General features: G+C 32.8%; 57 protein-coding genes and 6 tRNA genes (2 of these 63 cut by a window edge). 27 read left to right on the forward strand and 36 right to left on the reverse strand.

Translation table 11 applies throughout. The features are described 5' to 3' along the window. A protein-coding gene (locus FUA22_RS14245) for a sodium:solute symporter (protein ID WP_147769268.1) crosses the window boundary here: on the forward strand, nt 1-257 show its final stretch. The gene continues 1,201 nt to the left of window position 1, outside the view; only the last 257 of its 1,458 coding nucleotides appear in the window; its start codon lies beyond the left edge, outside the window; it ends in the stop codon at nt 255-257. Here the strand turns inward: FUA22_RS14245 and FUA22_RS14250 are convergent. Further along, entirely contained in the window at nt 234-596 is a 363-nt protein-coding gene (locus FUA22_RS14250; protein WP_147769269.1) for a CoA-binding protein, read from the reverse strand. The genes FUA22_RS14245 and FUA22_RS14250 overlap by 24 nt on opposite strands. A 115-nt stretch (nt 597-711) precedes the next feature. Between FUA22_RS14250 and FUA22_RS14255 the strand changes: the two genes are divergently transcribed. After that, nucleotides 712-3,183, forward strand: coding sequence for a TonB-dependent receptor domain-containing protein (locus FUA22_RS14255; protein ID WP_147769270.1), 2,472 nt, complete (start codon nt 712-714; stop codon nt 3,181-3,183). 440 nt (nt 3,184-3,623) lie between these two features. On the opposite strand, the gene FUA22_RS14260 is transcribed toward FUA22_RS14255, so the two are convergent. Continuing rightward, nucleotides 3,624-4,631 carry a 3-oxoacyl-ACP synthase III family protein gene (locus FUA22_RS14260; RefSeq protein ID WP_147769271.1) on the reverse strand — a complete coding sequence of 336 codons (1,008 nt, stop codon included), beginning with the start codon at nt 4,629-4,631 and terminating at the stop codon, nt 3,624-3,626. Between the two features lie 149 nt (nt 4,632-4,780). Here FUA22_RS14260 and htpG point away from each other — a divergent pair, with 149 nt between their 5' ends. The 10 genes from htpG to FUA22_RS14310 all read left to right on the forward strand — a co-directional run bounded on the left by htpG (nt 4,781) and on the right by FUA22_RS14310 (nt 14,587). Further along, nucleotides 4,781-6,694, forward strand: a complete 1,914-nt coding sequence (htpG, locus tag FUA22_RS14265; protein WP_147769272.1) for a molecular chaperone HtpG — start codon at nt 4,781-4,783, stop codon at nt 6,692-6,694. 116 nt (nt 6,695-6,810) lie between these two features. Continuing rightward, nucleotides 6,811-7,272, forward strand: a complete 462-nt coding sequence (locus FUA22_RS14270; protein WP_147769273.1) for an FKBP-type peptidyl-prolyl cis-trans isomerase — start codon at nt 6,811-6,813, stop codon at nt 7,270-7,272. A gap of 155 nt (nt 7,273-7,427) precedes the next feature. Beyond that, nucleotides 7,428-8,012, forward strand: a complete 585-nt coding sequence (locus FUA22_RS14275; RefSeq protein ID WP_147769274.1) for a Crp/Fnr family transcriptional regulator — start codon at nt 7,428-7,430, stop codon at nt 8,010-8,012. 252 nt (nt 8,013-8,264) lie between these two features. Next, the gene (locus tag FUA22_RS14280) at nt 8,265-8,660 is read left to right on the forward strand and encodes a hypothetical protein (protein ID WP_147769275.1); all 396 of its coding nucleotides are present in this window, start codon (nt 8,265-8,267) and stop codon (nt 8,658-8,660) included. A 104-nt stretch (nt 8,661-8,764) separates the two neighbouring features. Further along, nucleotides 8,765-9,142 carry a VOC family protein gene (locus FUA22_RS14285; protein ID WP_147769276.1) on the forward strand — a complete coding sequence of 126 codons (378 nt, stop codon included), beginning with the start codon at nt 8,765-8,767 and terminating at the stop codon, nt 9,140-9,142. A gap of 57 nt (nt 9,143-9,199) precedes the next feature. Then, nucleotides 9,200-9,892 carry a helix-turn-helix transcriptional regulator gene (locus tag FUA22_RS14290; RefSeq protein WP_147769277.1) on the forward strand — a complete coding sequence of 231 codons (693 nt, stop codon included), beginning with the start codon at nt 9,200-9,202 and terminating at the stop codon, nt 9,890-9,892. 146 nt (nt 9,893-10,038) lie between these two features. After that, a complete protein-coding gene (locus FUA22_RS14295; protein ID WP_147769278.1) occupies nt 10,039-12,057 on the forward strand; it encodes a S9 family peptidase in 2,019 nt (672 codons plus the stop codon). A 100-nt stretch (nt 12,058-12,157) separates the two neighbouring features. Next, on the forward strand, nt 12,158-12,793 hold the full coding sequence (locus FUA22_RS14300) for an MOSC domain-containing protein (protein WP_147769279.1): 636 nt from the start codon (nt 12,158-12,160) through the stop codon (nt 12,791-12,793). A gap of 46 nt (nt 12,794-12,839) precedes the next feature. Next, the gene (locus tag FUA22_RS14305) at nt 12,840-14,081 is read left to right on the forward strand and encodes a DEAD/DEAH box helicase (RefSeq protein WP_147769280.1); all 1,242 of its coding nucleotides are present in this window, start codon (nt 12,840-12,842) and stop codon (nt 14,079-14,081) included. 2 nt (nt 14,082-14,083) lie between these two features. Beyond that, a complete protein-coding gene (locus FUA22_RS14310) occupies nt 14,084-14,587 on the forward strand; it encodes a cupin domain-containing protein (protein WP_147769281.1) in 504 nt (167 codons plus the stop codon). Nucleotides 14,588-14,589: 2 nt separating this feature from the next. On the opposite strand, the gene FUA22_RS14315 is transcribed toward FUA22_RS14310, so the two are convergent. Both FUA22_RS14315 and FUA22_RS14320 read right to left on the reverse strand, forming a co-directional pair. Next, the gene (locus FUA22_RS14315) at nt 14,590-14,994 is read right to left on the reverse strand and encodes a hypothetical protein (protein WP_147769282.1); all 405 of its coding nucleotides are present in this window, start codon (nt 14,992-14,994) and stop codon (nt 14,590-14,592) included. After that, nucleotides 14,987-15,562: an RNA polymerase sigma factor gene (locus FUA22_RS14320; protein WP_147769283.1), complete on the reverse strand. Its 576-nt coding sequence runs from the start codon at nt 15,560-15,562 to the stop codon at nt 14,987-14,989. The genes FUA22_RS14315 and FUA22_RS14320 overlap by 8 nt, the downstream gene beginning before the upstream one ends. A 135-nt stretch (nt 15,563-15,697) precedes the next feature. Between FUA22_RS14320 and FUA22_RS14325 the strand changes: the two genes are divergently transcribed. Further along, nucleotides 15,698-16,036, forward strand: coding sequence for a DUF6249 domain-containing protein (locus tag FUA22_RS14325; protein WP_147769284.1), 339 nt, complete (start codon nt 15,698-15,700; stop codon nt 16,034-16,036). 57 nt (nt 16,037-16,093) lie between these two features. Here FUA22_RS14325 and FUA22_RS14330 read toward each other — a convergent pair whose 3' ends face one another. Then, nucleotides 16,094-16,762: a M15 family metallopeptidase gene (locus FUA22_RS14330; protein ID WP_147769285.1), complete on the reverse strand. Its 669-nt coding sequence runs from the start codon at nt 16,760-16,762 to the stop codon at nt 16,094-16,096. A gap of 558 nt (nt 16,763-17,320) precedes the next feature. Between FUA22_RS14330 and FUA22_RS14335 the strand changes: the two genes are divergently transcribed. The 3 genes from FUA22_RS14335 to FUA22_RS14345 all read left to right on the forward strand — a co-directional run bounded on the left by FUA22_RS14335 (nt 17,321) and on the right by FUA22_RS14345 (nt 20,303). Next, entirely contained in the window at nt 17,321-18,037 is a 717-nt protein-coding gene (locus FUA22_RS14335) for an outer membrane beta-barrel protein (protein ID WP_147769286.1), read from the forward strand. A 218-nt stretch (nt 18,038-18,255) separates the two neighbouring features. Next, the gene (locus tag FUA22_RS14340) at nt 18,256-19,560 is read left to right on the forward strand and encodes a DUF819 family protein (protein ID WP_147769287.1); all 1,305 of its coding nucleotides are present in this window, start codon (nt 18,256-18,258) and stop codon (nt 19,558-19,560) included. A 47-nt stretch (nt 19,561-19,607) separates the two neighbouring features. Further along, the gene (locus FUA22_RS14345) at nt 19,608-20,303 is read left to right on the forward strand and encodes a DUF4369 domain-containing protein (protein ID WP_147769288.1); all 696 of its coding nucleotides are present in this window, start codon (nt 19,608-19,610) and stop codon (nt 20,301-20,303) included. Between the two features lie 65 nt (nt 20,304-20,368). Here FUA22_RS14345 and FUA22_RS14350 read toward each other — a convergent pair. The 4 genes from FUA22_RS14350 to idi form a co-directional block, all read right to left on the reverse strand. Continuing rightward, nucleotides 20,369-20,442, reverse strand: a tRNA-Thr gene (locus FUA22_RS14350). Between the two features lie 61 nt (nt 20,443-20,503). After that, nucleotides 20,504-20,773, reverse strand: coding sequence for a hypothetical protein (locus FUA22_RS14355; RefSeq protein ID WP_147769289.1), 270 nt, complete (start codon nt 20,771-20,773; stop codon nt 20,504-20,506). Between the two features lie 52 nt (nt 20,774-20,825). After that, nucleotides 20,826-21,236 carry a 6-pyruvoyl trahydropterin synthase family protein gene (locus FUA22_RS14360; RefSeq protein ID WP_147769290.1) on the reverse strand — a complete coding sequence of 137 codons (411 nt, stop codon included), beginning with the start codon at nt 21,234-21,236 and terminating at the stop codon, nt 20,826-20,828. Then, on the reverse strand, nt 21,220-21,759 hold the full coding sequence (gene idi / locus FUA22_RS14365; protein WP_147769291.1) for an isopentenyl-diphosphate Delta-isomerase: 540 nt from the start codon (nt 21,757-21,759) through the stop codon (nt 21,220-21,222). Before idi ends, FUA22_RS14360 begins: the two co-directional genes overlap by 17 nt. A 117-nt stretch (nt 21,760-21,876) precedes the next feature. Here idi and FUA22_RS14370 point away from each other — a divergent pair, with 117 nt between their 5' ends. Both FUA22_RS14370 and FUA22_RS14375 read left to right on the forward strand, forming a co-directional pair. Next, a complete protein-coding gene (locus FUA22_RS14370) occupies nt 21,877-23,466 on the forward strand; it encodes a peptide chain release factor 3 (protein WP_147769292.1) in 1,590 nt (529 codons plus the stop codon). 146 nt (nt 23,467-23,612) lie between these two features. Next, complete coding sequence (locus tag FUA22_RS14375; RefSeq protein WP_147769293.1) at nt 23,613-23,846, forward strand: (4Fe-4S)-binding protein; 234 nt, start codon at nt 23,613-23,615, stop codon at nt 23,844-23,846. 58 nt (nt 23,847-23,904) lie between these two features. Here FUA22_RS14375 and FUA22_RS14380 read toward each other — a convergent pair whose 3' ends face one another. The 24 genes from FUA22_RS14380 to FUA22_RS14495 all read right to left on the reverse strand — a co-directional run bounded on the left by FUA22_RS14380 (nt 23,905) and on the right by FUA22_RS14495 (nt 45,599). Beyond that, nucleotides 23,905-24,222 (reverse strand): DUF3467 domain-containing protein, encoded by a 318-nt coding sequence (locus FUA22_RS14380; RefSeq protein ID WP_147769294.1) that lies wholly within the window; start codon nt 24,220-24,222, stop codon nt 23,905-23,907. Between the two features lie 144 nt (nt 24,223-24,366). Next, nucleotides 24,367-28,668 (reverse strand): DNA-directed RNA polymerase subunit beta', encoded by a 4,302-nt coding sequence (gene rpoC / locus FUA22_RS14385; RefSeq protein WP_147769295.1) that lies wholly within the window; start codon nt 28,666-28,668, stop codon nt 24,367-24,369. Nucleotides 28,669-28,698: 30 nt separating this feature from the next. After that, nucleotides 28,699-32,511, reverse strand: a complete 3,813-nt coding sequence (gene rpoB / locus FUA22_RS14390; protein WP_147769296.1) for a DNA-directed RNA polymerase subunit beta — start codon at nt 32,509-32,511, stop codon at nt 28,699-28,701. 126 nt (nt 32,512-32,637) lie between these two features. Beyond that, a complete protein-coding gene (gene rplL / locus FUA22_RS14395; RefSeq protein ID WP_147769297.1) occupies nt 32,638-33,015 on the reverse strand; it encodes a 50S ribosomal protein L7/L12 in 378 nt (125 codons plus the stop codon). Between the two features lie 64 nt (nt 33,016-33,079). Further along, a complete protein-coding gene (rplJ, locus tag FUA22_RS14400; protein ID WP_147769298.1) occupies nt 33,080-33,601 on the reverse strand; it encodes a 50S ribosomal protein L10 in 522 nt (173 codons plus the stop codon). A 23-nt stretch (nt 33,602-33,624) separates the two neighbouring features. Beyond that, complete coding sequence (rplA, locus tag FUA22_RS14405; RefSeq protein WP_147769299.1) at nt 33,625-34,314, reverse strand: 50S ribosomal protein L1; 690 nt, start codon at nt 34,312-34,314, stop codon at nt 33,625-33,627. 17 nt (nt 34,315-34,331) lie between these two features. After that, nucleotides 34,332-34,769, reverse strand: a complete 438-nt coding sequence (gene rplK, locus FUA22_RS14410; protein ID WP_147769300.1) for a 50S ribosomal protein L11 — start codon at nt 34,767-34,769, stop codon at nt 34,332-34,334. A gap of 72 nt (nt 34,770-34,841) precedes the next feature. Continuing rightward, entirely contained in the window at nt 34,842-35,396 is a 555-nt protein-coding gene (nusG, locus tag FUA22_RS14415; protein ID WP_147769301.1) for a transcription termination/antitermination protein NusG, read from the reverse strand. A 9-nt stretch (nt 35,397-35,405) separates the two neighbouring features. Continuing rightward, complete coding sequence (gene secE / locus FUA22_RS14420; protein ID WP_147769302.1) at nt 35,406-35,603, reverse strand: preprotein translocase subunit SecE; 198 nt, start codon at nt 35,601-35,603, stop codon at nt 35,406-35,408. 16 nt (nt 35,604-35,619) lie between these two features. Next, nucleotides 35,620-35,692, reverse strand: a tRNA-Trp gene (locus tag FUA22_RS14425). Between the two features lie 74 nt (nt 35,693-35,766). Beyond that, entirely contained in the window at nt 35,767-36,954 is a 1,188-nt protein-coding gene (gene tuf, locus FUA22_RS14430; protein ID WP_147769303.1) for an elongation factor Tu, read from the reverse strand. 63 nt (nt 36,955-37,017) lie between these two features. Then, nucleotides 37,018-37,089 (reverse strand) — tRNA-Thr (locus FUA22_RS14435). 58 nt (nt 37,090-37,147) lie between these two features. Continuing rightward, nucleotides 37,148-37,220, reverse strand: a tRNA-Gly gene (locus FUA22_RS14440). Between the two features lie 38 nt (nt 37,221-37,258). Beyond that, nucleotides 37,259-37,341, reverse strand: a tRNA-Tyr gene (locus tag FUA22_RS14445). Nucleotides 37,342-37,386: 45 nt separating this feature from the next. Further along, nucleotides 37,387-37,460: transfer RNA gene (locus FUA22_RS14450), tRNA-Thr, on the reverse strand. Nucleotides 37,461-37,563: 103 nt separating this feature from the next. Beyond that, nucleotides 37,564-37,866, reverse strand: coding sequence for a ribosome hibernation-promoting factor, HPF/YfiA family (hpf, locus tag FUA22_RS14455; protein WP_147769304.1), 303 nt, complete (start codon nt 37,864-37,866; stop codon nt 37,564-37,566). 37 nt (nt 37,867-37,903) lie between these two features. Further along, nucleotides 37,904-38,794, reverse strand: coding sequence for a tyrosine-type recombinase/integrase (locus tag FUA22_RS14460; protein WP_147769305.1), 891 nt, complete (start codon nt 38,792-38,794; stop codon nt 37,904-37,906). Between the two features lie 124 nt (nt 38,795-38,918). Then, a complete protein-coding gene (rpsU, locus tag FUA22_RS14465; RefSeq protein ID WP_147769306.1) occupies nt 38,919-39,113 on the reverse strand; it encodes a 30S ribosomal protein S21 in 195 nt (64 codons plus the stop codon). A gap of 82 nt (nt 39,114-39,195) precedes the next feature. Beyond that, nucleotides 39,196-40,362, reverse strand: coding sequence for an acyl-CoA dehydrogenase family protein (locus tag FUA22_RS14470; RefSeq protein ID WP_147769307.1), 1,167 nt, complete (start codon nt 40,360-40,362; stop codon nt 39,196-39,198). An 11-nt stretch (nt 40,363-40,373) separates the two neighbouring features. Continuing rightward, the gene (locus FUA22_RS14475; protein WP_147769308.1) at nt 40,374-41,243 is read right to left on the reverse strand and encodes a ComEA family DNA-binding protein; all 870 of its coding nucleotides are present in this window, start codon (nt 41,241-41,243) and stop codon (nt 40,374-40,376) included. Between the two features lie 19 nt (nt 41,244-41,262). Continuing rightward, nucleotides 41,263-42,933, reverse strand: coding sequence for an alanine/glycine:cation symporter family protein (locus FUA22_RS14480; RefSeq protein WP_147769309.1), 1,671 nt, complete (start codon nt 42,931-42,933; stop codon nt 41,263-41,265). A gap of 94 nt (nt 42,934-43,027) precedes the next feature. Further along, complete coding sequence (locus tag FUA22_RS14485) at nt 43,028-44,062, reverse strand: potassium channel family protein (RefSeq protein WP_147769310.1); 1,035 nt, start codon at nt 44,060-44,062, stop codon at nt 43,028-43,030. Nucleotides 44,063-44,066: 4 nt separating this feature from the next. Beyond that, a complete protein-coding gene (locus tag FUA22_RS14490; RefSeq protein WP_147769311.1) occupies nt 44,067-44,291 on the reverse strand; it encodes a PspC domain-containing protein in 225 nt (74 codons plus the stop codon). 36 nt (nt 44,292-44,327) lie between these two features. Continuing rightward, on the reverse strand, nt 44,328-45,599 hold the full coding sequence (locus FUA22_RS14495) for a DUF2851 family protein (protein WP_147769312.1): 1,272 nt from the start codon (nt 45,597-45,599) through the stop codon (nt 44,328-44,330). Nucleotides 45,600-45,849: 250 nt separating this feature from the next. On the opposite strand from FUA22_RS14495, the gene FUA22_RS14500 reads away from it, so the two are divergent. Continuing rightward, entirely contained in the window at nt 45,850-46,785 is a 936-nt protein-coding gene (locus tag FUA22_RS14500; RefSeq protein ID WP_241664836.1) for an SMP-30/gluconolactonase/LRE family protein, read from the forward strand. A 9-nt stretch (nt 46,786-46,794) separates the two neighbouring features. On the opposite strand, the gene FUA22_RS14505 is transcribed toward FUA22_RS14500, so the two are convergent. Next, nucleotides 46,795-49,428, reverse strand: coding sequence for a valine--tRNA ligase (locus FUA22_RS14505; RefSeq protein ID WP_147769313.1), 2,634 nt, complete (start codon nt 49,426-49,428; stop codon nt 46,795-46,797). 272 nt (nt 49,429-49,700) lie between these two features. Between FUA22_RS14505 and FUA22_RS14510 the strand changes: the two genes are divergently transcribed. After that, a complete protein-coding gene (locus FUA22_RS14510; protein ID WP_147769314.1) occupies nt 49,701-50,126 on the forward strand; it encodes a DUF1573 domain-containing protein in 426 nt (141 codons plus the stop codon). Nucleotides 50,127-50,180: 54 nt separating this feature from the next. Here FUA22_RS14510 and FUA22_RS14515 read toward each other — a convergent pair whose 3' ends face one another. Next, nucleotides 50,181-51,386, reverse strand: a complete 1,206-nt coding sequence (locus FUA22_RS14515) for an aspartyl protease family protein (RefSeq protein ID WP_241664837.1) — start codon at nt 51,384-51,386, stop codon at nt 50,181-50,183. 252 nt (nt 51,387-51,638) lie between these two features. On the opposite strand from FUA22_RS14515, the gene FUA22_RS14520 reads away from it, so the two are divergent. The 4 genes from FUA22_RS14520 to FUA22_RS14535 are packed head-to-tail and all read left to right on the forward strand — an operon-like array spanning nt 51,639 to nt 55,236. Further along, on the forward strand, nt 51,639-52,829 hold the full coding sequence (locus tag FUA22_RS14520; protein WP_147769316.1) for a pyridoxal phosphate-dependent aminotransferase: 1,191 nt from the start codon (nt 51,639-51,641) through the stop codon (nt 52,827-52,829). Then, nucleotides 52,829-53,848, forward strand: coding sequence for a UDP-N-acetylmuramate dehydrogenase (murB, locus tag FUA22_RS14525; protein ID WP_147769317.1), 1,020 nt, complete (start codon nt 52,829-52,831; stop codon nt 53,846-53,848). Before FUA22_RS14520 ends, murB begins: the two co-directional genes overlap by 1 nt. Before the next feature lie 57 nt (nt 53,849-53,905). Continuing rightward, nucleotides 53,906-54,436: an RNA polymerase sigma factor gene (locus FUA22_RS14530; RefSeq protein WP_147769318.1), complete on the forward strand. Its 531-nt coding sequence runs from the start codon at nt 53,906-53,908 to the stop codon at nt 54,434-54,436. 11 nt (nt 54,437-54,447) lie between these two features. Further along, nucleotides 54,448-55,236 carry an anti-sigma factor gene (locus FUA22_RS14535; RefSeq protein ID WP_147769319.1) on the forward strand — a complete coding sequence of 263 codons (789 nt, stop codon included), beginning with the start codon at nt 54,448-54,450 and terminating at the stop codon, nt 55,234-55,236. Between the two features lie 74 nt (nt 55,237-55,310). Here FUA22_RS14535 and aqpZ read toward each other — a convergent pair whose 3' ends face one another. Continuing rightward, complete coding sequence (gene aqpZ / locus FUA22_RS14540; protein WP_147769320.1) at nt 55,311-55,997, reverse strand: aquaporin Z; 687 nt, start codon at nt 55,995-55,997, stop codon at nt 55,311-55,313. Nucleotides 55,998-56,140: 143 nt separating this feature from the next. On the opposite strand from aqpZ, the gene FUA22_RS14545 reads away from it, so the two are divergent. The 3 genes in view from FUA22_RS14545 to FUA22_RS14555 are tightly spaced (at most 6 nt apart) and all read left to right on the forward strand, a layout consistent with a single transcriptional unit that may run on beyond the window. Beyond that, on the forward strand, nt 56,141-56,344 hold the full coding sequence (locus FUA22_RS14545; protein WP_147769321.1) for a membrane or secreted protein: 204 nt from the start codon (nt 56,141-56,143) through the stop codon (nt 56,342-56,344). A 6-nt stretch (nt 56,345-56,350) separates the two neighbouring features. After that, on the forward strand, nt 56,351-57,463 hold the full coding sequence (locus FUA22_RS14550) for a glycosyltransferase (RefSeq protein WP_147769322.1): 1,113 nt from the start codon (nt 56,351-56,353) through the stop codon (nt 57,461-57,463). After that, on the forward strand, nt 57,454-57,671 hold the beginning of the coding sequence (locus FUA22_RS14555) for an RNA polymerase sigma factor (protein WP_147769323.1). Its footprint extends 331 nt past the window's final position; only the first 218 of its 549 coding nucleotides appear in the window; it begins with the start codon at nt 57,454-57,456; its stop codon lies off the right edge, out of view. The genes FUA22_RS14550 and FUA22_RS14555 overlap by 10 nt, the downstream gene beginning before the upstream one ends.

The raw sequence follows: 57,671 nt of genomic DNA on the forward strand, positions 1-57,671 counted from the left end.
ATGTAATTGACAGCCTCTTGACGGTTGCTGGATACACTTATGGACCTTTACTTGGTTTATTCGCTTTTGGAATCTTTACAAATTATCAAGTAAAAGATAAATACGTATGGCTTGTTGCTTTATGTTCTGTAGTTCTAATTACAATTATAGGAAGTATTCCTGCCGATAAATTAGGAGGTTATGTATTAGGTTACGAGCTACTACCAATAAATGGTTTATTAACTTTTATTGGGCTAATACTGATTCGTAGAAAGTAGTACCAAAGTACAAGCCTCTTCATAGAAAATATTATTTTCTTTTAAAATTGAAAAGAATTCTGGATTCTCAGTTCCCGGATTAAAAATAACCCGTTCTGGTTTCAAAGAAACTATATAATCATAATATTCTTTTTGGCTATTTGGGTTAAGATATAAAGTGACAGTATGTATTCTTTCAAAAGCTTGTAATTCAATATCAATTTCAATCCCAGAAACAACACCTTTATGTCTTCCAAAAGCAACAGTTTTAATATTGTTTGCAACCAACCGTTGAATAGCATAATTACTATACCTATTAGGTTTAATTGAAGCTCCAAAAACTAAGGTTATTTTATTCATTTGTTAAAGTATTGTTAAGGCTCAATAATTTGGTAACACAACATATTCTAAGACGTCTTATTTATAATTAAAAACTAAGTAAACATCAATCAAATCAAAAAACAATCAAATAAAAATGAAAAACTTATTTTTCATGTGCTTTTTAGCGCTTTCAGTATTAGTAAATGCACATGCTAACCCCGAAAAAAATATTGACAAAAACGGCACAATCTTCGGTGTTGTTTTAGACGCAAATTTAAAACAACCCTTACCCTATGTCAATATTGTTATTAAGAATAATCAAAATGAAATTTTAACTGGTGGTATAACACTAGATGATGGTAGCTTTAAAATAAACAAAGTTGCCGAAGGAGATATAGTAGTTAACATTCAATATATTGGGTATAAAACCTATAGTAAAAATATTACTGTAGGTAAAGGGAACTATAGAGTAAATCTTGGTAATATTCTTTTAGAAGAAGAAAATGAAAGTTTAGAGGCTGTAACTGTTGTTGCAGAAGTATCAACCATACAACAGAAAATTGACAGAAAAATAGTTAACGTTGGCAAAGACCTAGCAAATATGGGAACAGCCACAGATATTATGACAGCAGTTCCATCTGTTAATGTTGACGCTCAAACAGGTGATATTAGCCTGAGAGGGAATCAAAATGTTCGTGTTATGATAGATGGTAAACTATCTAATATTCCAACGGCCCAATTACTAAGGCAATTACCTTCAACATCAATTAAACAAATAGAACTAATAACAAATCCTTCAGCCAAATACAATCCAGAAGGCATGAGTGGGCTTATAAATATTATTCTTCATAAAAATACCAATATTGGTTTTAACGGAGGCTTGAGTACTGGTGTCCAACATCAAAGAGAAGCTAAATTTAATAGCTCGTTGAATATGAATTACCGTAATGGAAAAGTAAATGTATACGGAAGCTACGGCAACAATATTAGAAAAGGCGTTAATTTTGGTGAAATACGCCAAATTGAAAACAACTCTTATCAAGCCATAGACTTACAAGATAATAATAAATCTCATTTATATAAAGTTGGTGTTGATTTTTATTTTAATGATAAAAACACTATTTCGTTTTTCACCAATCAAAACACTTTTGATGGTAAAAATGATGCAACCTCTGAATTTGTTTTTAATGATTTAATAGGAAATGACCAAAAGCAGATTACAAAGTCATATAGTGAAAATAGTTCAGGTCAATATAATTTTAATTATAAACTAGATTTTAACAAAAGTGGTCAGAATATTGAATTGGAGATTGATCATAATGCTTTTGATAATACAGGAGATACCAATAATGGTCAAATTTCAAATAATGTTAGACCAGATTTTATTGAGCTAACTGAAACCGAAAGAAATAGAACTACCATAAACCTTGATTATGCTGACCCTCTAACAGAAAATTCAAAACTAGAATTAGGCTTTCAAGCAAGACTATTTGACACTGAAATTTTTTATGAATCTGATGCCAGAGTAAGAAATGAAAATGGCGAGTACATTCCAACAACTACAGACTACACCTATGAAAGAGACATTTATTCGGCTTATTTGAATTATAGTAAAAAGTTAGACAAATGGACTTATCAAATTGGTCTTAGAGCAGAAAACGTAACCGTTGATGCGAATGCATCTGAAACAGATTTATCATTAAATGAAGAATTAATTATTCCGTTTGAGAATAATTATTTTCAATTGTATCCATCGGTGTTCTTCACCTATAATCATTCTGACAAAAATTCTTATCAAATAAGTTATAGCAGAAGAATTGACAGACCAGGTGTAGGTCAAGTAAATCCTATCCCACAATGGAATACACCGCTGGTAACAAACATAGGTAATCAATCCTTAGAGCCACAATTTACTAATTCACTTGAGTTTAACTACACTAAAAATTTAAAAAAGGGAAGTATAACTGGAGGTGTTTTCTATAGAATTATAGAAGATGAAATAAACAGAGCTGTTAAAGTTGATAGATCTGATTTGCAATCTAACAGATTCCTTTTAACTTATGACAATTTCAGCAACACAACTGCCTATGGCTTAGAACTATCAAGTAATTACCGCCCTACTAAATGGTGGAGTTTAAATGCTAGTTTTGATTTATATTCTCAAACTCAAAAAGGAATTGCAGAAAGAATTGATCCTACATTAACAAATCCAACAGAAAACGACATTGTTGAGGAAGCAGTAAAAGTTGAAAATAATATTTGGAACTTTAGAGTTTTTAATAATTTAAGAGTAAGCAAAAAGTTATCATTTACAGCTTTTGGTATGTATAGAGGAAAGAATACTGGATTAAATTTTGAAATGGACCCAATGTATTTTGTTAACCTAGGTATGAGATATTCTTTCTTAGATAGCAAAGCAACACTTGGTTTAAGTTTTAATGATGTTTTTAACACTCAAAAAATTGCTATTGTAAGTGAAAGACCATATTTACAAACTGCCAACTTTTCTCCAGAATTCAGAACATTCTCTATGAATTTTAATTATAGATTTGGCAATAGTAAATACAGAGCAAAATCCAGAAAACGTCGTAATAATGATGAAAAACAAGTTCAAGGCGGTTTATAATAAATTTAGTAACCTACATAATAGTTGATGGTTAGTGTTAAGTAAGGTTATTAAATAAGAAACCCCAAAGTTTTTGAGCTTTGGGGTTTTGTTATTATAAAAAAATTTAATATCCACACAATAAACACAATATCCTTACGTTAAACGTATGTATACAATCTAGCCAAAACGGAGAATAATTATTTAGAGTTAGTCATCTTACACATTAAATTTCGTAATAAAGATTAGTATATTTTCACCATAAAACTCGGAGCTGTAAGCTTCGAGTTTTTCTTATAATTTGTTAAAAAAAGTTAATTAACAATATGGCGTGCAATAAAATCATGTTTTACACGTCTAATAATTAAGATTCTTCACATTAGTGTTAGTTGGAGTTGATTAATAGCTGAAAAACCCGAAACTCAATGTTTCGGGTTTTTATTTTAAACTAATTTTTATTCCTACCAATTAATTATAACACTTCCCCAAGTAAATCCACTACCAAATGCTGCCAAAACAACATTGTCTCCTTCTTTTATTTTTCCTTCTTCCCAAGCTTCAGTAAGCGCAATTATTACTGATGCTGCTGTAGTATTGCCATATTTTTGAATGTTATTATAAACTTGATCATCTCTTAAACCAAACTTTCTTTGAATAAATTGTGAAATTCTCAAATTAGCTTGATGAGGAATTAACATATCAATATCTTCCTTTTGAAGATTATTAGTCTTCAAACCTTCAACTATGGCCTCGCTAAACCGAACCACGGCATGCTTAAACACAAATGTTCCATTCATATAAGGATAGTAAGACGTATCATCAGGGTCATTGGCTTCCAAAATTTCAGGTACCCAATGCTTAATACTTGGTCCAGCAACAATTAATTCCTCGGCATATTTCCCTTCAGAATGTAAATGAGATGACAAAACACCTTTAGAATTATCTTCCTCTCTTGTCATAACAGCAGCACCCGCACCGTCACCAAAAATTACCGATACATTTCTGCCTCTAGTAGATTTTTCTAGACCTCCGGAATGATATTCAGCACCAATTACCAAAACGTTTTTATACATACCCGTTTTAATAAATTGGTCTGCTACTGCAACTGCATACACAAATCCTGTACATTGGTTTCTTATATCTAAAGCCCCAACTGTTGGCATTTCTAACATGTCTTGAATTTGAACACCGCATCCAGGGAAATAATAATCCGGACTTAATGTTGCAAACACTATAAAATCTATATCATCTTTTGTTAAACCAGCACGTTCAATTGCAATTCTAGCAGCTTTAGCTCCCATAACTGCCGATGTATCTTCAGTTCCTTCTTTAATCCATCGTCTTTCTTTAATTCCTGTTCTCTCTTGTATCCATTCGTCATTGGTATCCATCATTTTAGATAAATCATCATTTGTCACAACATTATCAGGCAAATACTTTCCAAGACCTACTATTCTAGAATTATACATATGATTTCGTTTTAAGTAATACAAATTACAACAACTGGAAATAATTTCCTAATTCATAATAATTGTGTCAGTTTGTCACTTTTTGATACTTGGTATTTTTTTTGTCTAATACAGAATCATAATAATAAATTGATTAAAACAGATATATCATGACAAAAGGAAATATTAATGTTTCGGTAGAGAATATCTTTCCTCTCATTAAAAAATTCTTATACAGCGACCACGAAATCTTTTTACGTGAGTTAATTAGTAATGCAACAGATGCCACATTAAAACTTAAACACCTATCTAACGTTGGTGATGCTAAAGTTGAATATGGTAATCCGCAAATTGAAGTTAAAATTGATAAAGATGCTAAGAAGCTTCATATTATAGATCAAGGTTTAGGTATGACGGCAGAAGAGGTTGAAAAATACATCAATCAAGTAGCATTTTCGGGAGCTGAGGAATTTTTAGACAAATACAAAGACTCTGCTAAAGATGCAGGTATTATTGGGCATTTTGGTCTTGGTTTCTATTCGGCTTTTATGGTTGCTGAAAAAGTAGAAATCATTACAAAGTCTTTTAAAGATGAGCCTGCTGCTCATTGGACTTGTGATGGATCACCTGAATTCACTTTAGAGCCTGCTGAAAAAGTAGATAGAGGTACTGAAATCATACTTCATATTTCTGAAGGTGAAGAAGAATTTCTTGAAGAAGGTAGAATTCGTGAATTATTAACTAAGTACAATAAGTTCATGCCTATTCCAATTAAATTTGGAACTAAGGAAATTAATGACCCAGAGCACGAACCAGAAACTACAACTGATAAAGACGGAAAAGAAACTACTGAGCCACACAGACAGATAACTGTTGATGACATTATCAACAATCCAGATCCAGCTTGGACAAAACAACCGGCTGACTTAAAGGATGAAGATTACACTGGATTCTACAGAGAATTGTATCCAATGCAGTTTGAAGAGCCTTTATTCAACATTCACTTAAATGTAGATTATCCGTTCAATTTAACAGGGATTTTATATTTCCCTAAAATGACGAACGATTTAAACATTCAAAAAGATAAAATTCAACTATATCAAAATCAAGTTTTTGTAACTGATAATGTTGAAGGTATTGTTCCAGAATTCTTAACAATGTTACGTGGTGTGATTGATTCACCAGACATTCCGTTAAACGTATCACGTTCTTATTTACAGGCCGATGGTGCTGTTAAAAAGATTTCGTCTTACATAACTAGAAAAGTAGCCGATAAATTAAAGTCATTATTCAATAATAACCGTGAAGATTTTGAATCTAAATGGAATGATATTAAGGTGGTTATTGAATATGGAATGCTTTCTGAAGAAAAATTCTTTGAAAAAGCAGATGCTTTTGCATTATACCCAGCGGTTGATGGTACGTATTACACTTACGAAGAATTATACAATAAGATTAAAGCAAACCAAACAGATAAAGATGACAAATTAGTTATTCTTTATGCAGCTGACAAAGATGAACAACACAGTTACATAGAAGCTGCTAAAGCTAAAGGTTATGAGGTATTGTTATTAGATTCTCCTATTGTATCACACTTAATTCAAAAGTTAGAAACAACTAAAGAAAATATAACTTTTGCACGTGTTGATGGTGATCATATTGACAACCTTATCAAGAAAGATGAAACCACTATATCTAAGTTAGATGAAGACCAAAAGAAATCTCTAGATGAATTATTGAAAGAAGTAATTCCTTCAGAGAAGTTTATGGTACAGCTTGAAGCTATGGATAGTGAAGCCTCTCCTTTTATCATCACACAACCTGAGTTTATGCGTAGAATGAAAGAAATGCAAGCCACCGGAGGTGGCGGTGGTATGTTTGGTATGGGTAACATGCCAGAAATGTACAACTTGGTAGTTAATACTAATCATGAATTGGTTAGTGAAATTCTTAGTACCAAAACACGTAAAAAACAAGAGCGTTTAATAAACCAAAGTTTAGATTTAGCGCGACTGTCTCAAGGGTTACTAAAGGGAGAAGAGTTAACAAACTTTATTAAACGTAGTTACGATATGATAAAGTAACAACCTCATGCCAACACCGTTGGCATTCTATATATATCCTAAACCGCCTTGTTAAAACAAGGTGGTTTTTTATTGCATAAGGGTATACTCTAATTTATATTTGCTCAAAAAAAAACATGAAACATTTCATTATAATTATTACACTAGTTCTTTTTACATCATGTGCTTCAGATGAAGGTAATGCTCCCAAAGATTTCAGGGCAGAAAACGACAAAGAAATTCAAGATTACATAACTGCAAATAACTTAAATGCGCAAAGTAGCAACTCTGGGTTATATTATGTTATTGATGAACTTGGAACTGGAGTGCAACCCTCCTTCACAAGTGATGTAACAGTTGCGTATAAAGGCTATTTCACAAGCGGAAACGTTTTTGATGAAAGCGATGCCGAAGGAATCTCATTTAATTTACAACAAGTAATAGCAGGTTGGACCGAAGGCATCACCTACTTCAAAGAAGGTGGGAGTGGCATATTACTGATACCTTCTCATTTAGGCTACGGTAGCTTTGGAAGAGGAAGTATTCCAGGTGGCGCGGTATTGGTTTTTGATATTGATTTAATTTCAGTTAATCAATAAAAAAGATTTTCTTTAGTAAAAGCTTGTGAAACGCTTTGTTGATGCAAAGTGCTTTTTTGTTTTAACCGATTAACTAATTTTTAATGTGAACATCGGTTAGAACATAAAATTCTTAAGAATTTTATGTAATTTATAAATGTTAAATCAGCCTTTAAGTGAGCTTAGATAACAACATAAGTAAAGAAATATTTAATGAGCTTTCTTTTTCAAATGAAGAAATTGAAATAATTAATGCTGTATTTTTTAGAGAAACTTTTAAAAAAGGAACTCAATTACTTAAAGCAGGTGATAATGTTGATAGACAATATTACATAATTGATGGTTGTTTAAGGTCTTATCATATAGATACTCAAGGACGAGAATATACTGTACAATTTGGTATTAAAGATTGGTGGATGAGTGATTATACCGCCTTCTTTTCTAACTCAAAAGCTATTATGAATATTGAGGTACTTCAAGACGCAACAGTTTATAGAATCTTGGATGAAGAGAAAGAATATTTATATAACCAAATCCCAAAAATAGAATCCTTTTTCAGAAAAAAATTAGAAAGGGCATTTGCTGCCTTTCAAAGAAGAATTTTATCAGAACTATCTTTAACGGCTAAACAGCGGTATCTTAATTTTATTAACTCCTTTCCAAATATTGAAAAATCTGTAAAAAACTATCACATTGCATCTTATTTAGGTATTACTACAGAAAGCCTGAGTAGAATTAGAAAAGAACTTTCTCATAAGTAAAATTTATTAACATACATCAATTTATTTAATATGTGACCAATATATCTTTGTATCTCTACAAGATTCAAGAATAAATCTTGCAGATTAATAGCTAAGAAAAAAGCGTATGCCCTAACCATACGCTTTTTTTGTTTCAAAAATTTCCTCATTTAATATTTAACTATTCCTACCACAAATAAAATAACTTCCTTATCTATGGTTGTTAAAAAAATGGGTAAATTAGTTTAAGCATTTAAATAAACTATTGGGGTCATGGAATTAAAATCAAATAACCTTAACACATTCAGAATTTTATACTTAATTAAAGGTATACTAACCCTGTTTTTTTCTGTTTTCTTTATTCTATATGGAGCAATGGGTTTCGTATTTAATAATATTATCGAAAGTCAAGATGTCAATAATGAGATTCCTTTTAACTTCGGTTGGATTTTCATAATAGTTGCAGGAATTGGACTTGTAATGTGTGTTGCCCTTGGAATCCTAACCCTTATGGCTGCAAAATATTTAAAGGAAGTTAAAAACTATAACTTCATTTTCGCCATTGCTATAGTTAACTGCCTTACCGGAATTTTGGGTATTCTTCTTGCTGTTTTCTCTCTTATTGAATTGAGTAAACCTGAGGTCAAAGCTTTGTTTAACAAGGAATAACTAAATTTCTAATAAAAACTAGAAATTAAAAAACACCCCTGACATAATTCGTCACAATCGGAAATAACTTTGCATGTAAGTTTAATCAAAAAATCAAAATTAAAATGAAACATGCAATTAACTGGTTTGAAATTCCTGTTACCAATTATGAAAGAGCGAAAGAATTTTACAGCACTGTAATGGATTCTGAAATCACAGATTACCATATGCCTGAGCAAAACATGAAATATGGAATGTTTACTCATGATAGGGATAACAACGGAGTTGGAGGAGGGCTTGTTGAAGCCGAAGGGCAAATACCAACATCAGATGGTCCAACGCTTTATTTAAATGGTGGTGACGACTTAAGTTTACCTTTAGGAAAAGTAGAAACGGCTGGAGGCAAAATTATTATGCCAAAAACTGATATTGGAGAAAATGGATTTATGGCTCAGTTTATCGATACTGAAGGCAATCGTATTGCCCTACATTCTTTTATGTAAAATCAACCAAAAATGAAGAGATAGCGAATTGGTAACCGGTTCGCTATCTTTGTTATTATGTCACAATTATCTAGACTCATATCAATCCTTACCTTGTTGAAGTCAAAACGACTATTAACAGCAAGCGAACTTTCTAAAAAATATGATGTTAGTATCAGAACCATTTATCGTGACATTAGAAAATTGGAAGAAGCAGGTGTTCCTGTAACTACCATTGAAGGAAGAGGTTATAGTTTAATGGATCATTACACTGTTGCTCCAGTTCAATTCACAGAAAAGCAAGCAAATGCTTTAATTACAGCACAACATATAGTAAACCAATCTAAAGACGTATCATTTGTTACCGATTTTAATGAGGCTTTAATAAAAATTAAATCAGTTTTTAAGAGTTCTGTTCAAGAAAAAAGCGAACTTCTAAACGGTAAGATTCATATTTTTAATTGGGAATATGAAGAGTTTTCAAGTGATGCTTTATCTGAAATACAATTGGCCATCACAAATTTTAACTTAGTTGAAATTAACTATCAAAAAGCAGATGACCCAAACATTACTTTTAGAAAAATAGAGCCTTACGCATTCTATTCAACAAACAACAAATGGATTCTTATTGCATGGTGTCATTTACGCAATGATTATAGGGCTTTTAGAATTGACAGAATTCAACATTTTAAAATACTTCACGATACCTTTGAAAATAGAGGATTTAAGCTTCAGGATTATTTTCAGTCTGATCCGTATGATGATAAATAAGTTATCCTGAATAAACTTGCTTGCCTTTATAATTTTTTTAATCTACCTTGTTAGCATAGGATATAAATCATTTAAACAACGCATATCATAAAAATTGATTACCATTATTGAAAGATGGTCTATAGCCAAAACAACATGTAAAACTTATGGGAAGAACTTTAATTTTAGTCGTATTATGTTTTACAACCAACTTAAACGCTCAAAAAAGAGCCATGACTACTGACGATGGTCTAAATATGGTCAGATTAACTGGAGCCTATATTTCACCAGATGGCAACCAAATTATATATGGTAAATCCGAATTGGATTGGGCAAAAAACAAACGTAATACCAAATATTATAGCGTTCGTCCAGATGGGTCAAATGATTATCAATTCCTAGGTAAAGACAGTGGAAGTAATATCCAGTTTTCACCAGACGGAAAATTCATTAGCTTAACCCGTTCTGTTGAAAAAAAACTGCAATTATTTTTACTTCGAACGAATGGTGGTGAAGCCGTTCAATTAAGTAAACACGGTGAAGGCATTAAATCGTATCAGTGGTCACCAGATGGCAAAAAAATCTACTTTTTAGCCAACCGGAAGCTTTCCAAAGAAGTCGAAAAAGCAAAAAAAGATGGCTATGACCATGTAGTTGTTGATGAAGGTCCCAACGGACAACGTGTATCCGAATGGAGTCATCTGTTTGTCATTGATGTAAAGGAAAAAAAGATTCAACCTCTTATTAAGAAAGAGTTACTTATTAGCAATATGAAAGTGAGCCCAGATGGAAAGCATATTGCCTATACTGCACGCACTGAAAATCGCAGAAATCAAGGGTATAAATCAGAAACTTTCTTATACCATTTAGCGGATAGCACTATCACTCGACTCACTAATAATAAAGTACCTGAAGGAGGATTAGCCTGGTCTCCAGACAGTAAACTACTCAGTTTCAAAGCAGTTGATGATAAGAATTGGGAGTTAAAAAATACCAAGATTTGGTCCATAAATGTTTATACAAAAAGTATTAAGATGCTTTCTGGAAAGTTTGAAGGAAATATAAGAAACTATTTCTGGGCCCCCAATGGAAAAAGTATCTTCTTTAGCGGACAACAAGGAGTCAACTCCAATGCTTATCGTTTAGATTTAGTATCAGGAGATTACTCCAATATTAGCCAAGGAATGGGTACTTGGAGAATTCTAGGGATGGATAAAAATCGAAGTAAAATGATTTTAGGTTTCAGTGACTTCGACACACCTTATGACCTTTACTTTTCTACTGTCAATACTTTCCAACCCAAAAAACTTACTAACCTCAATCCCTGGATTGAAAAGGATATCGAACTGTCTAAAATGGAAACCATTCAATGGGAGTCTTCCAATGGATTAGCAATTCAAGGATTGTTATTTCGGCCCACAAATTCTACATCTAAAAAATCTCCTTTCTTACTTCATATCCACGGTGGTCCTGCTGGTGTGTTTTATAATTCGTTTAGTTATCGCTATCACGTTTGGGCAGGTTTGGGCTATGTGCAATTGGCTCCCAATGTTCGAGGAAGTAGTGGTTATACCGATGCTTTCTTGCGAGGCAATATGAAAGATTTAGGAGGAGGAGATTATCACGACCTCATGAGCGGAGTAGACTTTCTTATTAATAAAGGGATAATTGATTCCGGAAAAATGGCAGTAAGAGGTTGGAGTTATGGAGGAATTCTGGGAGGTACAGTAATTAGCAAAACTAATCGCTTCAAAGCTGCATCCTTAGGTGCAATGGTATCGGATTGGCGCTCAGAATACGGAATTGGATTTAACTATGATGTCCGGTTATGGTACATTGGTGGAACCTTTTGGGAGAATCCAGAAGGCTATCGCGAAAAATCTGCATTAACCCATGTTGAAAAAGTAGAAACGCCACTCCTACTGCTCCATGGAGACAAAGATATCACTGATACGGAAGCACAAAGCATGATGTATTTTGCTGCACTGAAAGACCTTGGTAAAACGGTACGATACCTAAAATTCCCACGTGAACCACATGGCTTTAAAGAGCCGCGTCATATTCGCACCAGAGATATCGAGGAGATAAAATGGATTCAAAAGCATACACTTGGAAAAGACTGGAAACCCTGGGAACGCAAAAAGGAGAATAAAGTGAAAGAGCAAGAAGAAAAAGAGAATAATTAACAGACATTTGCTTTGTTAAATAGTTCAACACTCATCAAAGAATTTCAAAATAAGTTATAGTGACATTTCGAACTGAGCCTATTAACCATAAAACAATAAATTGGAAATCAAATCAACAAACATAGCAAAACCAACAACCTTTATCTGGAATGGTAAAGAAGTAACTACAGGTATTTATAAAGTCCCTACAAACGACGCCATTTTTTTAGGAAAGTCTGATGTAAAAGGAGACGAAGTTACCGATAGAAAACATCATGGAGGTGAGTTTAAAGCCTGTTACATTTTTTCTGAAGTGCATTACATTCATTGGAAATTTTTATATCCAGATTTAGATTGGGACTGGGGTATGTTTGGTGAAAACTTAACTGTTTCCGATATGGATGAAACCGAAATATATATTGGAGATATTTACAAGGTTGGAGAAGCATTGGTTCAAGTTACCCAACCGAGAGAACCTTGTTTTAAATTTGGCTATAAATTTGGAAGTCAGGAATTGATTAAACAGTTTATTGACCATGGATTTTCGGGAACATATATCAGAATTTTAGAAGAAGGACATGTAAAACGAGGAGATGTTTTCACACTGGTTGAACGACCTGAAAATAGTTTAACCACCGCACAACTTTTCAACTTACTATTCGCTAAAAACAAAAATCCAAAACTCATTGAATTAGCAATTAACAATGATGCATTACCGCAACGAAAACGAGATAAGTTAAAATCTTTCCTAATTTAACATTGATATACTTTAACCTATCTTTGCCTCAAAATAAAATTTTTGAATGTCATTTAAAGACTTACAATTAAACAAGCCTATTTTAAGGGCAGCAGCAGAAGCAGGTTACGATAACCCTACCTTAGTACAAGAAAAAACCATTCCTCTAATATTAGAGAAAAAAGATGTTGTAGTTTCTGCCCAAACGGGAACAGGTAAAACAGCTGCGTTTGCCTTACCTATTCTTCAGCTATTATTTGACAGACAAGATGCCTCTAAAAAAGGAAAGAAAATAAGAGCATTAATTGTAAGCCCTACAAGAGAGTTAGCAGTTCAAATTCAAGAAAATTTCAACACCTACTCTACTTACACCAACTTAAGAAGTACGGTTGTTTATGGAGGTACTTCTATTGAACCCCAAAAAGATATTCTTAAAAAGGGCGTTGATATTTTAGTGGCAACACCTGGTAGACTGCTAGATTTACATAAACAAGATGTTATAAATCTTGATTATATAGAAACCTTAGTTCTAGACGAGGCAGACTTAATGCTTGATATGGGTTTTATTGATGATGTAAATAAAATTGAACGTCTTTGTCCTAAAGAAAAACAGACATTGTTATTTTCTGCTACTATCCCTCATAAAGTTGAGCATCTAGCAAAAACTATTTTAAAGCAACCCGAACGTATTGAGGTTGCTCAAAATGCATCTACATCAAAAAATGTAAGTCAATTGCTATATTATGTTCCTAAGAGGAATAAAATTGAGTTGTGCTTGCATCTATTACGAAATACTATCAAAGGAAATATCATAATTTTCAGACGAACTAAATTTGGTGTTGACAAACTTGAAAAAACGCTTTTCAAAAACGGATATAAGGCTGATAGCATTCACGGAGACAAAAGTCAAACTGCTAGACAAGAGGCTTTGAATAGATTTAAAAAAGGGGAGGTAAATATTTTAATTGCTACCGATGTGGCTGCACGAGGTATTGACATTAGTGATTTAGATGCTGTAGTTAATTTTGATCTACCCAATATACCTGAAACCTATGTGCACAGAATAGGAAGAACCGCCAGAGCGGGAAAAATAGGTAAGGCGTACTCACTTTGTTCCGCCGATGAAAAGAATTATATAAAAACCATTCAGCAACTTATCCAATTACAGCTTGATATTGTTGAAGATCACCCTTATCCATTAGACCCTAAAGTGAAACCAATCATTCATAAGTCGAAAAAAACAGGTAGTAAGCATAAAAAAGGACGTAAAAGTGTTGCTTCTAAGAAGAAGAAAAAACGCTGGTATTAATTATGACGGAAGCCGAAAACATAGCAAAAAAGCTTAATATGCAACCACACCCAGAAGGTGGTTATTATAAAGAAACTTATAGAAGTGAAGGCTTTATAAGTGAAGCTAGTTTAGATGATGACATTTCAGGAAGTCGCAATTATTCAACAGGAATCTACTTTATGTTAACTTCAGATACTTTTTCAGCATTCCACAGAATTAAACAAGATGAAATGTGGCATTTTTACAAAGGTGCTCCTTTAAAACTTCATATCATTTCAAAAAGTGGTGATTATTCTAATGTAATAATTGGTAATGATATTGAAAAAGGAGAAACACCTCAATTTACTGTAAAATCAAGAGATTGGTTTGCTTCAGAAGTCATAGGTAAAAACAACTATTCCTTAGTAGGATGTACCGTTTCGCCTGGATTCGATTTTAGAGATTTTGAACTTCCAGAGAGAGACTTTTTAATTTCAAAATTCCCTCAGCATTCAGAAATCATTACAAAACTTACAAGAATTTAATTTTACTCAAATCTTTTATTAAAATGGTATTTCAAATATGGTATTTGAATACTAAACATTAAGCCGAAGAGCAACATTGCATAGACAAATAATTTAGGCATTTTAAAATTAGACAAAGCACTTATAATTTTGTTATCGTATAATACACTAAAATCAATTGTGCCTAACCAAGAAGGAGAAGTGCCTCCATCATACATAACAAATACGACCAAAGCAACAGAGATTACAAAAATAAGTGTCCAACCCCATTTAGAAATTAAAGGTTTGTAAGTAATACTGGTTGTGTTTAAACCAGAAATCTGATTCATAACTGATACTGTAAAATCTACCGAAGGTGTTTCAAGTGAAGATTCCTTTATAACTTTATTAGTTAAATCATCCAAATATTTGTCTGTCTCATTATTCATAATTCTCAATTATTTCTGGTTCTAACTGATTCTGCAAAATTTTTGCTAACCTTTTTCGACTTCTAAATAGTTTTACTTTTACATTGTTAGGGGTCAATCCCATTGCAACAGAAATTTCCTCTAAAGTTTGTTCTTCAAAATAATATAAAGTTAATAAAAAACTGTCATCTGCCGATAACAAACTTATACACTTTTGAATAGCTAGTTGCTTCTCTTTATTTTCTATGATATCCAAAGCATTACCCAGTGTTTTTATGTGTTGCTCTGTGTACTCATCTATAGCCACATTGTTTATATACTTTTTGTTTTTCTTTAACCTATCTAAACTTGTATTATAAGCTATTCTATAGACCCATGTTGAAAATTTAGAATCGCCTTTAAACTTATTCAACGACTTATACATTTTAATAAAAGTATCTTGTGCTACCTCCTCTGCTTCTTCTCTATTCTTCAACATTCGCAAAGTCAAAGTAAATACCATATTCTTGTACCTATTCACCAAAGAGGTAAAAGCATTAGCATCTCCATCTAGTACAAGATTGATATAATGTTGATCGTTAGTGGTCATTTTGTTAGTAAGACGACACTAAAGTAGTTTAGGTTACATGATGAAAAAAATATTTAAAAAAGTGTAACCTAATTTAAAGAGCCATCGTCATAAGGTATGAACACATTAAAAATAATCAATTAAAAGCAAACAATTATGGAAGCAGTTATAGTATTTATAATCTTCGGAACAATATTCGGAATGGTGTATTTATATTTCTCAACAAGAAATAAAGAGCGTTTAGCTCTAATAGAAAAAGGTGCAGATGCAAGTATTTTTGTAAAAGGAAAAACACAAGCTGCTCCAATTTGGAAAATTTTAATTCTAAATGTTGCCCTATTATTAATAGGAGTTGGTGCTGGAATTTTTATTTCAGGCTTACTAATTATGGCTGGAATAGATGAAGATTTTGCTCAACCAGGAGCTATATTAATGACTGCTGGTATTGCTCTGTTTATTGGTTTCAACTTGACCAAAAACTTAGATAAAGAATAGCTGACTTAATCAATCAAAAAGCGCAGAAACCTGCTTTCTTTTTAGGAAGCAGGCTTTTTATTCTATAGGGAAATCAAAATAAGTATTAGGAAAGGGTTCATTTTTCAATGTAAAATGCCACCATTCTTTAGGGTAGTTTTTAAACCCGTATTTAGCCATAACTTCTTGTAATAGTAGCCTATTCGCTTTTTGTTTTACAGTAATCCCATCAAAATTCACCCAAGATTCTACACCAAAAAAATCATAGACACTTCCCATATCAATAGCTTTACCAGTATTAGCATCAATAATTGTGAGGTCAACCGTACTGCCTTTGCTATGTCCAGATCTTGCTGCTATATATTCCTCTTTTAATAGATTTAACTTGTCAACATCAGGATAAAAAGTCGATTTATTAATAGTATCATCTAAATCTTTAGCCCAACTTATAAAATGATTCACAGCTCTTTGTGGTCTGTAACCATCATAAACTTTTAAGCAAAGATTCTGGTTTTGCAAATCTTCATGTACAAGTTTTAAAGCACCAGCAGTCTCCTTTGTTAAAATTAATTTATTAGAATTATATCCATCTATCCTCTTCCCAACAAAATTGTTTTTTGTAAAATATCTTAATTCAATTTCTAAATCTGGAATCACATCACTTACATGGACAAACCCCTCAGGTAATTGTCCAAAGCAACATGCACTACAAAAAATTAAAAGATATTTAATTAATATTTTCAGCATGAAGCTAATTTAGATAAAAAATTGTGAAAATATTGAGCACAAAAAAACCGAGTTCCCTCAAACTCGGTCTTTCCTTAATTTGCTTTTTTATTACGAAGTTAGATTTGGGGTTTCCACATCAACAACATAATGCAAATATTAATTAATTAATCCATTGAACTAAAAAGTATGTTATTTAGTACACTTCAAAAGTAAAATATAAATTGGAATTAAACGATAAAAAACATTATTAATCGATGAAATACATTTAATTTTAACATTTATAGATGAAAAGCACGTAAATATCGATAAAATGAAACTCAAAGCAACGTCTACTTACTCCAAAAAACCACTAAAATTTAGAAATTGTCCAAAAGCTAGTAAAACTGCACAAACTAAAGGTTTCCCTTAAAATGAATACTATTGCTTGCTTACAAACCCAATAACCACACTTCATAACCTACATGATATCAATTAATTAAACATTTCAAAGTAAATATTAACATCTTATCGTAATTTAGTAAAGAGTTCATAGCATAAGTTTTATATTACACTCAGTTTTAACCAAATCGTGTAATAATGAAACTATTCTACCTACTAGTTTTCGCACTTTTGTTGCAATCTACTTCGCTATTTTCACAAGAATTTATTATTGGTGTTAATGGAGGTTTAAATAATAATGCCATTGGTGACATTAATTCTAGAGGAGGCTCTATTGCAGCAGGACAACCAGACGAAGTTTTTAGTCCAAATAAAGAAATAGGTTATCAATTAGGAGGCTATTTTATGGCTGAATTTGGTAAATTCTTTATAAGACCAGAATTAAATTATGTTTCTTTGAAGAATAATTATGATTGGCCAACAAAGCAAGCAAAATGGAAATCTTCAAAAATTGAGTTTCCTATTTTACTTGGTGTTGAAATTTTTGACCCTGTCTCAATTTATGCTGGTCCAAGTTTTAACTTCCATGACGAAACTATATTAGACGGTGTTCAAGTGACATCATTTAGTGATGGTGGACCAGATTTAGAAGACAAAACTATTAGTCTTAATTTCGGAATAATGATGAGATACAATAGGTTCGGAATTGATTTAAGATACGAAATGGCCAACAAGGAAACAGAAGAAGAACTTTTAGATATTAATAGGTCTGCCTACGGTGTTAATTTAGCTGACCTAAGATCCTATAAACCAAATATGTTAAGACTTAGTGTGTCTATTGACATTTTTAGAACAGATGGCACCAGTCTAGCCGATTTGTTTAAAAGTGATAAAAATTGTGGTTGTCCCTATTAAAAATACTTGACAATAAAAAAAAGCATCTGAAAAGATGCTTTTTTTACTAACTAACCAACCAAAAATATGAATTACAATTACTAAGTTTAAAGTAACCACTCAATAAACTTTATAATAATTGAATGCTACTTTCTATTGAACAATCATCGTGCCAAACTTTAAAACCATCTACTTTTATTTTATTTATCTTGCATCTTTTACATATTAATTCTATTTAAATGGAGAACCAACCCTTATTTACCGATGACACTATAGTTTTTGGACTTTTAATGCTCACTTTAGGTTTTGTTTTTTATACATCCTCAAGTCAAAATTCATTTTGGAAAAAATTCTATAAATACATTCCGGCTCTGTTAATGGCTTATATGCTTCCTGGTGCATTAACAACTTTTGGTATTATAGCTCCTGAATGGACTTCAATAAATCCCTCTGGAGAAATTGTTGAGCATAAGTCTCAAGCCTATTATATAGCTAGTCGGTTTATGTTGCCTGCAGCATTGGTTTTAATGACTTTAAGTATAGATTTAAAAGCCATTTATAACCTAGGTTCAAAAGCTTTAATAATGTTTTTAACTGGTACCGTAGGTGTAATAATTGGAGGCCCAATTGCTATTTTGTTAATATCTATGGTTTCTCCTGAGACCGTTGGAGGAGCTGGTCCTGATGCTGTATGGAGAGGGTTAGCAACTTTAGCTGGAAGTTGGATTGGTGGTGGAGCTAATCAGGCAGCAATGCTTGAAATATATAAATTTAATACTGATAACTACGCAGGCATGGTTATAGTAGATATAGTTGTTGCAAATATTTGGATGGCTATATTATTACTAGGTATTGGTAAATCTGAAAAAATAGATAAGTGGTTAAAGGCTGATACCTCGGCAATTGAAGCTTTAAAGGAAAAGGTATCCTCATATGCCGCAAAAATATCTAGAAACCCAACATTAAGCGACCTGATGATTATTCTAGGCATAGCTTTTACCGTTGTTGGTATTGCCCACTTTGGAGCAAATAATATTTCGGCCTTTTTAAAGTCCAATTTCGATGCTGTTAGAGATACATCCTCCGCCATGTCTTCATTCGGGTCTCAATTCTTCTGGATGATTACCATTGCAACAATGTTAGGTATATTATTATCCTTCACAAAACTCAGAAAGTATGAAGGGGCTGGAGCTAGTAAAATAGGTAGCGTTTTCATATATATTCTTGTAGCTAGTATAGGTATGAAAATGGATCTTACTAAAATTGTTGAAAACCCAGGTTTAATATTTGTTGGGTTAGTTTGGATGGCAATTCATGTTGGACTCCTATTTCTAGTAGCAAAAATTATAAAAGCACCATATTTTTTCTTAGCAGTTGGTAGTAAAGCAAATATTGGTGGAGCAGCTTCAGCTCCAGTAGTTGCAGCTGCTTTTCATCCATCATTGGCCACTGTAGGAGTTCTTTTGGCAGTTTTTGGATATGTTGTAGGAACGTATGGTGCAATGCTTTGTGCTGAGTTAATGAAAATTGCTGCTGGAGGTTAGTATTTCTTTAATAATTATAAGATATTTGCCCTCAAATAAAATTTTACATGAAAAAAATTGCACTTCTATTTATAGCATTATTTATCATTGCCTGTGGCGAAGAAAAGCACGATTTAGTTGTTAAAACACACATCAAAGGATTAAAAAAAGGAACCGTATATTTAAAAAAGGTTATTGATACATCTTTGGTTACTGTAGATTCTATGGTTGTTAATGGGAATCCGCAATTTGAATTATATAGTGATTTAGAATCACCTGAAGTTTTCTTTTTATATCTAGACAAGAATAGTAGTGAAGAAGATAGAATTACTTTCTTTGCCGATAAAGGCATTACAGAAATAAATACTACTCTTAAAAGGTTTGTTTTTGATGCTGAGATTAACGGAAGTGAACAGCAAAAGACTTTAGAAGAATACAGAACGGTTATATCAAAATTAAATACAAGAAATTTAGAAATAATAAAAGAAAATTTTGAAGCACAAAAAGATAGAGATACAGCAAAATTAAGTGCTCTTGAAAAAGAACGTGAAGGTGCATTAAGACGAAAATATTTGTTTACGGTAAATTTTGCACTTAATAATAAAGATAGCGAAGTAGCTCCTTATTTGGCACTTACCGAAGTCTACAATGCTAAAGTTAATTTACTGGATACAATTAACAATTCTCTTACACCAAAGGTAAAGGAATCTAAATACGGAAAACAACTAAATAATTTTATTAAAGAAATAAAAGAAAAGGAATAAGCTAAATATTCCTCTTTTAAGATATCCAAAAAGCCTTTCATATCTGAAAGGCTTTTTTTGTTTTGAGCCGATGGAGGGACTCGAACCCACGACCTGCTGATTACAAATCAGCTGCTCTAGCCAGCTGAGCTACATCGGCGTTTTTAACGGGTGCAAATATAACAGCAAAATTATAATTTGCAAGTACTCCGATAAAAAAATTATCCTAGTTTGTTAATTTTTTCAATGAGCTTTTTTCCTCTGTCTTCTAACTCTGCACTAATTACCCTAAAATGAGCCTTAGGATCTTCAACTTTTCTGTTGTTTACCTTAGCAATTAACTCATCAAAAGTTTCTATAGCCTCATCAACAATAGCTTCACTCTTTTTAGTGTCTTTATCTGTATTTTCTAATTCCCAATCGCACACTGCTCCTATTATGTCTCCTAAAACATAATTAATATCTTTTTTAAGGTCTCTAACGCTTGCCATTTTAAATGTTTTTTAATTTAATTAAATATAGGTAAATAATTCTATTATAATCTTAGTTTCCTGAATAGCTTACAAAATTCCTTGGAGTTTCATAAAGTGTTATTTCAAGGTCTAAATGTGATTCTATTCTAGGTCTTATTTTATTGTAAATAACTACTGAAATGTTTTCGGCTGTAGGATTTAATTCCTGAAAATCTGGTACTTCTACATTAAGGTTTTTATGATCGAAAGCATCTTCAACCTCTTCTTTCATAATCTGCTTTAAAGTTTTAATATCAATTACATACCCAGTTTCTTGATCAATTTCCCCAGTTACACTAACTATCAACTCATAGTTATGCCCATGGAAATTAGGATTGTTACATTTATCAAATATTAATTGATTCTTTTCATCGCTCCAATCTTTTCTGAACAATCTGTGGGCTGCATTAAAATGACCTTTTCTACTAACTGTTACTCTCATTTGCAGATATATTTAAATGTTCGTAGAATTTCTCAAAAATCACCTTAAACCATTCGGTATATAAATGAGGGTTTAGACTAATATCAACTTTAACCGCTTCTATTGGCATCCATTTCCAACTAGCAACTTCTTCTTTATTAATAATGGGTTCATCTTCATATTCGCCCAATAATACATGATCCAGCTCATGTTCGGTTAAGCCATTATCAAAAGGCGCTTTATAAATAAAAGAAATCGACTCCTCAAGATTAGTAACAAACCCCATTTCTTCTTGTAAACGTCTTCTACCAGCTTCAATATTAGTTTCACCATCACGCTGATGACTACAGCATGTATTCGTCCAAAGTCCAGGTGAATGATATTTATCTAAAGCTCTTTGTTGCAACATCAGCTCATTCTTCTTATTAAAAATTAAAACAGAAAACGCCCTGTGTAAAACTGCTTTTTCATGTGCTTCCATCTTAGGCATTAACCCAATTTGCACATCATTTTCATCTACAAGAATAACTTTTTCCTCTTCCATAGAAACAAAAATACCAGTTTCGTATCAATAATTACAATCTAATATAGAAAAACTAAAATTGGTAATTATGAAATCGTAAATTATAGAGTATCTTTGCAGCCATTCAAGAATATCAACATGAGTTTTTTAAAAGAAATTGAACGCAGACGTACCTTTGGAATCATCTCTCATCCAGATGCAGGTAAAACTACTTTAACTGAAAAGTTATTACTATTTGGGGGTGCTATTCAAGAGGCTGGAGCCGTAAAAAGTAATAAGATAAAAAAGGGTGCTACCAGTGATTTTATGGAAATTGAGCGTCAACGTGGTATTTCGGTCGCAACTTCTGTTTTGGCGTTTGAATACAACAACATAAAAATCAATATTCTTGATACACCTGGTCATAAAGATTTTGCTGAAGACACCTTTAGAACACTTACTGCTGTTGATAGCGTTATTGTAGTTATTGACGTAGCGAAGGGTGTTGAGGAACAAACTGAAAAATTAGTTGAAGTTTGTAGAATGCGAAACATCCCAATGATAGTGTTCATTAACAAAATGGATAGAGAAGGAAAAGATGCCTTTGATTTATTAGATGAAGTTGAGCAGAAATTAGGCTTGAAAGTGACACCTTTAAGTTTCCCAATAGGTATGGGATACGAGTTTAAAGGCATATATAATATTTGGGAAAAGAACATTAATCTATTTAGTGGAGATAGCAGAAAAGATATTGAAGAAACCATTGAAATATCAAACTTAGCTTCATCTGAATTGGACGAATTAGTAGGGGCAGATGCCGCAAATACTCTAAGGGAAGAAATTGAATTGGTTGAAGGGATTTATCCAGAATTCGATAAAGAGGCATATCAAAACGGTGATTTACAACCTGTATTCTTCGGTTCCGCTTTAAACAACTTTGGAGTTAGGGAATTGTTGGATTGCTTTGTTGAAATTGCTCCTACACCTAGACCAAAACAAAGTGATACCCGTTTAGTTGAACCTAATGAAAAGAAATTTACAGGGTTTGTTTTTAAAATTCATGCAAACATGGACCCTAATCATAGAAACCGATTAGCGTTTGTAAAAATAGTTTCTGGTGAATTTAAAAGAAATACACCTTACCTACATGTAAAACATAATAAGAAATTAAAGTTTTCAAGTCCTAACGCATTTTTTGCTGAAAAGAAAGAAATTGTAGATATATCTTATCCAGGAGATATAGTGGGATTACAAGACACAGGTAACTTTAAAATTGGAGATACGCTTACCGAAGGTGAAGTACTAAACTATAAAGGTGTTCCCAGTTTTTCTCCAGAACATTTTAGATATATTAATAATGCAGATCCATTAAAATCTAAACAATTAGCAAAAGGGATTGATCAATTAATGGATGAAGGTGTTGCACAATTATTCACATTAGAACTTAATGGTAGAAAAATTATAGGAACAGTTGGGGCATTACAATATGAGGTAATTCAATACCGTTTAGAGCATGAATATGGTGCTAAATGTACCTATGAAAACTTAAACGTTTCTAAAGCTTGCTGGGTAGAACCAGAGGATTCTAAAAATGCTGAGTTTAAAGAATTTTGTCAAGTTAAGCAAAGGTTCTTGGCAAAAGATAAAAAGGGACAACTAGTTTTCCTAGCTGATTCGTTGTTTTCATTACAAATGACACAGCAAAAATACCCAAGTATTAAATTCCATTTCACATCGGAATTTGATTAAATAAAGTGTGTATTTCATCGAAAAAAGTTGAAATATTTTGTTTTTTGTCGATGTTTTAATACATTTAGTCGATATAATCAATTAAGTGAACATAAATTTTAATAGATTTTATTTAGAAAATTAACCCCAAATTAATATTCTACCTTATGGAAATTAAAGCCAACGAATTTAGTAATGATGACATTACTGTAACTTACGACCCCTGTCAATGTGTTTTGTCAGGAACTTGTGCCAAAGAGCTTTCTGATGTATTCAGTAATTCAATTATTCCTTGGGTAAATTTAGATAATACTGAAACAAAAAAAGTTATTGAACAAATAAAGAGATGTCCTTCTGGTGCATTAAAATATTATAAGAATAGCAAAAAACAAGCCTCATAAAAAAAGCCTTGAAATTTTTAATTTCAAGGCTTTTTTTATGATTATACAGTATACACAACTAAGCTTGACCTGTTGGCCCAAAGTTTAAAGGTATAGGAGGTTGCTCGTAATCTTTAATTTCACCATGGGCATTTTCAAATTTATTCACATTATCAGCTAAAGCCTTAAGTAACCTTTTAGCATGTTGCGGTGTTAATATAATCCTAGATTTCACCTTATTCTTAGGAACCCCTGGCATTATGTTTACAAAATCAACTACAAATTCAGACACTGAGTGATTAATAATAGCTAAGTTAGAATATGTTCCTTCTGCTACTTTCTCATCTAACTCTATATTTATTTGACCTTGTTTTGGTTTATCGTTTTGATCTGCCATAATAATTTTAATATTTTAAATTAAAAAGCCTTCAAGTAAATACACATGAAGGCTTTTGTTTTTATAGATTCCCGCCTTACTCATCGATACTTACCTTCATAATAAGGTATTCGTGAATCTTCGATTTCGCGGGAATTACAATAATTAGTTATAATTCAACTCTTGCTTTACTTGCATCATTTCGTCAAACTCCTCTTTAGAACCTACAATAATATCAGTATAATTTCTCATACCTGTACCTGCTGGAATTCTGTGTCCAACAATAACATTTTCTTTAAGTCCTTCTAAAGTATCTACTTTACCTGCTACAGCTGCTTCGTTAAGAACCTTAGTAGTTTCCTGGAACGACGCCGCAGAGATAAATGATTTAGTTTGAAGCGATGCTCTAGTAATACCTTGTAATATTGGCGTAGCAGTTGCTGGTTTAGCATCTCTTGCCTCAACAAGTTTCTTATCCTCTCTTCTTAATATCGAGTTCTCATCTCTTAATTCGCGAGGTGTAATAATTTGACCTGCTTTAAGATTTTCAGAATCTCCAGCTTCTTCAATTACTTTCATTCCGAAGATATCATCATTTTCTTTAATGAAATCCGCTTTATGTACTAATTGATCTTCTAAGAAAATAGTATCACCAGAATCAATGATTCTTACCTTACGCATCATCTGTCTAACAACAACCTCGAAGTGTTTATCATTAATCTTCACACCTTGTAAACGATATACTTCTTGTACTTCGTTCACTAAGTATTGTTGTACAGCTGAAGGGCCTTTAATATTCAAGATATCATTTGGTGTAATAGAACCATCAGATAAAGGCATACCTGCTTTTACATAATCATTTTCTTGAACAAGAATTTGATTAGATAATTTCACTAAGTATTTCTTAATTTCTCCTAATTTAGATTCTACAATAATCTCACGGTTACCACGTTTGATTTTTCCGAAAGAAACCACACCATCAATCTCACTTACAACAGCAGGATTAGAAGGGTTACGAGCTTCGAATAACTCAGTTACACGAGGAAGACCACCAGTAATATCACCAGCTTTAGCTGATTTACGAGGAATCTTAACTAAAATCTTACCTACATTAATCTTGTCTCCGTCATCAATCATTAAGTGAGCTCCAACTGGTAAGTTGTAAGAACGTATAGTTTCACCTTTTCCATCTTCAATATGAAGTGTTGGGATAAGCTTTTTGTTTCTAGACTCAGAAATCACTTTCTCTTGGAAACCAGTTTGCTCATCAATCTCAACTTGGTAAGTAACACCTTGCTCAATATTTTCATATCTAACTTTTCCGGCAAATTCTGAAATAATTACACCGTTATAAGGATCCCAAGTACAAACTACATCTCCTTTTGATAATTTCTGTCCATCTTTTACAAAAATGTTAGAACCATAAGGAATATTGTTAGTACTTAATGTAATACCTGTTTTCTTATCTACTAATTTAAGTTCAGAAGTTCGAGAGATTACGATATCAACTTCGTTTCCTTCGTTATCTTCTCCTTTAACTGTTTTTAAATCTTCAATTTCAGCTACACCATCAAACTTAACAGCCAATTTGTTATCCTCAGAAATGTTACCTGCAATACCACCTACGTGGAATGTACGTAATGTTAACTGTGTACCAGGTTCTCCAATTGACTGAGCTGCAACAACTCCAACTGCTTCACCTCTTTGAACCATTTTACCTGTTGCTAAGTTTCGTCCGTAACATTTAGAACAAATACCTTTTAACGCTTCACAAGTTAATGCAGAACGTACTTCTAAAGTTTCAATTGGTGAATCTTGAATAGCTTTAGCAATTTCATCTTCTATTAACTGACCAGAAGAAACTAACAACTCATCTGTTAACGGATCATGAACATCATTTAATGATACACGACCAACGATTCTTTCTTCTAAAGTTTCAACAACTTCATCATTCTTCTTTAATGGTGCTACTTCAACTCCCCTTAATGTGCCACAATCTTCTGTGTTAATGATAACATCTTGAGAAACATCTACTAAACGACGTGTTAAGTAACCAGCATCAGCCGTTTTAAGAGCCGTATCCGCAAGACCTTTACGAGCACCGTGAGTAGAAATAAAGTATTCTAAAATTGAAAGCCCTTCTTTAAAGTTAGAAAGAATTGGATTTTCAATAATTTCACCACCACCCGCGTTAGATTTTTTAGGTTTTGCCATTAAACCACGCATTCCGGTAAGCTGACGAATCTGTTCTTTAGATCCACGAGCTCCAGAATCAAGCATCATAAATACCGAGTTAAATCCTTGCTGATCTTCTCTAATACGTTTCATTGACAATTCTGTCAATTCAGCATTTGTAGAAGTCCAAATATCAATAACTTGGTTATAACGTTCGTTGTTGGTAATAAGTCCCATATTATAGTTCCCCATAATACCATCAACTAAACCATTTGCACTATCAATCATTCCTTGCTTTTCTGGTGGAATAATAATATCACCTAAACTGAATGATAAGCCTCCTTTAAATGCAAAATTAAATCCTAAAGTTCTAATCGCATCTAAGAAATCTGCTGTTTCCGGAACAGAAGTTACTTTCAGAATATCTCCAATAATATCTCTTAAAGACTTTTTAGTCAATACCTGATTGATATATCCTGCGGCTTGAGGTACATGTTGGTTAAATAAAACTCTACCAACTGTAGTTTCAACAATCATTCTATCAAGTTTTCCTTCGTCATTAAGATCGATAGTTCTAACCTTGATACCAGCATTTAAATCAACTCTTTTCTCATTGAAGGCAATAACAACCTCTTCTGGAGAATAGAATGTTAATCCTTCACCTTTAATAGGAAGTTCTGGGGTAGATTTACGCTCCTTCGTCATATAATATAGACCAAGTACCATATCCTGAGAAGGTACCGTTACAGGAGATCCATTTGCAGGGTTTAAGATATTATGAGATGCCAACATTAATAATTGACATTCTAAAATAGCCTCTGGCCCTAACGGTAAATGTACTGCCATCTGGTCACCATCAAAATCCGCATTAAATGCTGTACACACTAATGGGTGTAATTGGATAGCTTTCCCCTCAATTAATTTTGGTTGGAATGCTTGAATACCCAAACGGTGTAATGTAGGAGCACGGTTTAGTAATACCGGATGTCCTTTAAGAACATTCTCTAAGATATCCCAAACTACAGGCTCTCTTTTATCTATAATTTTCTTCGCAGATTTTACAGTTTTTACAATACCTCTTTCAATTAATTTTCTAATTACAAAAGGTTTGTAAAGTTCTGCAGCCATATTTTTTGGCAACCCACATTCGTATAATTTTAATTCTGGACCAACAACAATTACAGAACGAGCAGAATAATCAACACGTTTACCAAGTAAGTTTTGACGGAAACGTCCTTGCTTACCTTTTAAAGAATCTGATAATGATTTTAATGGTCTGTTAGAATCTGTTTTTACTGCTGAAGATTTACGTGTGTTATCAAATAATGAATCTACAGATTCTTGTAACATACGTTTCTCATTACGTAAAATAACTTCAGGTGCTTTAATTTCAACTAAACGCTTTAAACGATTGTTTCTGATGATTACTCTTCGGTATAAATCATTTAAATCTGACGTTGCAAAACGACCACCATCTAATGGCACTAACGGTCGTAATTCTGGTGGAATTACAGGTACAACCTTCATAATCATCCATTCAGGACGGTTCTCACGGTTGTTGTTAGATTCACGTAAAGCCTCTACTACTTGTAAACGTTTTAAAGCTTCTGTTTTACGTTGTTTAGACGTTTCAGTATTAGCTTTATGACGTAACTCATATGATAAAGATTCTAAATCAATTCTAGCTAAAAGCTCAATTAAACATTCAGCACCCATTTTAGCAATGAACTTTTCTGGGTCTGAATCATCTAAATATTGATTTTCTTGAGGAAGAGCTTCAAGAATATTTAAGTATTCTTCTTCTGTTAAGAAATCCATTTTTTGTAATGGTTCCCCCTCTTCATTTTTAGCATTACCTGGTTGAATTACTACATAGCGTTCGTAGTAAATAATCATATCTAATTTCTTAGATGGTAACCCTAATAAATAACCTATTTTGTTTGGTAAAGAACGGAAGTACCAAATATGAGCAACAGGAACCACTAAGTTAATGTGCCCTACTCTATCTCTACGTACTTTTTTCTCAGTAACTTCAACACCACAACGGTCACAAACAATTCCTTTATAACGAATTCTCTTGTATTTACCACAAGCACATTCATAATCCTTTACAGGACCAAAAATACGCTCACAAAACAAACCATCTCTTTCTGGTTTGTGAGTACGATAATTGATAGTTTCTGGTTTTAAAACTTCACCTCTAGACTCTGCTAAAATAGACTCTGGTGATGCTAAACCAATTGAGATTTTATTAAACCTCTTTACTGTATTCTTATCTTGTTTTCTTGCCATAATATATGGATGAAATGATTTTTTAATTTACTACTCTTCTAATCTAATGTCTAGTCCTAAACCTTTTAATTCATGCATTAATACATTGAATGATTCAGGTAATCCTGGATCTGGCATTGGTTCACCTTTAACTATACTTTCGTAAGTCTTAGCTCTACCAATAACGTCATCAGATTTAACAGTTAAAATCTCACGTAAAGTACTTGATGCTCCATAAGCTTCAAGTGCCCAAACTTCCATCTCACCAAAACGCTGACCACCAAATTGTGCTTTACCACCTAAAGGTTGTTGAGTAATTAATGAGTAAGGTCCAATAGAACGTGCGTGCATTTTATCATCAACCATGTGACCTAGTTTCAGCATGTAAATCACGCCTACTGTAGCCGCTTGATCAAAACGTTCACCAGTTCCACCGTCATATAAATAGGTATGTCCGTATCTTGGAATTCCAGCTTCATCAGTCAATGCATTAATCTCGTCTATAGTAGCACCATCAAAAATTGGTGTAGCATAAGTTCTGCCTAAATTCTGACCTGCCCAACCAAGTACAGTTTCATATATTTGACCAATGTTCATACGAGAAGGTACACCAAGTGGATTCAATACAATATCAACAGGTGTTCCATCTTCTAAGAATGGCATATCTTCTTGACGAACGATACGAGCAACAATACCTTTGTTACCGTGACGACCCGCCATCTTATCACCAACTTTAAGTTTACGTTTCTTAGCAATATAAACTTTAGCTAGTTTGATAATTCCCGCTGGTAACTCATCACCTACAGAAATTGTAAACTTCTCACGTCTTAAAGAACCTTGTAAATCGTTTTCTTTAATTTTATAGTTGTGAATTAAGTCTGCTACTAAATGGTTTGTATGATCATCAGTAGTCCATTTTCCAGACACTAAATGTGCATAATCATCAACAGCATTTAACATTTTAAGAGTGAATTTTTTCCCTTTTGGTAAAACTTCCTCTCCTAAATCATTAAAAATACCTTGGGCTGTTTTACCATTAACAATAGTGAAAAGTTTTTCGATTAAAACATCTTTTAAATCATCAAACTTTCTATCGTATTGAGCTTCTAATGCTAAGATATCATCTTTATCTTGAGCTCTCTTACGTTTGTCTTTAACGGCCCTTGCAAATAATTTCTTTTCAATTACAACTCCGTTTAATGAAGGCGACGCTTTTAAAGAAGCATCTTTTACATCACCAGCTTTATCACCAAAGATAGCACGTAATAATTTTTCTTCAGGAGTAGGGTCAGATTCACCTTTAGGGGTAATCTTACCAATTAAAATATCACCAGGCTTCACTTCAGCACCAACGCGAATCATTCCATGCTCATCAAGATCTTTTGTAGCTTCTTCAGAAACATTAGGAATATCATTTGTCAATTCTTCATTACCTAACTTAGTATCTCTAACTTCTAAAGAATACTCATCTATATGAATTGAAGTAAAGATATCTTCACGAACAACTTTTTCAGAAATTACTATTGCATCCTCAAAGTTATAGCCTTTCCAAGGCATGAAGGCAACCTTCATATTTCTACCAAGTGCCAACTCACCTTTTTGAGTTGCGTATCCTTCACATAAAACTTGCCCTTTAGTTACTTTATCACCTTTAACAACAATAGGTTTAAGGTTGATAGAAGTTCCTTGGTTAGTCTTTCTAAATTTTACTAATTGGTACGATTTAATATCAGAATCAAAACTTACTTTAGCTTCATCTTCAGTTCTATCGTATTTAATTCTAATTTCATTTGCATCAACATAAAGAACTTCACCAGATCCTTCGGCATTAACCAATACACGAGAATCTGAAGCTACCTGACGTTCAAGACCTGTACCTACTATAGGAGCATCAACTCTTAATAATGGTACTGCTTGACGCATCATGTTTGACCCCATCAAGGCTCTATTCGCATCATCATGCTCTAAGAATGGAATTAACGAAGCCGAAATAGATGAAATCTGATTTGGTGCAACATCTGTATAGTTTACAGATGAAGGCTCAATTACAGGGAAGTCACCTTCCATTCTAGCAATTACCTTATCATGTAATATCTTACCACTATCATCAACCTGAACAGTAGCCTGCGCAATTAACTTCTCCTCTTCTTCTTCTGCACTTAAATAAATTGGCTCACCTTTAATATCAACAACACCATTTTCTACCGGACGGTAAGGCGTTTCAATGAATCCCATTGAGTTCACTTTCGCATAAACCGAAAGTGAAGAAATTAGTCCAATATTTGGCCCCTCAGGAGTTTCAATAGGACAAAGTCTTCCGTAGTGAGTATAGTGAACATCACGAACCTCAAAACCAGCTCTTTCTCTTGATAAACCTCCAGGTCCTAAAGCTGATAAACGACGTTTATGAGTAATCTCCGCTAATGGATTGGTTTGATCCATAAACTGAGACAACTGGTTTGTACCAAAAAATGAATTAATAACCGACGACAATGTCTTCGCATTAATTAAATCAATTGGTGTAAAAACTTCGTTATCACGAACGTTCATACGCTCACGAATAGTACGTGCCATACGAGCTAAACCAACACCAAATTGAGAAGATAATTGTTCACCAACTGTACGTACACGACGGTTAGATAAGTGATCAATATCATCAATCTCTGCTTTAGAGTTGATAAGCTCAATTAAATATTTAATAATAGTTATGATATCTTCTTTGGTAAGCACCTGCTTATCCATTCCAATATCTAACTGTAATTTCTTGTTCATTCTGTAACGACCAACCTCTCCTAAAGAGTAACGTTGATCTGAGAAGAATAATTTATCTATAATACCACGCGCTGTTTCCTCATCTGGCGGCTCAGCATTACGTAATTGTCTATAGATATGTTCAACAGCCTCTTTCTCAGAGTTTGTTGGATCTTTTTGAAGTGTATTATGGATTATAGCATAATCACCTTGTTCAGAAGTTTCTTTATGTAAAAGAATAGTTTTTACTTCTGAACCAAGAATATCTTCAATGTTTTCTTTTTCTAAAACCGTATCACGATCAAGCACAATTTCATTACGCTCAATAGATACAACCTCACCAGTATCTTCATCAACAAAATCCTCATGCCATGTATTAAGTACACGAGCTGCTAATTTTCTTCCTAAGTACTTCTTTAATCCAGATTTTGATACTTTAACTTCTTCAGCTAAATCAAAAATCTCTAAAATATCTTTATCACGCTCAAAGCCTATAGCTCTGAATAGCGTAGTTACAGGTAATTTTTTCTTTCTATCAATGTAAGCATACATTACCTGATTGATGTCTGTAGCAAATTCAATCCAAGAACCTTTAAAAGGAATTACCCTAGCTGAATATAACTTGGTTCCATTGGCATGGAAAGACTGCCCAAAGAATACACCAGGTGAACGGTGTAACTGAGATACTACTACACGTTCTGCACCGTTAATACAAAATGTACCTGAAGGTGTCATGTAAGGAATAGTTCCTAAATACACATCTTGAACAATGGTCTCGAAATCCTCATGTTCAGGGTCTGTACAGTATAACTTTAACCTTGCTTTAAGTGGAACACTGTAGGTGAGACCTCTTTCAATACACTCATCAATAGCATATCTTGGGGGGTCTACGAAGTAATCTAAAAATTCTAAAACAAATTGATTACGAGAGTCAGTGATTGGAAAGTTTTCCATGAAAGTGTTATATAACCCTTCATCACCTCTTTCGTCCGACTTTGTTTCTAATTGGAAAAAATCCTGGAAGGATTTTATTTGAATATCCAAGAAGTCTGGGTATTCTGTTCTATTTACAATAGACGAGAAATTTAATCTTTCAGCTTGTGTTGATAACATCAATGGACGGAATTTTGATTAAAAAATAATAGTGATAATATACGTACTCTTTATATACGCAAAATGGTTTAGGTCTTGGAGAATCTTACTCCAGACCTAAACCTTAATGTTGTTTAGTAGCTAAGCTTACTTAAGCTCAACCTCTGCTCCAGCTTCTTCTAAAGAAGATTTTAAGCCTTCAGCTTCATCTTTAGAAACACCTTCTTTGATTGCACTTGGTGCATCATCAACTAAACCTTTAGCTTCTTTTAATCCTAAACCAGTTAATTCTTTCACTAATTTAACAACTGCTAATTTAGATCCACCTGGTGCTTTTAAGATTACATCAAATTCAGTTTGCTCTTCAGCAGCGTCTCCACCACCTGCAGCAGGACCAGCAGCTACAGCTACAGCAGCAGCAGCAGGCTCAATACCATACTCATCTTTTAATATAGTAGCTAACTCATTAACATCTTTTACTGTTAAGTTAACTAATTGTTCTGCGAAATCTTTTAAATCTGCCATTTTTCTATCGTTTTAATAAATTTTTAATAATAATATAATTGTAATAAGTGCGTACTGTTTAATACTATCCTTCTTTTTCAGATAGTGTTTTAATAATACCAGCAAGTTTTCCACCACTTGATTGAAGTGCTGAAATAACGTTTTTAGCAGGCGACTGTAAAATTGTAATAATTTCACCTATCAACTCTTCTTTCGACTTGATATCTACTAAAATGTCTAATTGCTCATCGCCAATATAAACTGCTTCCTCAATAAAAGCTCCCTTTAATAAAGGTTTCTCTGATTTTTTACGGAAGGTTTTAATTAACTTAGCTGGTGCATTACCAGTTTCAGAATACATCACTGATGTATTTCCTTTTAAAACAGTAGGAAGGTCTCCAAAATCTTTGTCTGAAGCTTCCATTGCTTTTTCTAGTAATGTATTTTTAACTACAGCCATTTTTACGTTTGCTTTAAATGCAGCACGACGTAAATTTGAGGTTGACCCTGCGTTTAACCCAGAAATATCTGTTAAATAGATATTTGTGTTGTTAGCTAATTCGCTAGTTAACTCCTCAATTACCAATGATTTTTCTTCTCTTGTCATAATAAAAGTTTTAACTAATTAAATTAACCAACTTTAGGATCAACTGCCACACTAGGACTCATAGTAGAAGACATAAAAACACTCTTCATATAAGTTCCTTTTGCCGCTGTTGGCTTAAGTTTCATTAATGTTTGTAATAATTCATTTGCGTTACCCGCAATTTTATCAGCGCTAAATGATGCTTTACCAATAGAAGCGTGAACAATACCAGTTTTATCAACTTTAAAGTCGATTTTACCAGCTTTTACTTCACTTACTGCTTTTGCTACATCCATAGTAACTGTACCAGTTTTTGGATTAGGCATTAAACCACGAGGACCTAACACACGTCCTAAAGGACCTAATTTACCCATAACACTTGGCATAGTAATAATAACGTCAACGTCAGTCCATCCACCTTTGATTTTATCAAGGTATTCCTGTAAACCAACATAATCAGCACCTGCTTCTTTAGCTTCGGCTTCTTTATCTGGCGTTACTAATGCTAATACTTTCACATCTTTACCCGTACCATGAGGAAGTGATACCACCCCTCTTACCATTTGATTTGCTTTTCTAGGATCTACTCCTAAACGTACTGCTAAATCAACAGAAGCATCAAATTTAGTATTGGTAATTTCTTTAATTAATGCTGAAGCTTCATCTAATGAATAAAGTCTTCCCTTTTCAATTTTCGCTACAGCTTCTTTTTGCTTTTTTGTTAATCTTGCCATTTTTAATGTTTTAAAGATTAATTAGGGAATTGCCCTGTTACAGTGATTCCCATACTTCTTGCCGTACCAGCAACCATTTTCATAGCAGACTCTATAGTAAACGCATTTAAATCTACCATTTTGTCTTCTGCAATAGTTTTAACCTGATCCCAAGAAACTTTAGCTACTTTTTTTCTGTTTGGTTCTCCTGAACCCTTCTTCACCTTGGCCGCTTCTAATAATTGTACTGCAGCTGGAGGGGTTTTAATTACAAAGTCAAAAGACTTGTCTTTATAAACCGAAATAACAACTGGTAATACTTTACCAGCTTTATCTTGGGTTCTAGCATTAAATTGCTTACAGAACTCCATGATATTAACTCCAGCAGCACCTAGAGCGGGTCCAACCGGTGGCGATGGATTCGCAGCACCTCCCCTTACTTGTAGCTTAACTACTTTACCTAACTCTTTTGCCATTTTAAATAATTTAATTTGATACCATTCTTATTAGTGGAAGCTAAAGAATGTATCTATATAGTGTAACAATTATTATACTTTTTCAACTTGCATATAACTTAACTCTAATGGTGTTTTTCTTCCGAAAATCTTAACCATTACTTCAAGCTTACGCTTTTCTTCATTTATTTTCTCAATAGTTCCATCAAATCCATTGAATGGTCCATCAATGACTTTAACCGTTTCACCTTTAGTAAACGGAATTGCAACATTTGCATTTTCTTCAACAGACAATTCATCAACCTTACCTAACATTCTGTTCACTTCAGATTGTCTTAAAGGCACAGGATCACCTCCTTTAGTTTCACCTAAAAACCCAATTACGTTTGTAACTGACCTAATGATGTGTGGAACCTCACCCGTTAAATTGGCTTGAACCATTATATATCCAGGAAAATAAACTTTTTCTTTGCTTATCTTCTTTCCATTTCTAATCTGAATCACTTTTTCTGTAGGGACCAATACTTGGTCAACATAATCTTGTAACCCCAATCGAGCAATCTCATTCTCTATATAGGTTTTGATTTTGTTTTCTTGACCACTAACAGCCCTAACAACATACCACTTTTTTTCGCTTACTTCAGACATAACTTTTTATTAATTATTAATGAAGTCAAAGTAAAAACCAATAACTTTAGCAAACACTGTATCTACTCCCCAGATAGCCAAAGAGAAAATAATTGAAAACACAGCAACAAGCACAGTTAAATTTTGAGCTTCAGCCCAAGTAGGCCAACTTACATTGTTTTTAAGTTCACCAAATGATTCTTTTATATAATTTACAAATCCTGCCATTTATGTTTTTTATTTGCACGGGTTGAGAGACTCGAACTCCCGACACCTGGTTTTGGAGACCAGTGCTCTACCAACTGAGCTAAACCCGTAAATATAAGTCAAAAGGCATTACGCTTAAAAGCGTAATACCTTGACTATTTTATTTTATAACTATTGCTTATGCTTAGTCTAAAATCTCAGTAACCTGACCAGCACCTACAGTTCTACCACCTTCACGGATAGCAAAACGTAAACCAATATTCATTGCTATTGGTTGGATTAACTCAACTGTAATAGTTAAGTTATCACCAGGCATAACCATTTCTACTCCATCAGGTAAAGCAATATTACCAGTTACGTCAGTTGTACGAACGTAAAATTGTGGACGGTAGTTATTATGGAATGGAGTGTGACGTCCACCTTCTTCTTTTTTCAAGATATAAACCTCAGCTTTAAACTTAGCGTGTGGAGTTACAGAACCAGGTTTAGTGATAACCATACCTCTTGAGATTTGAGTTTTCTCAATACCTCTTAATAAGATACCTGCGTTATCTCCAGCTTCACCTCTATCTAATATTTGACGGAACATTTCGATACCCGTTATAGTAGAAGTTAATTTCTCAGCACCCATACCAATAATCTCAACAGGATCACCAGTGTTAGCAATACCAGTTTCAATTCTACCAGTTGCTACAGTACCACGACCAGTAATAGAGAATACATCTTCAATTGGCATTAAGAAATCTTTATCAACCTCTCTTAATGGCTCTTCAATCCAGCTATCAACAGCTTCCATTAATTCCATTACTGTATCAACCCACTTTTGCTCACCGTTAAGTGCACCTAAAGCAGAACCAGAAATCACAGGACCGTTATCTCCATCATACTCATAGAAATTTAATAAGTCTCTAACTTCCATATCAACAAGCTCTAAAAGCTCTTCATCGTCAACCATATCAACTTTGTTTAAGAAAACAACGATACGAGGAATACCTACCTGACGACCTAATAAGATGTGCTCACGAGTTTGTGGCATAGGACCATCTGTAGCAGCAACCACTAAAATAGCACCATCCATTTGAGCAGCACCAGTAACCATGTTCTTTACATAATCGGCGTGACCTGGACAGTCAACGTGTGCATAGTGACGGTTTTGCGTTTGATACTCAACGTGAGATGTATTAATTGTAATACCTCTTTCTTTTTCTTCTGGTGCGTTATCGATTTGATCGAAATCTTTAGCCTCAGATAAACCTGCGTCAGCCAATACTTTTGTAATAGCAGCTGTTAAAGTTGTTTTACCGTGATCAACGTGTCCAATAGTACCTATATTTAAATGTGGTTTTGAACGATCAAAAGTTCCTTTTGCCATGTTAAAATAATTTAATCTTAGTTATATAATAATATTAGTGTATTCTAATTCAATTTAATTTTGAGCCAACGACGGGATTTGAACCCGTGGCCTCTTCCTTACCAAGGAAACGCTCTACCCCTGAGCTACGCCGGCGTAAAGTGTTTACATCCTCATTAATTCAAATGAGATTCCTGCCTTCGCAGGAATTTAGAGCGGGAGACCAGGTTCGAACTGGCGACATTCAGCTTGGAAGGCTGACGCTCTACCAACTGAGCTACTCCCGCAATTTTACAAGTATTAACTTGCCTTTTTAATTATTTAGTGGGAAGAGCAGGATTCGAACCTGCGAAGGTGAAAACCAACAGATTTACAGTCTGTCCTCGTTGGCCGCTTGAGTATCTTCCCAATTAAATTTTCAATATTTTAAAGAACTTTTACTTCTTTTTTTTGAGCCGATGGAGGGACTCGAACCCACGACCTGCTGATTACAAATCAGCTGCTCTAGCCAGCTGAGCTACATCGGCGTTTTTCACACATTTTTATGCATAAAAAAAGCCCGCTATTTCTAACGGACTGCAAATGTATTGATTATTTTTTTTATTCAAAACATTTTTTGAAAAATTTTATCTATAAATGTGTTCTTAATTTTTGTTTTCGCTTTTTTAATTGTCTTTCTAATGAAGACACTGCCATATCTGCCCCCTCTTCAAAAGATTTACATTGTTTTTTCACCACAAAACTATCTCCCGGAACACTAACTCTCGCCTCAAATATTTTATTCTCCTTATCACTAGTGTTCTCCAATTTCAAATAAACATCTGATTTAATCACTTTGTCATAAAACATATCTAGCTTATCCATTCTCTTTTGAATGAAATCTAATAGTTTTTGATCTGCATTAAAGTTTACTGATTGCGTGTTTACTTTCATACTTTTCTTTTTTTGGTTAGACAATAATTTCTTACTGTTATTTTTTGCTTCTTGGATGTGACTTAATATGCACTTTTTTTAATTCGGCTATACTATTGTGAGTATAAATTTGTGTGGCAGCCAAACTTGAATGTCCTAGAAGCTCTTTAACAGCATTAATATCGGCACCTTGATTTAGCAAATGAGTCGCAAAAGAATGTCTTAGTATATGAGGACTTCTTTTGACTTTAGAAGATGCCTTACTAAAATAGTTATTTATTATTCTGTAAACAAGTGTTTCGTAAATTTTTGAACCTTTTTTCGTCAAAAACAAACTGTTTACATCCATAATACGTTCTATTCTTTTTCTTATAATTAAATATTTACGCATTGTTTCTTGCACAGAACTTAATAACGGGACTAAGCGCTCTTTATTTCTTTTCCCAAGGACTTTTAAAGTACTATTTTCTATATCTACACTAGACAGTTTTAGGTTTACTAATTCTATTCTTCGTATTCCTGTTGAATAAAATAATTCAATTATTAATTTATTACGAATGCTTTCAAAATCATCTTCATCAATAATTTTATCTAAAACATTAATTATTTCGGTTTCCGAAAAAGGAACCTGAACTTTTCTATTTGTCTTTAGTGCTTTATGATTTGACAATGGATTGTTTTCAATATCTCCTATTTTCGATAGAAATTTATAATAGGTATTCAAGGCAGAAATTTTCCTGTTAATACTTCTATTTGACAAACCATCTTCAACCATTAAAACTATCCAACTTCTTATTTGTGAATAGTTTACTTTATTTATGGCAATAGTTTGATATTCTGACTTAACAAATACTGAAAAACTTTCTATATCTTTTTGATAAGCATTTACTGTTAATTGAGAATACTTTTTCTCTAACAATAAATAATCTGTAAATGACTTGAAAGACATACTTTGATAATTAGATTTTTGGCTATTAGAAGTCTAAACTAATTTTAAATGTACAACCTTTTATTTGATTTTTGGGCAAAAAAAATCCCGCTAAAAATGCGGGATTTAAACTTTACTACATAGACTAAACATCTTCTGCATCTCTTAGTTTCTGAACGTATTGTGCTTTTTGAATTTGAGCTCTACGTGCTACTGAAGGTTTTGTGAACTGCTTTCGAGTTTGCAATGCACTTTTTCTACCAGTCTTATCAAACTTTCTTTTGTAACGCTTTAGCGCTCTATCTATATTTTCTCCTTCTTTAATTGGTGTAATCAACATAGTGTCTTAACCTCCCTTCTTTTAAAATTTTGGAGTGCAAAGATATGAACTAATTTAAAATTTGCAATTTTTTATAAAAAATTTATACTGTGCGCTTGTAGTCCTTTTTATCTATTATCATTTTTGATAATATTTCTTTAAGAATCTCTGAAGTACCACCACCAATTGGCCCAAGTCTACTGTCACGTAATAACCTAGCTAAAGGGTAGTCCTCCATGTATCCATAACCTCCTAAAAATTGCAAGCATTCATAAATAACTTCATCTGCCATTTTGGTAGATTTCAATTTAGAAATTGAAGCCTCCTTTACAACATACTCTCCTTTATTCAATCTAGCTGCAACTGAATAGTTATAAGCTTTACAAATTTCCATATCAGCGTACTTATCCACAAATCTATGTCTTAAAGCTTGGAATTTATCTAACTCCTTGCCAAAGGCAGTACGTTCTGACATATAGTTTAGTGTATAATCTAAGGCATATTCTGCTCTTGCATGTGCATTTATACCCATAACCAACCGCTCTATAGAAAAATGCTGCAAAATATATGAAAAACCTTTGTTTTCTTCGCCCAATAAATTATATACTGGAACTTTCACATTATCAAATGCTATTTCAGCTGTATCAGATGCTCTCCATCCTAACTTATCTAACTTTGTTGCAGAAATACCTTCAGAATCTCTATCAATAACCATGATACTAATACCTTTGTTACCAAGTTCTGGATTTGTTTTAGCAGCTACAACTAAATAATCGCTGTAAACACCGTTGGTAATAAACGTCTTTGATCCGTTAACAATATAGTGGTCTCCGTCTTTAATAGCGGTTGTTCTTAATCCAGCTACATCACTTCCACCAGAAGGCTCCGAAATACATAAACATCCTAATTTTTCACCTGAAATACTTGGTGCTAAATACCGTTGCTTAATATCTTCATTTCCTTCAGCATTTAAATGAGTCATTGCTAAATAAACATGTGCCCAAACTGCAGCTGCAAAACCACCTGAATTTATCTTTTGAAGTTCTTCTTGAAGAATTACCGTATAAAATAAATCTAAATTTAATCCGCCATACTCAACTGGGTAATGGATACCAAAAAAACCCATTTCAGCAAATTTCTTCCAAATAGATTGATCAATTGTTCCGGTTTCTTCCCACTTATTAATATGAGGGACAACTTCCTTTTTAAGAAAATTTTTCAGGCTTTCTCTAAAAAGATTATGTTCTTCTGTGAAGTACATACTATTCATAGGAATATTTTTTAATCAAGGGACAAATATAATTTAATTATCTCGATTTTATTTACAGGAAAGTCTTTAACTTTTGTTAATTCATCTAATGATTTAAAACCTTCTCTGAGCAACCTTTCTTCAACAATATTATGTGCAATATCATAATCTACATGCTGGATAGTAACAAGTTCTTCGATAGTAGCAGAATTAATTTTTATTTTTTGAATTAGCCTAGGAGTTTTTACTGTAAACTCATTAGTTAAACGATCAATAACTTCGGGGGTTAAACCATAAACATCGTGCAATTGTACATCTGCTATAAAACCACCAGAAAACTTATTCCTAAACTTTATGATTCTATCTGAAAGTACTTTGCCAACTCCACTAATTTTCTGGAGCTGTTGTGCTGTTACTTTGTTCAAATCTTGTTTTTGATTGAACGCCTTTGGCTTATTATTATAGGAATAACTTGAGTTTAATTTAGGAGAAGGTTTTGTTACCCATTCTGGGAATTTAAAATTAGGAGATATAATATCTAAAAGTGAATCTGAGACATTGGTAACTTCTTGAAACTGCTTTATCGAATTAATCCATTTACCCTGCCTTCTGAAAGCTAATAATCTATCAATTTCTTCATTACTCATTCCTAAAGTGGCGCCTTTATAATCCGTAATATAATTTGGATTAAAAGGAAAAACTTTTGGTTTTCTAGATGCTATTTCAACCAGCCTAAGTGAATCTATTTCATTTTTAAACTTGGTGAGTTCTTCTTGATTTACAACAACTTCTCTGGCATAAAAATCAATAAAAAAATAAACGCACTGAAAAACTATTATGAGAAGAATCAATAAAAAAATCCCATTTCGTTGTCCTTTAGCAAACGTGAAATGGGATTTCATATTTATAAATATTTAATTTTTATGCTTTCGCTTCTTTTATTGCATCTAAATATCTTCTAAGTTGTTTTTTAACAACTGGGAACAAGAAATACAAGCCTATCATATTAGGGAAAACCATTGCAAAAATCATAGCATCTGAGAAAGCCCAAATTGAGTTCATACTTGCTGCAGCACCAATTATGATAAATAATAGGAAAAGTAATTTATATACTAAATCTGCAGTTTTACCTCTCCCAAATAAAAACTTCCAAGATTGTAATCCGTAGTAAGACCAAGAAATCATTGTAGATACGGCAAACAAAACAACCGCCACAGTTAAGAACACTCCAGAATAAGGTATATACTCAGCAAACGCCGAAGCAGTAATTCCAGCTCCTTCCCTCAATTCACCATCAATAAGCACTTTTCCTTTAACATCTAAATATGTAACTCCATCAACTACAGCATTAAACGTACCATCAGCTTGCTCTATCATACCAGCAATTCCACCATAATCAAAGGTACCTCCAGAATTAAAAATAATAATGACTAAAGCTGTCATTGTACAAATAACAACAGTATCTATAAAAGGCTCTAATAAAGCCACTAAACCTTCAGAAGCAGAATATTTTGTTTTCACCGCTGAGTGCGCAATAGAAGCAGAACCCGCACCAGCCTCATTTGAGAAAGCTGCCCGTTGAAAACCAACTAGCAACACTCCTATTACTCCACCCACACCAATAGCTCTAGGGTTAAATGCTTCTGTAAAGATTAAGCTAAAAGCATCATCAACAAATGAAAAATTACTGAAAATAATATATAAACAAGCTACTACATATAGAACCGCCATAAAAGGCACAACTTTTTCTGTTACAGCAGCAATACGCTTAATTCCGCCGATAATAATTATACCAACTAAAATAGCCATTACCAACCCTATAATAGCTCCTGCACTAGTGCTTTCCCATCCCATTAACTCTTTAAGAACTACGGTAGCTTGATTAGACTGCGCCGCATTACCTCCACCAAAAGAACCTCCAATACAAAAGATTGCGAAGAAAACCGCGGCAATTTTACCCAAAGTTGCAAAACCGCGATCTTTAAGTCCTTTAGAAATATAATACATTGGTCCACCATAAACTGTTCCTTCAGCATCAACATCTCTATACTGAACTCCTAAAGTACACTCAACAAATTTTGTTGACATACCTAGCAAGCCACAAATAATCATCCAGAAAGTTGCTCCAGGACCTCCAAGTGCTATAGCCAATGCAACACCAGCAATATTACCATTACCTACGGTTCCTGAAACTGCTGTTGCTAAGGCCTGAAAGTGGCTAACCTCTCCTTCTTTACTTTCATCTCTTATAGTTTCAATAGCATCCCCTCCAGGAGTAACGTCACCATAGGCCCGATCAACTGTCGCATGATCTATTTCATCATATTTTCCCCTTACAACATTAATAGCTTTACCAAAAAACCTGATATTTGGAAACCCAAAATAAATTGTAAAAAATGCTGCACTACCTACTAATAGAAGTAATACAAAAGGCGTGCCTGCAATTTCAAAAAAGATAACATTACTAAAGAAATCTGAAATAGGTTGGAACGCTTCATCTATGCGTTGATCCAAACCTTTCTCTGTGGTTTCTTGAGCAAATGTTAAAAATGGAAAAATTAAAGAAACTATTGAAAGAAGAAATTTCTTCATAAGAATTTAATATTAGTTAGTTTTTATTGAAAAATTATCATTAAAGCAGGCAAGATGCTAAAAATAATTGACTATTTAAAATTGGAAATAATAATTAACCATTTTCAATTTCAATATCAAAGGCATTATTTAACTCTTCTATTTGCTCAGGGCGCCCCAATACTATAATTCTAGAATTAGCTTCTAAAATCATTTCTGCTTCTGGATTTACCGTGTATTCTCCTTTGGAATCTTTATAACCTATAATGGTACAACCAGTTCTTTTTCTAAAGTCTAAATCCCTTATAGTTCTGGCCTTTTTAGAATTGTATAGTTTTTCTACAGCAATTTCTTCTATATTAATATTCGACTCTCCAACAATTGACAAATTATCAATGAATTCCATCAACCCAGGAACCACCACTAAAGATGCCATGTGATCGCCACCAATCATATCAGGCAAAATAACATTATTTGCTCCAGCAAATTTTAACTTCTTATATGACGATTCTTGTGACGCTCTACTTATTATATTTATCTTTTTATTTATCTGTCTTGCTGACAATACAACAAAAAGGTTATCAGCATCATTAGGAAGTGCAGAAATAAAGCTTGTGGCTCTATCAACACCGGCAAGCATTAAAGTTTCATCTTCATTAGCGTTTCCTATTACGTACGGTACGCCATCCAAACGCAATCGTTCCTCAACCTCTTTGTTTTTTTCAATGACCACAAAAGATTTATTATGAGCCATCAATTTTCTGGTAGCTTGCTTTCCGTTTCTTCCGTAACCACAAATTATAACGTGGTTTTTAAAACCATCAATTCGTTTTTGCATTTTCTTATGTTTTATTTCTTCAATGTCATTTTTACTCAATATATATTCTGTAATAATAGAAATTGCATAACCTACAATAACTATACTTGCTAAAATTAAAAATATAGTAAATATTTTAGCTTCATCGTCAAGTGGTTGAACTTCTCCAAAACCCACAGTGGTCATAGTAATAACCGTCATATACAGAGCATCTACCCATGAATAGTCTGATATTGACACAAAGCCAATAACGCCAACAAGCATTAAAAGAACCAATAAGGTTAATGATGTGTATATTTTAGACCTGAAAAGCTGAATTAAGGGGTTATTCATATAATTATAAATCGAAAACTGATGAACGTTTAGTATAAACTAAATCTTTTATGCGTATCCAAAATGCCAAAAACAGGTACAAAGCAAAACCAAATCCAACGGTAACAAAAGTTAAATACATGAAAGATGTTCTAACCACCTTTGCTCTAATACCCAACCTTTCAGCAATACGTTGGCAAACATAATACCCATGTTTTTGAAAGAATAATAATGGTTTATATATGTACATGCTGCAAGTTAATCTTTAGTTTAGAAGTTTAAAAGTTTATTTGTTTAAAAATGAACTACCAATGGCACACTGTAAACACTTATTCTTATCACAATATTCCGTTTTAAGTTGAATTAAAGCTTGAGATCTTAAAGCCGATTCTGAAACTTTTTTTAAATTATTGAATGCTGTAATAACACTATTCTTTTCTGAAGAAATAGCATTTGCAATTTCAACTATTACCTCATCAATAATTTCATCTTTTTGTTTAGCATAGCAAAACTTAATAGGCAAAATAGTATTTATCAATAACAAATCAATAAATGATTTTGTTAATACCTTTGCTGTAGGTTTTGACTCCTTTTTAAAAGTGTAATGGTTTTTCCAAAACTCAGAGGTAGACACCGTAAATAGTTCATAAAAATCATCAAGCCTATTGGTTTCTATAATTTTCGAAAACAAATTTTGATGTTTATGGTATAAGTTTGAGAATTGAGACAATCTAATGGTTGGAAAATTTAGAGGCCGCAATCTGAAAAATTTTATTGGTAAAACAAAATCATTTTTTAAACCGAACTTTTGCTTTAGAAAATGATAATCTTTCTGCAAATTTAAATAGTAACTCTCTTCAATATTATCAATTAATAAACCTGCTTGCCCAAATAACAATGCTTCTATAGTTTGTTGATTGGATTGCGTTTTTCTTATGATTGAAAAATCGACCGATTTGGCAACACTTATAAACGATTCACCATTAACCTTTAATCCAAAGTTTTTTGCCAACATTTTAAATAACACCGCTTCCCAATCATTTTTTGACACTTCTAGTGATTGCTCAATTTCTTTAGCTTTTCTTTCTAAACGATCGATGTATAAACGCTCCAACCAATTATTTAAAATAAAGTCATCAACTTCTGCAAAATCATTCTCACAGTTTATCCATTTACCTTGTTTAGAAAATAATTTTTGGTAGTTATTTAAAATTTCAACATTAACTCTTTCCTTTAGCTCAAAAGTTGGGATTACAGAATTATCTTTTCTAAAAACCTCTGTATCATCTTCCCAAACCACATGTAATATTACATTATCATATGCCTTGTCGGTTTCATGATTATGTAAAAACCAATCTGATGATTTAATATGAACCTCAACGTTACCAGCCCATAATTGTTCGTCAATTTTTATCTGTGCATTAATAAAGTCTGGTCCAGAATTCTGATTATGTGTTCCTACTTTATTGATTACTAATTCATCACCTGAAGTTGTTTTTAAATCATAAGATTGAAACTTTTTGTATTTCCATATATAATGTAAGAAATCTTCTTGCATACTCTAAAATATAAAAATCGATTAGAAAACAAAACCTAGTAGAAGTAATAAAAAATATGCATTTATAATTTTACTTCGAAATTACTAAAATCATAATAAGGAAATAAATTTTTGCACCTTTTATAATAATTCTAACTGATGGCATTCTAAGGTCAAAACAAAATTTCTCTTAAAAAAGCCATAAAAAAACAAATAGCTTGGTTTTGCAAAATTTTCAATTAACTTCGTTTTGTACATTAAAAAAAGTAAAATGATGATTAGCTTAAATAGACATTTGTCAGACATTTGTTCAATTTTTATTTTACTAATACTCATATTAAACTTATCCTGTAAAACATATAAAGTAGAGAATGAAAAAATTATTGCTGCTGGGGCTACTCTTACCTTAGTTGATGATAGTTTTGAATTTACTGAAGGGCCTGCTTCGGATATAAGTGGCAATGTATATTTCACAGACCAACCAAATAACCACATCTTGAAATGGACGCATTTGAACAATACTGTTTCAGAATACATGAAACCAGCAGGTCGTTCAAACGGGTTATACTTTGATGATAGCGGAAATTTACTTTCTGCAGCGGATGAAAAAAACGAATTATGGCTTATCGATTCTAAAAAAAAGACGACTGTATTAATTAATAGTTTTAAAAATAAAAAGTTAAATGGACCCAATGACTTATGGCTTAACTCTGATAAAGGAATATATTTTACAGACCCATTTTACAAACGGTCTTGGTGGACTCACGATGAACAAGAACAAACATCAAGATGTATTTATTTTCTTGCCTCTAACACCAAGGCACCAAGAATTGTTGATGAAAATTTCAAACAACCAAATGGATTAATAGGGTCTCCTGATGGTAAAACATTATATGTTTCTGATATAGGAGATAAGAAAACCTATTCATACCGCATTAAAAAAGATGGAAGCTTAACTAAAAAAACATTGTTTTGCAATTTAGGTTCCGATGGTATGACAATAGACAACTTAGGCAATGTGTACCTTACAGGAAAAGGTGTAACGGTATTTAATTCCGAGGGCGTTCAAATTGAGCATATTCCCGTTCCTAAAAAATGGACAGCCAATGTTACTTTTGGAGGACCAAATCAAAACATACTATTTATTACGGCCATGGATTCTGTATACACTTTAGAAATGTCTGTAACTGGAGTAAGATATAACTAAAAAAAGTATCTACTTCAAACTTCCTAAGCTAGTTTTAAGCATTTCAATTTTTGCCAAAGCATCGGCTTCCTTTTTCTTTTCACTGGCTACAACTTGCTCTGGTGCATTATTTACAAAACGCTCGTTAGAGAGTTTCTTTTGAACAGATTTTAAAAAGCCCTCAGTATAGTTTAACTCCTCAGTTAATTTATTAATTTCTGCCTCCACATCAATGGCGCCCGCCATTGGAATAAAGTATTCATTAGATTTTACTCTATAAGTTAAAGCCCCATCAATAGCTTCATTTACGTAATCAATAACTTCAAGATTTCCAAGCTTCTGAATAACTTCATCAAAAGTAGCACCTGCTTTTTCATTATTAATCACCGAAAAAGAAATAGCATCTTTAAAAGCTATGTTTTTTTCTTTTCTAATGTTTCTAATACCAGAAACTACTTCAGCTGCAAAATCGAACTCAGATATTAAACTTTCATTAATTGGTTTGGATTCCGGCCATTTAGAAACTATCAAAGCTTCCTCTTCAGTTCTTTCAGAAATATACTGCCAAATCTCTTCAGTTAAGAAAGGCATAAACGGGTGTAATATCTTTAAATTGTCCTCTAATAAAGTAATGACAGCATTATAGGTAGCCCTATCTATTGGCTTTTGATAAGCAGGTTTTACCATTTCTAATAACCAAGAACAGAAGTCGTTCCAAATCAACTTATAAGTTTCCATTAATGCATCACTAATACGATACTTACTGTAGTGGTCTTCTATAAGAGCTAAACTTTGTTGGAATTTATTAGAATACCAATCAATACTTACTTTGGCGTAATTTGGTTGTTCAATATCTGCTACTTCCCAGCCATCAATCAATCTAAATGCATTCCAAACTTTATTACCGAAAGCCTTCCCTTGCTGACAAAGCGCCTCATCAAACATTAAGTCGTTTCCAGCTGCTGCACTTAAAAGTAGGCCTACACGTACTCCCCCTGCTCCATAATCTTCAATTAGTTTTAAAGCATCAGGTGAATTACCTAATGATTTACTCATTTTACGCCGTTGCTTATCACGTACTAACCCCGTTAAGTAAACATTTTTAAAAGGTTCCTCTCCTTTATATTCATACCCTGCAATTATCATTCTAGCAACCCAAAAGAATAGAATATCTGGTCCGGTAACTAAATCATTTGTTGGGTAATAATACTTTATATCGTCATTTTCAGGGTTTCTTATACCATCAAAAACACTCATTGGCCATAACCAAGATGAAAACCACGTATCTAAAGCATCTGTTTCTTGCTTTAAATCTGAAGTCTTTAATTCTGGATTAGATATTTTTACTTGAGCCAATTTTAAAGCGTCTTCTATAGTTTCAGCAACTACAAAATCTTCTTTTCCATCACCATAGTAATATGCCGGAATTTGTTGCCCCCAGAGTAACTGACGTGAAATATTCCAATCGCGGATGTTTTCCATCCAATGACGATAGGTGTTTTCAAACTTCTTTGGAAATAATTGAATATCATTATCTTTTCCTAAAACCGCTTTAATAGCTGGTTTTACCAAATCTTCCATCTTAAGAAACCACTGGTCAGATAACCTCGGCTCTATGATAGCCTTGGTTCTTTCAGAAATCCCAACACGATTGTTATAATCTTCTATTTTGGCAATTAACCCTAGTTCCTCAAGTTCCTTTACAATAGCCTTCCTAACCTGAAAGCGGTCTTGTCCTTGGTAATGTAATCCATAACTATTAAGTGTTGCATCTTCATTGAAGATATCGATAACTTCCAACTTATGTTTATCACCTAAAACCTTATCGTTTTCATCATGTGCCGGTGTTACTTTTAAACAACCGGTACCAAACTCCACATCAACGTATGCATCCTCGATAACAGGAATTACACGATTACAAATAGGTACGATAACCTTTCTACCCCTTAAATTAATATGACGCTCATCATTTGGATTAATACAAATAGCAGTATCTCCCAAAATAGTCTCCGGACGGGTTGTAGCAATTGTTAATACGTCATTAGAATCTTCAATTTTATAATTGATGTGATATAATTTACCTTGTTTATCAACATACTCTACTTCCTCGTCAGATAAGGTAGTTTTTGCCTCAGGATCCCAATTAACCATTCTATATCCACGATATATCAAACCTTTGCTATACAAATCAACAAATACTTTGATAACTGCTTCGCTCATATCATCGTCCATGGTGAATTTGGTACGCTCCCAATCACAAGAACACCCAAGTTTTTTCAGCTGTTCTAATATAACCCCGCCATACTCGTGAGTCCATTCCCAAGCATGTTTCAAAAACTCATCTCGAGTTAAATCGTTTTTATCAATTCCCTGCTCCTTCAATTTAGCAACCACCTTAGCTTCTGTCGCAATAGATGCATGGTCTGTTCCAGGAACCCAACATGCATTTTTACCCTGTAAGCGTGCACGACGTATCAATACATCCTGAATAGTATTGTTGAGCATGTGGCCCATATGTAAAACACCTGTCACATTTGGTGGAGGTATTACTATGGTATAAGGCTCTCTTTCATCTGGTTCTGAATGAAAATAATTGTGTTTCATCCAATACTCATACCATTTACTTTCAACCTGACTAGCATCATATTTAGATGGAATCTGCATACTTTGGAATAGTTTTTGACTTTTGATGTGCAAAAGTACTTATATTTCTTTTTCTGTGAAAACTATATAGGGAATGGTTTTGTTTTAAAAGAAGAATGTAATTCATACTTTTATCTTTGTTGAATATGTTAACAAGTATGCATTACGTCTAATTTTTTTGCCAGTTGTACAAAAAGTAAGTATGTTTGACTTAGATTTTAATAAAAAAGTCCCTATTATAATAATACGGATTGAAAATTAAGAGAAAAAACAATAAATAAAAAGATAATACCATGAAACAATTAATTACAATTTTATTTATCGGGTTAATCAGTTTTTCTGTAAATGCTCAAGAGAAAAAAGCGAAAATAGAGTTTAAAACAGACACCATAGATTATGGTACTATAGAGAAAGGTTCTGATGGAGTCCGTGTATTTGAATTTACTAATACTGGAGATGCTCCACTTATAATTTCTAATGTTAAATCATCATGTGGATGTACTATTCCGTCAAAACCAAAAGATCCTATTATGCCAGGTAAAACTGGAGAGATTAAAGTAAAATATGATACTAATAGAGTAAATCCTATTAGAAAAACCATTACTGTAATTTCTAACGCAGATACACCAACTGTTGCTTTAAAAATAAAAGGATTAGTTGTTGATTCTAGTAAAGCAAGTCTTTTGGAAAAGAAAAGTAAAAGTATAGTACAGCAATAAACTTTCATCTACATAAAATTTAAAGGCTTAAATCAATGATTTAAGTCTTTTTTATTATAATAAACTTTCCAATTTGAAACTATAAGTTAATACTTGTGCATCCCGCTCCACTTTTAATTTAATATATCTTCCTGCATAATCATAAAACATCAACATAATTTGCTGTAAAGAAAATTGGTGCGTAGACTTTCCGTTTATTGACAAAACCACATCCCCCTTCATTAAACCAGCTTTTTCAGCGGGTGAACCTTCTCTAAGCTCAACAATTGCATATGCAGGCTTTAAAACCATTTTAGACCTTCTATCTAGTAAAAATGTAACCCCCCTTTGATTAGCATTCTGATTGTTATCATCAAAACCTCGTCTTAAAGTTTCATATTCCTTAACAAATCTAACTCCATTATGAGCTAACTCTATACCACTTTTATTATAACTAAATTTCTGTTTAAAATTCCTATTCTTCCTCAGTGTCATTAAGCTGTTTCTATAATCCATAATAATATTAAAACGCTTTAAAATATTGCCTGACATACTTCCATTTCTACCTCTAACCTTTTTTGCAAAAATGATTGAAGTTGAGTCAGGATAAGCCACATTAGGTTTATTAAGTTGAAAGCTTTTTAATGAAAATGATTCTGCTTTTCCTCTTTTTCCGTAAACACTTCCACTTAATCCATGTCCTAAAAAATCTCTAAAAAATTTATTTCCTGAGGTTATGCCTAAAGAATCATCTTCGAACAACCACAAACTATCACTTCCTCCAGAATCAATTAATAACTTTACTGGAATCTTTTTATCATTTAAGCTAACTTCTGCATTTACGTATGGTTTATCATTATAAAACTCCAAATTTAAGCGCTCGCAATTCTTACATTTTTTGTATTTAAATATTTTAGGTTCTATCAATTCAATAAAACTAGAAGAATAATTAATTTTAACAACAAAATCTCTGAATACGTCTAAACCAATAATACCATGAATTGGTGCTCCCAACCTTGGTCCAAAATTCAAATCTAAACCATAAACCGCAAACAAATCTTGGTTAAGTTTAATGGCATCTCCTATTTTAAAAATATTGTTTCTAGACTTTAATGCTTCAACAGCTTCTCCCGCCCCTAAACCTCTTATATAAATGGTTTCTGTGTTTTTTATCTTTAAAGTATCTGAGACATTCAAAAAATTAAAAATTATAGGTTTGCTCACCCCTGTATCCAATATAAATGACAACTCAACACCATTAACTTCAACAGGTATTATCATTAAATTATTAATAAGTTTGAAACTTATTTTGTCTAATCCCTTTTTATTTTGAATAATAAATTTGTTCTGAGAAGGTGCCAAATTGGATAAACAGAAAAATAGAAAAAAAAGGTATAAAATCTTTTTCATTAAAGGTTTGTATCATTTACATAATCAATTTACAAATCTTTTTATAAGCTATAGTATTTAACTATGTATTTTAAAAAAACTTTAAGATAATTTTCTCAACTTTGCACACTAAACAAGAATCTGATGCCTACTATATCTAAAAAGGGACAATTAATGCCAGAATCTCCAATAAGGAAATTGGTCCCATATGCAGAAAAAGCAGCAAAAGACGGAAAACAAATATATCACCTAAACATAGGTCAACCCGATATAAAAACTCCAGAAGTAGCATTACAGGCGGTAAAAGAAAATACTGTAGAAATTTTATCTTATTCTCGTTCAGAAGGATCTGAAACCTATAGGGAAAAATTAGCTAAATATTATGATCGCAATAAAATAAGCGTTTCTCCAAAAGACATTGTTGTTACTACAGGGGCTAGTGAAGCTATTGCTTTCATTTTTGGTAGTATTATGGATGTTGATGACGAAGTAATTATTTGCGAACCTTTTTACGCTAACTATATTGCTTTTGCTACTGCCGCTAGTATAAAGGTTGTTCCAATAGTTTCTAATATAGAAGATAACTTTGCCTTACCAGCTATAGAAGAATTCGAGAAACTTATTACGCCTAAAACAAAGGCTATTATGATATGTAATCCAGGAAATCCTACTGGGTGCTTATATTCTGAAAAAGAAGTAAAACAATTGGCAGATATTGTTAAACGTCATGATTTGTTTTTAATTTCTGATGAAGTTTACCGTGAATTTACTTATGATGGTAATTCGCACTTTTCCATTTTAGAATTAGAAGGTTTAGATGAACATACTATTATGATAGATTCTGTTTCTAAACGATATAGCATGTGCGGGGCCAGAGTTGGGTGTTTGGTTACAAAAAATGAAAATGTAAGGCATACTGTTTTAAAATTTGCTCAAGCGCGCTTAAGTCCTCCAACCTACGCTCAAATAGCCAGTGAAGCTGCCTTAAATACGCCTCAAAGTTATTTTGAAGATGTAAAAAATAAATACATTAAACGTAGAGATACCCTAATATCAGAATTAAACAAGATCGATAAGGTTAAAGTGGCTACTCCAAAAGGAGCTTTTTACTGCATTGTTGAATTACCAGTAAAAAATGCAGACCATTTTGCCCAATGGCTTTTAGAGTCTTTTGATGTTGATAATGAAACTGTTATGGTGGCACCGGCCAGCGGCTTCTATTCTACTCCAGGAATAGGTATAAACCAAATAAGAATTGCCTACGTACTTAACAGAAGGAGCTTGGTAAAAGCCGTTAATATCATAAAAAAAGCCCTAAAAGTTTATAAAGACTAGTGCATATAAAGCAAAACATATCTTTAAAACCTTACAATACTTTTGGCATTGATGTAAATGCTAAATATTTTGTTTCTGTTTCAAATATTGAGGATTTAATAGATGTTTTAAAGCTTGAAAACCACCCTAACAAACTTCTATTGGGTGGTGGCAGTAATATGTTATTAACCAAAGACTTTGATGGTTTAGTAATTCATATAAATTTAAAAGGAATTGAAATAATTTCTAAAGGTGACCAAAACCAAGGTGTAACAATAAAAGTCAATGCAGGTGAAAACTGGCATGAATTTGTACTTTGGTGCTTAAAAAACGATTTTGGAGGTATTGAGAATTTATCTTTAATCCCTGGAAATGTAGGTACTGCACCTATTCAAAATATTGGTGCTTATGGTGTAGAGTTAAAAGATGTTTTTGAGTCGTGTGAGGCTTTATCCTTAGATTCTAAATCCATTAAAACGTTTTCAAAAGAAGATTGCAAATTTGGTTATAGAAACTCAGTATTTAAAAATACTGAAAGAGGAAAGCATATTATAACTAGCGTTACTTTTAAATTAACAAAACAAAGTCACAAACTAAATATTAATTACGGAGCTATTACTTCTGAATTGAATAAAATGGGAGTTAAAGCCCCTACAATTCAAGATGTATCAAAAGCAGTAATATTTATTCGTGAGAGTAAATTACCAAACCCTAAAGAAATTGGAAACAGTGGTAGTTTCTTTAAAAACCCTGTAATTTCAAAAGATTTATTTAATCAACTTCAAGACAATTTTGAAGATATTCCAAGTTATGCTGTTTCAGAAGATGAAGTAAAAGTTCCTGCCGGTTGGCTAATTGAAAAAGCCGGATTTAAAGGTAAGCGGTTTGGTGATTATGGTATACATAAAAAACAAGCTTTGGTATTAGTTAATTACGGAAACGCTAACGGAGAAGACATCGTTAAACTTTCTAAATTGATCCAAAAAACAATAAAAAGATTATTCAACGTTTCTATTGAAGCTGAAGTTAATATCATATAATGTCATAGAAATTTCTAACTTTGGAATAATTTAAATAGCGCTTAAACCAAATTTACCTTGATAACACCAATAGAAAAAGAAATAGTTGGCCTTTTAGAGTTAGGTGATAAAAAAGCCATGTCTTTATTATATGATAATTATGCAGATTCCCTGTATGGTGTTATAAAAAAGGTTATTTCAGACAACGAAACTGCACAAGATGTTCTTCAAGAAAGTTTTGTAAAAATTTGGCGTTATTCAAAAAAATACGATGCTTCTAAGGCCAAATTATTTACTTGGCTATATAGAATAGCATATAATACTGCCATTGATAAAGTAAGGTCTCTAAAAAACAAAAGTGGTAAAGAAGTCCAAATTGAGACTTCAGTCGTATATAAATTTACAGCAGATAGTATTAATCAAGACGTTTTAGATATAAAAAAACATCTAAATACGCTTGAGGAAAAATATCAAATAGTGATTAATGCACTCTTTTTTGAGGGCATGACACAACAAGAAGCTAGTGATGAATTAGATATTCCGCTAGGTACAATTAAATCGAGATTAAAAATTGGATTACGCGAATTGAAAAAAATTTACAATCCTTAACTAACAAAGTCATGAATGAGAAAATAACTACTTTTTTAAATTCTGGCCTCTTAGAAAAATATCTAATAGGTGAAACTACTTCTGCCGAAACGGAAATGGTTGAAACTTATATTTCAAAATTTCCTGAAGTACAGAATACGTATAATACATTACAGTACAATCTTGAGATTGTAGCAAAGAGTAATGCTGTTGAAGCTCCTAAACATATTTTAAATAATATTTTAGAAGAACTTGACGATGCTCAAGTAATCAAAATGAATACAAAAAGAACGCAAAAACTTTGGTATAAATACACTGTTGCAGCAAGTGTTGTTGCCATATTATTTGCTTGTACATCATATTTATTTTACAATCAAAACAAACAACTTTCTGAAGAAAACCAGATTGTAGTTGATGAAATTTTTGATTTAAGAGGCGATATAGAGCAAAACAACAAAATGCTTGACAATGTTATGCGGCAGTTATTGAAGCTTAACAATCCTGAAACAGCAAAATACATCATTAATGGTAATGATAGAGCTAAAGACCTTAAAACCGTTGCTTATATAAATCCAAAGGAAAAAACTTCTATGATTGACATAGTATCCTTACCAGAATTACCAGAAGAGCAATGCTACCAAATATGGGCAGAATTACAAGGTAAAATGGTTAATTTAGGAATATTAGATAAGGCAGACAGACAACTAAGAGCTATACCATATACAGAAGATGCCTTAGCTTTAAACATAACTATAGAGCCTAAAGGTGGTAATGATATTGCTTCATTAGAAAATAAAGTTGCAGAAATTAGTTTGCAATAAAACATTAACTTCTTCAAATAAAAAGGCTCGATTCAACAATGAATCGAGCCTTTTATGTTTTATAAATTCTATTATTACTCTTTATCAAATAATGCTTTATGAATAAACCCAGCCACTATTGCTCCAGCTATTGGGGCAACCCAAAACAACCATAACTGACCAGTATAATCTCCTCCTGCAAATAAAGCTTGACTTGTAGATCTTGCAGGATTAACAGAAGTATTAGTAATAGGAATACTAATTAAATGAATAAGCGTTAAACCTAATCCAATAGCTATTGGGGCAAAACCCTTTGGTGCTCTTTCATTAGTACTTCCTAAAATAATCAATAGGAAAAATGCGGTTAATAAGAACTCAGCAATTAAGGCTGCTGTCATGGAATAACCATCAGGGGATAAATTTGCATAACCATTAGCAGCAAAACCACCAATAGATTCAACACCTGCCTTGTTGGTAACAATTAAATATAAAGCTCCAGCTGCAACAAAAGCACCAATTAATTGTGCAATAATGTAACCTACTAAATCTTTAGCTTCAAACTTACCTCCTGCCCATAATCCAAAAGATACAGCAGGATTAAAATGTCCACCAGAAATATGCCCCACAGCATATGCCATTGTTAATACTGTAAGACCAAAAGCTAGGGCAACCCCAGCAAATCCAATGCCCAATTCTGGAAAACCTGCTGCAAATACTGCACTACCACAACCCCCAAAGACGAGCCAAAACGTTCCGAAAAATTCTGCAAATAATTTTTTCATAATTTTAAGTTTAATTAGTTAGTAATTCAATGTACAAATTATTTATGTGACACAGAAACAAGCACTTAGTCACATTTCCTTTTGTTACCTCTATTTGAAGAAAATATTTGATAAAAGTATTACCTTTGTCCAAAATAAATTCAATGAAACTTTTCTTAATTACAGTTCTAATATTAGGTATTGCCATTGCAGGTATAGCTATTAAAATATGGGCAAAAAAAGACGGTAAATTTGCTGGTACTTGTGCAAGTCAAAATCCTGTTTTGAATAAAGAAGGGGAAGCTTGTGGATTCTGTGGAAAAACACCAGATCAGTTTTCAGATTGTAATGAACCTCAACACTCATAATCTTTCATGATATTACTTGATATTATTTACTATACATTTATTGTTATAGTTGGTATCCAAGTCTTATTCTACCTATTTCTCTTCGGACGGTTTTCCTTTTCAAAACCGAGTAAAAAATCTCCTAAAAAGATTTCAGTTTCTGTAATTATTTGTGCTAAAAATGAAGCTGAAAATTTAAAAAACTTTTTACCCTCAATTGTTTCACAAGAATATCCAGACTATGAGATAGTGCTCATAAATGATGCTTCACATGATGAAACTCTAGAAGTCATGGAAGCCTATAAAAGCAAATTCAACAATATTAAAATTGTTGATGTAAAAAATGTAGAAGCTTTCTGGGGAAACAAAAAATATGCATTAACACTTGGAATAAAGGCTTCCAAAAATGATTACCTCCTTTTTACAGATGCCGATTGCAAACCCGTTTCTAAGTATTGGGTAAGAGAAATGAGTTCTCATTTTAACAATGATAAACATGTTATTCTCGGATACGGGGCTTATTCAAAAATTAAAAACTCCTTTTTAAACAAACTTATTAGATTTGAAACATTGGTTACTGCTATTCAGTATTTTTCATTTGCCAAACTGGGTATTCCGTACATGGGAGTTGGCAGAAATCTGGCATACACTAAAAAGGAATTTTTTAATGCCAATGGGTTCATAAATCATATTCAAGTGCGTTCTGGTGATGACGATTTATTTATTAACCAAATAGCTACAAAAAGTAACACCACTATTTGCTATACTAAAGATAGTATCACAATATCCCCTCCTAAAACTTCATTTCAAGATTGGTTTAAACAAAAAAGAAGACATGTTTCCACAGCCAAATTTTATAAATTAAAGCATAAGGTATTACTAACGCTAGTTTTCTGTACACAATTTTTATTTTGGATTTTAAGTATAATACTATTAGCATCATTATTCAATTGGCAAATAGTATTGTCCTTATTTTTATTCAGAATAATTATTCAATACATTGTATACGGTCTATCTGCCAAAAAATTAGAAGAAACAGATTTACTGTGGCTACTTCCTTTTTTGGAATTCTTTTTAATTATATCTCAATTAACTATCTTTATAAACAATCTTATTTCAAAACCTAACCATTGGAAATAAATGATGCTATTAAACGCGCTAAGGAAAACGACCAAAAAGCGTTTAATTATTTACTAGATACTTTTTGGGATGATGTTTATGGCTTCCAGCTAAAGCGTGTTGAAAACGAAAATGATGCTGAAGATATCACTATCCAAACTTTCTCAAGAGCCTTTGATAGAATAGAAACTTTTGATGATTCTTTTAAGTTTAAAACATGGTTGATTAC

The organism is Seonamhaeicola maritimus, assembly GCF_008056315.1.
Classification (GTDB): Bacteria; Bacteroidota; Bacteroidia; order Flavobacteriales; family Flavobacteriaceae; genus Seonamhaeicola; species Seonamhaeicola maritimus.

Coding starts and splice junctions, on each gene's coding strand:
- rplJ (WP_147769298.1), bottom strand. CDS start 33,601: ATGACAAGAGAAGAAAAATCATTGGTAATTGAGGAGTTAACTAGCGAA.
- FUA22_RS14515 (WP_241664837.1), bottom strand. CDS start 51,386: ATGATAATACCTGTTGAAGTTAATGGTGTTGAGTTGTCATTTATATTG.
- secE (WP_147769302.1), bottom strand. CDS start 35,603: ATGGCAGGATTTGTAAATTATATAAAAGAATCATTTGGTGAACTTAAA.
- FUA22_RS14460 (WP_147769305.1), bottom strand. CDS start 38,794: ATGTCTTTCAAGTCATTTACAGATTATTTATTGTTAGAGAAAAAGTAT.
- rpsU (WP_147769306.1), bottom strand. CDS start 39,113: ATGTTGATTACACCAATTAAAGAAGGAGAAAATATAGATAGAGCGCTA.
- FUA22_RS14310 (WP_147769281.1), top strand. CDS start 14,084: ATGACGGAAGCCGAAAACATAGCAAAAAAGCTTAATATGCAACCACAC.
- FUA22_RS14520 (WP_147769316.1), top strand. CDS start 51,639: ATGCCTACTATATCTAAAAAGGGACAATTAATGCCAGAATCTCCAATA.
- FUA22_RS14345 (WP_147769288.1), top strand. CDS start 19,608: ATGAAAAAAATTGCACTTCTATTTATAGCATTATTTATCATTGCCTGT.
- FUA22_RS14355 (WP_147769289.1), bottom strand. CDS start 20,773: ATGGCAAGCGTTAGAGACCTTAAAAAAGATATTAATTATGTTTTAGGA.
- FUA22_RS14305 (WP_147769280.1), top strand. CDS start 12,840: ATGTCATTTAAAGACTTACAATTAAACAAGCCTATTTTAAGGGCAGCA.
- FUA22_RS14480 (WP_147769309.1), bottom strand. CDS start 42,933: ATGAAGAAATTTCTTCTTTCAATAGTTTCTTTAATTTTTCCATTTTTA.
- FUA22_RS14315 (WP_147769282.1), bottom strand. CDS start 14,994: ATGAATAATGAGACAGACAAATATTTGGATGATTTAACTAATAAAGTT.
- FUA22_RS14340 (WP_147769287.1), top strand. CDS start 18,256: ATGGAGAACCAACCCTTATTTACCGATGACACTATAGTTTTTGGACTT.
- rpoC (WP_147769295.1), bottom strand. CDS start 28,668: ATGGCAAGAAAACAAGATAAGAATACAGTAAAGAGGTTTAATAAAATC.
- rplA (WP_147769299.1), bottom strand. CDS start 34,314: ATGGCAAGATTAACAAAAAAGCAAAAAGAAGCTGTAGCGAAAATTGAA.
- FUA22_RS14500 (WP_241664836.1), top strand. CDS start 45,850: ATGATGATTAGCTTAAATAGACATTTGTCAGACATTTGTTCAATTTTT.
- FUA22_RS14495 (WP_147769312.1), bottom strand. CDS start 45,599: ATGCAAGAAGATTTCTTACATTATATATGGAAATACAAAAAGTTTCAA.
- FUA22_RS14250 (WP_147769269.1), bottom strand. CDS start 596: ATGAATAAAATAACCTTAGTTTTTGGAGCTTCAATTAAACCTAATAGG.
- FUA22_RS14270 (WP_147769273.1), top strand. CDS start 6,811: ATGAAACATTTCATTATAATTATTACACTAGTTCTTTTTACATCATGT.
- aqpZ (WP_147769320.1), bottom strand. CDS start 55,997: ATGAAAAAATTATTTGCAGAATTTTTCGGAACGTTTTGGCTCGTCTTT.
- FUA22_RS14295 (WP_147769278.1), top strand. CDS start 10,039: ATGGGAAGAACTTTAATTTTAGTCGTATTATGTTTTACAACCAACTTA.
- FUA22_RS14505 (WP_147769313.1), bottom strand. CDS start 49,428: ATGCAGATTCCATCTAAATATGATGCTAGTCAGGTTGAAAGTAAATGG.
- idi (WP_147769291.1), bottom strand. CDS start 21,759: ATGGAAGAGGAAAAAGTTATTCTTGTAGATGAAAATGATGTGCAAATT.
- htpG (WP_147769272.1), top strand. CDS start 4,781: ATGACAAAAGGAAATATTAATGTTTCGGTAGAGAATATCTTTCCTCTC.
- rplL (WP_147769297.1), bottom strand. CDS start 33,015: ATGGCAGATTTAAAAGATTTCGCAGAACAATTAGTTAACTTAACAGTA.
- FUA22_RS14535 (WP_147769319.1), top strand. CDS start 54,448: ATGAATGAGAAAATAACTACTTTTTTAAATTCTGGCCTCTTAGAAAAA.
- FUA22_RS14280 (WP_147769275.1), top strand. CDS start 8,265: ATGGAATTAAAATCAAATAACCTTAACACATTCAGAATTTTATACTTA.
- FUA22_RS14380 (WP_147769294.1), bottom strand. CDS start 24,222: ATGGCAGATCAAAACGATAAACCAAAACAAGGTCAAATAAATATAGAG.
- FUA22_RS14545 (WP_147769321.1), top strand. CDS start 56,141: ATGAAACTTTTCTTAATTACAGTTCTAATATTAGGTATTGCCATTGCA.
- FUA22_RS14375 (WP_147769293.1), top strand. CDS start 23,613: ATGGAAATTAAAGCCAACGAATTTAGTAATGATGACATTACTGTAACT.
- FUA22_RS14260 (WP_147769271.1), bottom strand. CDS start 4,631: ATGTATAATTCTAGAATAGTAGGTCTTGGAAAGTATTTGCCTGATAAT.
- FUA22_RS14330 (WP_147769285.1), bottom strand. CDS start 16,762: ATGCTGAAAATATTAATTAAATATCTTTTAATTTTTTGTAGTGCATGT.
- FUA22_RS14335 (WP_147769286.1), top strand. CDS start 17,321: ATGAAACTATTCTACCTACTAGTTTTCGCACTTTTGTTGCAATCTACT.
- FUA22_RS14475 (WP_147769308.1), bottom strand. CDS start 41,243: ATGAAATCCCATTTCACGTTTGCTAAAGGACAACGAAATGGGATTTTT.
- FUA22_RS14470 (WP_147769307.1), bottom strand. CDS start 40,362: ATGAATAGTATGTACTTCACAGAAGAACATAATCTTTTTAGAGAAAGC.
- FUA22_RS14320 (WP_147769283.1), bottom strand. CDS start 15,562: ATGACCACTAACGATCAACATTATATCAATCTTGTACTAGATGGAGAT.
- FUA22_RS14370 (WP_147769292.1), top strand. CDS start 21,877: ATGAGTTTTTTAAAAGAAATTGAACGCAGACGTACCTTTGGAATCATC.
- FUA22_RS14360 (WP_147769290.1), bottom strand. CDS start 21,236: ATGAGAGTAACAGTTAGTAGAAAAGGTCATTTTAATGCAGCCCACAGA.
- FUA22_RS14255 (WP_147769270.1), top strand. CDS start 712: ATGAAAAACTTATTTTTCATGTGCTTTTTAGCGCTTTCAGTATTAGTA.
- FUA22_RS14325 (WP_147769284.1), top strand. CDS start 15,698: ATGGAAGCAGTTATAGTATTTATAATCTTCGGAACAATATTCGGAATG.
- nusG (WP_147769301.1), bottom strand. CDS start 35,396: ATGTCTGAAGTAAGCGAAAAAAAGTGGTATGTTGTTAGGGCTGTTAGT.
- FUA22_RS14290 (WP_147769277.1), top strand. CDS start 9,200: ATGTCACAATTATCTAGACTCATATCAATCCTTACCTTGTTGAAGTCA.
- FUA22_RS14485 (WP_147769310.1), bottom strand. CDS start 44,062: ATGAATAACCCCTTAATTCAGCTTTTCAGGTCTAAAATATACACATCA.
- tuf (WP_147769303.1), bottom strand. CDS start 36,954: ATGGCAAAAGGAACTTTTGATCGTTCAAAACCACATTTAAATATAGGT.
- FUA22_RS14550 (WP_147769322.1), top strand. CDS start 56,351: ATGATATTACTTGATATTATTTACTATACATTTATTGTTATAGTTGGT.
- hpf (WP_147769304.1), bottom strand. CDS start 37,866: ATGAAAGTAAACACGCAATCAGTAAACTTTAATGCAGATCAAAAACTA.
- FUA22_RS14490 (WP_147769311.1), bottom strand. CDS start 44,291: ATGTACATATATAAACCATTATTATTCTTTCAAAAACATGGGTATTAT.
- FUA22_RS14285 (WP_147769276.1), top strand. CDS start 8,765: ATGAAACATGCAATTAACTGGTTTGAAATTCCTGTTACCAATTATGAA.
- rplK (WP_147769300.1), bottom strand. CDS start 34,769: ATGGCAAAAGAGTTAGGTAAAGTAGTTAAGCTACAAGTAAGGGGAGGT.
- rpoB (WP_147769296.1), bottom strand. CDS start 32,511: ATGTTATCAACACAAGCTGAAAGATTAAATTTCTCGTCTATTGTAAAT.
- FUA22_RS14510 (WP_147769314.1), top strand. CDS start 49,701: ATGAAACAATTAATTACAATTTTATTTATCGGGTTAATCAGTTTTTCT.